Origin of the sequence: Nonomuraea sp. NPDC050786 (genome assembly GCF_040654115.1) — a bacterium.
Classification (GTDB): domain Bacteria; phylum Actinomycetota; class Actinomycetes; order Streptosporangiales; family Streptosporangiaceae; genus Nonomuraea.
Map to the genome: position 1 here is coordinate 172002 of NZ_JBFAHJ010000015.1, position 56292 is coordinate 228293.

Sequence of the window (56292 nt, forward strand, 5' to 3'; positions counted from 1 at the left end):
GCGGCAGCCGTACGGCGCCGGTCAGCCCGCCGAGCGCCGACCGGCTGGTGATCACGGTGGGGCATGAGGTGAGCAGCGGCCGTACCTGGGACTCGTCGGCGGCGTCGTCCAGCACGACGAGCATGCGGCGGTTGGCGGTGTACGTGCGTAGCAGCCGCTGCCGCTGGCCCTCCGATGCCGGCACCGCCTGGGCCGGGCAGCCGAGCCAGCGCAGGAAGTCCTCCAGGATCGCGCCGGGCCGGGTGGACTCGCGCAGGTCCGCGTACAGGATCCCGTCGGGGAAGCGCTCCCTGTGCCGCCAGGCGGCGCGTATGGCGAGCGCCGACTTGCCCACCCCGGCCGGGCCGTGCACGACGACCAGGCCGGATAACACCTGGTCGAGCAGGTCGGCGCGGCCGGTGAAGTGGGTGACGTCCCGCGGCAACAGCACCGGCGGGCCCGCGGAGACGTGGAGCATGACGTCGTCGTGCAGCATGCGGTGATAGAGCAGCTGCAGCTCGGGGTCGGGCTCGATGGCGTGCCCGCCGTCGAGCTCGTCGCGCAGCGCCGTGTACGCGGCCAGCGCCTCCACGCGCCGCCCGCTGCGATAGAGCGCCAGCATGAACTGGCCGCGGAAACGCTGCCAGAGCGGGTGCTGCGCGACCAGCCCCCGCAGCTCGGACAGCAGCTCGCGGTGCCGGCCCGCGTCCAGGTCGAGCTCGATCCGGCGCTCCAGGGCGAGCAGGCGAAGCTCTTCGAGCTCCTCGCGCAGCCGCCCGGTCTCGGCCCAGCGCCTCGCGTCAGGATCCACGTCCGCCAGTACCGGCCCGCGCCACAGGCCCAGCGCCTCCCGCAGCTTCCCGCTGTCATGCCCGGACAGCCCCTCCTGTATGAGCCGGCGGAAGCGACCGACGTCGAGCTGATCGTCGTGGACGGCCAGCGTGTACGTGCCGGATACGGTGGTGATGACGTCCTTGCCGATCAGCTGCCGGAGCCGGCCGATGTAGCCGCGGATCAGCGAGTCTGACCGGTCGCCCTCCTCCAGTGGCCACAGCAGCTGTCGCAGCCGCTCGACGGTGAGCGGGCGGCGGGCGTTGAGCACGAACATCGCCAGCAGGTCACGGTGCTTCGGAGCGATGGGGGTGCGATCCTCGGCGCCGTCACGTACCGACAATGCCCCCATAATCCGAAATTCCATGACAAATCCCTGGGTACGGCTTGGCAGTGCCTCATATGCGCAACGATGCAGACTCCGCTACCTGTCCTGGTCCGCCGAACGCGGACCGAGGTACGCGTTCATCCAGCGGTCCAGCTCGGCGAAGACCTGCTTGCGCACCGGCTCCGCCGACAGCACGAGATCGTGTACGCCGTCCGGGATGCGCACGCAGGTGACGTGCGGGCCCACCGAGGTGGCCCAGCGGGCGATCTGCCGCGGATCGAGCACGATGTCGGCCGAGCGGGCCTCCGGTACGAAGTCGCGTACGCGCAGCCCGTTGGTGGAGGCGAGCACGAGCACGGGCACGTCCACCGCGAGCCCCGCGTGCAGCCGCCGCTGCGCCCTGCGGATGGCGGCCAGCCACATGGCGTGCACCGAGAAGCCCTCCAGGGGCTTGAGCGTCAGGTCGTAGTCCCACTCGCCGCCCTCGCTGCGGTGCAGCGTCTGCCCGTAAGCCGTGCTGATGCCCAGCGGGAGCGCCCGCTTCGTGTACGACAGCGGCGTCTTGAGCAGGTCGGCGGCCAGGCGGAGCGGGGCGGGCACGTTCAGGTCGAAGAACGGGCTGTTGAGCACCAGCCCGTCCACCAGGCCCCGGCCGCGGACCCGGTCCGCCCACAGGGAGGCGACGAGACCGCCGGTGGAGTGGGCGTTGATCGTCAGCTCGTCGTGCTCCTGCCGGATGAGGCGGACGGCCTCGTCGATCTCGGGGAAGTAGTCGGTGACGCTCCTGATCAGGCCCCTGGTCTGGTGCGGCAGTAACGAGCGGCCGTACTTGCGCAGGTCGAGCGCGTAGAAGTCGATGCCGCGCTGGACGTAGTGGTCGGCCAGGTGGTCCTGGAAGAAGTAGTCGGTGAACCCGTGCAGGTAGAGCACCGCCCTGCGGGATCCGGCCGTCCTGGCGACCAGCGTCGCGACGACCTCGCCCTCGAAGTCGTCCGGCATGTTCAGCACGGTGATCTCGTACATGTTAGACACCCTAGAGATTGTCCGGCCATGACGGGACATCGGGCGGCACACCATTGCTCACTTTCGGCCGTTGATCGCCCGCGCATCGTAAAGGTGAGGGCGTCGAGCCGCTCGTGGCGATTGAATGTGACGATGGCGATCCCGTCGGCGACCTCGCACGACCTCAATGCTGTCTGTTTGGCTACTGATGTTCATGCTCCGATAAAGACATATTTCGTATTCGGTGCGTAGGCTGCCGCCTCAATTGAGGCCTACGGTAGGCACCTCCATGGGGTTCGGGATTTTGCGTGGGGTTCGGGGAAACGGGGAAGGCGTGCGGCAGGCAAAGGAACCGGCGAGTGCCGGAGCGGTCCTCGGCTGGCTGGTGCTGGCGGCACTGGCGCCCGGGGCCGCCCATCTGCGTGCCGGTTGGCGCAAGACCGGGCTGGTGCTGCTCTCCTGCCACATCGTCGGACTGCTGGCACTGCTCGCGCTCGGCCTGACGACCGACAACCTGATCGGCTCGCTGACCGAGAACTCCTGGCTGACGGCGATCATGGTGGGTGCCGCCGTGCTGGGGATGGCGTGGTTCGCCCTGATCGTGCACTCGTTCGTCGTTCTGCGCCCCGGGCGGCTGCCGCAGTCCGGGCAGATCCTCAGCGGCACGCTGGCGGGGCTGCTCGCCGTCGTGATGGTGCTCCCGTTCGGCTGGACCGCGCAGGCCGTGTGGACCTCGCGGCAGACGCTCAACGACATCTTCCAGGAGACGCCGTCCGACGCGCCGTCCTCCGCCGCGGCCGCCGGGGAGAAGCCGGAGGACCCGTGGGCGGGGCGGGAGCGGGTCAACATCCTGCTGCTCGGCGGCGACGCCGACGACAACCGGATCGGCGTGCGTACCGACAGCATGAACCTGGCCAGCGTCGACGTGCGGACCGGCAACACCGTGCTGTTCAGCCTGCCGCGCAACCTGGAGAACGTGCGCTTCCGCCCCGGCACCCCGATGGCGCAGCAGTTCCCCGGCGGCTTCCGGCTCCCGGCCGACCCGGGGGGCGGGCGCAGCGACCTGCTCAACAGCGTCTGGGAGTACGCCGACGCGCACCCGGAGCTCTTCGGCGGCAGGCAGCACCAGGGCCCCAAGGTGCTGATGGACACCATCGGCTACACCCTCGGGGTCAAGGTCGACTGGTACGCCCTGGTCAACATGTGGGGGTTCGCCCGGCTCATCGACGCCATCGGCGGCATCCGGATCACGGTCGAGCAGGACGTGGTGTTCGGCAAGTACAACGAGGGCCTGGTCAAGGCCGGCACGCGCAAGCTCAAGGGCGCCGACGCCATGTGGTACGCCCGCTCGCGCACGTACAGCGACGACTACACCCGGATGCGCCGCCAGCGCTGCGTGCTCGGCGCGCTGCTCGACCAGGCGGATCCGGCGACGGTGCTGTCCAGGTTCAACCGGATCGCGCTGGCCACCAAGGAGCTGATCAGGACCGACATCCCGCGGTCGATGCTCAAGAACCTGGTGCCGCTGGCGCTGAAGGTCAAGAACGCGAAGGTGACGAGCGTGCAGTTCGTGCCGCCGCTGATCAGCACCGGCTATCCCGACTGGGAGAAGATCCGCGACATCGCGGGCAAGGCGCTCCGTGACTCGGCCCACGCCGGCTCCGCGGTCGCCGCCTCCGCCGCCCCCTCGCCGTCGGCTTCGGCCTCGCCATCGCCGTCGCTGTCGCCGTCGCCGAAGAAGTCGGCGACCGCCAAGAAGACCAGCCAGAGCCCGGCCAAGGGCCTCACCGAAGGCTGCGGCGGGCCGCTGTGACGAGCGGCCTTACGGGAGGCTGCGGCGGGCCGCTCTGACGGGCGACCCGGCCCGCTCTGACGGGCGCGGCCCGGCCTCACTCCGTCTTCGCGACGATCCGGCCCACCGGGACGCCGCCGCCCAGCACGTCCACCCGCTCGAAGGCGGCGGCCGAGGTGACGTCGCAGCCCATGCGCCGCAGCACCGCCAGGGCGATGGCCGTGGTGGCGCGGGGGCTGCCGTCGATGATCTTCACCGCCACCGAGTGGCCCGAGTCCAGGGCCACCGCCAGCACCCCCTCGGCGCCGCCCTTGGCCAGGGCGCCCGGGAGGGCCCGCATCAGCTCGGTGTTCTGGTGGCCGCTCCCGCCCACGTACTCGGGGTGCGCGCGCATCGCGTCGGCCACCTGGCGTGGCGCGGTGCCCGGCGCGGCCAGGACCAGGGACTGCACGGCCCGTGCCAGGCCGGTCAGTGACAGGCCGAACAGGGGCGCGCCGCAGCCGTCCACCGCCACGTGCGCGGCCTTCTCCCCCGCCAGCTCCTCGGTGACCGAACGCACCCGGAGCTGCAGGGGATGATCCGCCGACAGGTACGCGGCCACGTCCCAGTCGTTGGCCACGGCGGCGGCGAGCATGGCGGCGTGCTTGCCGGAGCAGTTCATGCGCTCGCGGGAGGGCTCCGCACCCTGCCTGACGAGCCCGTACATGGTGGAGGTGTCCTCCGGCCACGACGGCGGGCAGGCCAGCGCGCCGAAGTCCAGGCCGTAGTCCTCGAGGATCTCGCGTACCAGCCGCACGTGGAAGTCCTCGCCCGTGTGGCTGCCCGCGGCGATGGCCAGCCGCGGCCCGGCCAGTGCCGCGCCCGCGGTGAGGCAGGCCAGGGCCTGGAACGGCTTGGCGGACGAGCGCGGCAGCACCGGCGCCTCCACCTTCCCCAGTGCCACCTCGGCGCGCCCGGACGGGTCCAGGCCGACGGCGCTGCCGTAGTGGACGCTCTCGACGAAGCCGGAGCGGACGACCTCGGCTAGCACGGCGTAGTCAGGCACGTGCGGCTCTCCTTCTCAGTGAGACTGACTGGCGGGACTCCAGCGTGCGGGCCAGCTTGGACAGCGACGCGTTGACCACCAGGTAGACCAGCGCGACGACGAGGTACGTCTGGATGAGCAGTCCGTTGTAGGCGGCCAGGACCTTGCCGCTGTAGAGCAGCTCGCCGTAGCTGACGACGAAGCCCAGCGAGGTGTCCTTGAGCAGGCCGACGGACTGGCTGACGATCGACGGCAGCACGCGGCGGGCCGCCTGCGGCAGCACGATGAGGCGCATCGTCTGGAGCCGGGTGAGCCCGATGGCCAGGCCCGCCTCGGTCTGGCCGCGTTCGACGGAGTTGATGCCGGCGCGGAAGATCTCGGCGAACGCGGCGGCGTTCGACGCCGTCAGGGGCACGCACAGCTTCCAGAACAGCGGCAGGTCCAGGCCGTAGCGCGGCAGTGCGAACAGCACCACGTACACCAGCAGCAGCGCCGGAATGACTCTGACGACCTCCACGTACACGGCCGACGGGAGGCGCAGCCAGCGCCGGTCGGAGAGCCGTCCGAGGGCCAGGAGCAGGCCGAACGCCATGGACAGCGCCGCCGAGACGACCGCCGCCAGGAACGTGGACCACAGACCTGTCAGGAGATATCGCCACATGGGCCAGGTCGCGTACGGCTGCCAGCGGGCGGCGTCGAGCTGCCCGTTCGCCGCGAACTGCCGCACCGCCAGCACGGCGAGCGCGACGGCGGCCAGCGTGCCCAGCACGGTCGCGACACGGATGCGCCGGCGCGCCTTGGGGCCGGGCTCGTCGAAGAGGACGCTCATCGGAGGACCACCAGCCTGCGTTCGAGCCTGCCGGTGACGAACCCCGCCGCCGCGGCGATCAGCGCGTACGCCACACCTGCCCCCACGAAGATCGGGATGGGCTGCGCCTCGACGAGGTTCACCCGGTTGGCGGCGGCCGTCAGGTCGACGACGCCCACGGCGGCGGCGAGCGCGGTGTTCATGGCGGTCGCGATGAAGATGTTGCCGAGCGGCTGGACGACCGTGCGCAGCGCCTGCGGCAGGATGACGTGCCGCAGCGACTGGCTGAACGTCAGCCCGATGGCCCGCGCCGCCTCGCCCTGGCCCTTGCCCACCGAGTTCACGCCGGAGCGCAGGGCCTCACCAACGTACGCGGCCTCGTACACGGCGATGACCACGATGGCCGTGACCAGCGGCTCGGCCTTGATGCCGATCTCCGGCAGGCCGAAGAAGGACAGGACGAGCAGCACCAGGAGCGGCAGGTTCTGGAACGCCTCCACGTACGCCGTGCCGATGGCGCGCAGCACCCGTACCGGGCTGACGCGCAGGGCGCACACGACCACTCCCAGCACCGCCGCGCCGGCGAACGACGCGGCGGTGAGCTGGAACGTCACGATCAGCCCCTGCCACAGCTCGGGCAGGTGATCGAGGAGCACGGACATCAGGACCCCGGCACGGAGCCGATCTGCGGCGGCTGGGGAGGCTCGCCGGTCACGACGGTGCCGATGGACTTCTTCCAGATCTCCTGCCAGACCCCGGCATCCTGGGTCTTCTTCAGCCAGTCGTTGACGAACTTCTTGAACTGGTCGTCACCGTGCTTGAGCCCGATGCCGTACGGGTCCACGGTGAACGGCTTGGTGACGATCTGGATCGACGGGTCCTTCTGGGCGTCCGCGATCAGCAGCGTCTCGTCCTGCACGTAGGCCACGCCCCGATCCTGCTTGAGCGCCTGGATGCACTCGGGGTCGCTGCCGAACGTGATGATCTCCGCCTGCGGCGCCATCTTCTTGATCGCCGGGATGGCCGGGGTGTTCGCGCCCGCCAGGACCTTCTTGCCGTTCAGGTCCTCCGGCTTGGTGATGCCCGAGGTGCCCTTCTTCACGGCGATGGTGAGCCCCGAGGTGTAGTACGGGCCGGCGAACGCGACCTGCTTGGCCCGTTCCTCCGTGATCGTGTACGTCTGGAACACCACGTCCACGGTGCCGTTGGCCAGCAGCGCCTCGCGGGTCTCCGACGCCGAGTTGACGATCTTCACCTTGGGCTCGCCCAGGATGTACTTGGCCAGCGCCTTGCCCATGTCCGCGTCGAACCCCTCGACCTGGCCGGTGACGGGGTTCTGCTGGGAGAGCAGGGGCGCGTCCAGCGAGCCGCCCACGAGGAGCTCGCCGCGCTGCTTGATCTTCTCCATGGTGGAGCCGGGCAGGATGTCGGCCGCCGCCGCGACGGGCGCCTTGGCCAGCACGTCGCCGCCCTTCTGGGACGACTCCCCCGGCACGGCGGGGCTACTCGACTCACCACAGGCCGCCAGCCCTAAGAGCGAGATGGCGGCGACGGCGACAAGCCTCTTCATGAACGGTCACTTCCTTCGATTTCGAAGATAAGCCGGACCGTAGTGGGAGATTTCGTAGCAAGTCAATACGTTGTCGTCGTAAGTCTGGACATGGTAGGTATCTCACATGAATCAGCGGCTGCCCGTGCAGGGGGCACAGGGCGACCTGCTGCGACTCGTCGCCACCGGCAAGGCCGAGTCACGCGCCGAACTCGCCCGCTTATCCGGCCTGGCCGCGTCCAGCGTGTCGCTGCGCGTGGAGGAGCTCATCGACGCGGGCCTGCTCGCCGAGGAGGGTTCGGGCACCTCGCGGGGCGGCCGCCGCCCCCGCCGCCTGCGCCTCTCCCCCGGCGCCGGCGTCCTGGCCGTCGCCGATCTGGGCGCCCACCACGTACGGCTCGGCCTCCTGGACCTCAGTGGCGCGCCGCTCGTGATCGAGGAGCGCGGCTGCGAGATAGCCGACGGCCCGCAGGCCACCCTGGACCGCATCGCGGACGCGTTCGACGAGCTGCTGGCCGCCCACGTACCCCCTTCCGTCCCGCTCAGGGGGGTGGGCACCGGCATCCCGGGCCCGGTGGACCCGGCCGGCCAGCGCGTGGTGACCCCGTCCCGCATGCCGGGCTGGAACGGCTTCCCGGTGGCCGACCACCTGGCCGCCCGCTACGACCTGCCGGTCCTCGTGGAGAACGACGCCAACCTGATGGCGGCGGGCGAGGCGAGATGGTGGCCCGGCAGCGAGAACCTCATGGTCGTCAAGGCCGGCACGGGCATCGGCTGCGGCGTCATCGTCAACGGCCGGCTGCACCGGGGCCGGGGGGCGGCCGGCGACATCAGCCACGTGCGGGTCCGCTCGGACTCCTCGATCGTGTGCGCCTGCGGCCATCCGGACTGCCTGGAGGCGTACGCGAGCGGCGCCGCGCTGATGGCGGCCCTGCAGGAGTCCGGCATCGAGGTGACCCGCACGGCGGACATCGTCACCCTGGTCGACGACGCCGTCCCGGAGGCCACCAGCCTGGTCCGCACCGCCGGCCGCCGCATCGGCGAGGTCCTCACCGTCCTGGTGAACTTCTTCAACCCGGACGTGGTGGCGGTGGGCGGGAGCCTGTCGGCGGCGGAACCGCTGATCACGTCGATCCGGGCGGCGGTCTGGGAACGCTGCCTGCCGCTGGCGACGAGGGACCTGGAGATCGCCCCGGCGCGGGCGGGGCGGGACGCGGCGCTACTGGGCGCGGGCACCCTCCTGCTGGAGGCCGCCCTGAAGGTCACATCTTGAAGATCGAGGTGTCCAGCTCGAAGTCGACGGGGGCAGGCAGTCTGATCGGTGATCCGATGGTCACGGTGGTCATCAGCTGATAGGCGCCATCTTTGATCTCGCTGAACACGGTCACGCTCGGCTCGTCGGCGATCGGATCGATCAGCAGGTAGACGGGCACCCTGCCCAAAGCGTAGGTTCGTCGCTTCTCCACGCGGTCTGCGTAGACGCTGCCGGAAGAGACGACCTCGGCAGCCATTACCACCCCGGACGATAGCAACTCTCCCACGCCCCACCGAGGGCAATCAGGCGGCACGAGGACGAAGTCGGGCGCGCAAGAATCTCGGGGACCTTCGATGCAGATGTTCAGGCCGCCGGGGGCTCCCCGCCATCCTCGCTCTCGATAGAAGGGCCATAGGACGTGATCCAGCTCTACGGCCATCCAGGCGTGCTCTGGACTGCCCATAGGACTCACAAGCATCTTCCCTTCGATGACCTCAACCCGGAGATCCGGGATGGGGGGTAGGGCATCGAACAGCTCACGAGCGGTCATCCCTGTACGCGTGAGCTTCGCGTAGGTCGATTCCGTCTGGTGCTTCTCTTCCATCATGGCGACCATGGAATCTTTCCCTTCGTGTTCGAACGGACACTCTAAGTATTCCATCTTCGAGGCGCGCCCGCCACCCAAAACCCATTGCCGTAACGGTCGCGGCCGGTCAAGGATGGGCGGCGATGAGCAGGACGAAGATGCACGCCGACGAGATCCATACCGACCCCGAGCTCGTTCGCCGGCTGCTCGCGGGACAGTTCCCGCAGTGGGCCGGCCTGCGGATCGAACCCGTCGACTCCTACGGCACAGACCACGACATCTACCGACTCGGCGACCACCTGTCCGTGCGCATGCCGCGCATCGGCTGGGCAACCGGGCAGGCGGCCATGGAGGCGCGGTGGCTGCCGAAGCTGGCGCCGCACCTGCCGCTCGCCGTCCCGGTGCAGCTGGCGATGGGAGATCCGGCCGAGGGCTATCCCTTCACCTGGTCGGTGTACGAGTGGCTGCCCGGCGCGAACGCCAACGGCACCATCCACGACCTGGAGCAAGCGGCCGTCGATCTGGCAGCGTTCATCAAGGCGCTGCGCAAGGTCGACCAGGCCGGCGCGCATCCGCGTCCCCGCGGCGCTCGCGGCTGTCCGCTCGCTGAAGGGGACGAGTTCTTCCGCCGGTCGATCGCTCAGCTCGGCGACCGCATCGACGGCCCCACGGCCCTCCGCTCATGGGAGGAGTCGCTCAGCGCCCCCGTCTGGGACGGCGCGGAGGTCTGGGTGCACGGGGATCTCCTGCCGGGCAACCTGCTCGTGGTCGACGGCCGCCTGTCCGCGGTCATCGACTTCGGCGGGCTCAACGTGGGCGACCCCGCCTGCGACCTCCAGCCGGCGTGGAACGTGTTCGCGGGCGAGAGCCGCCGGCGGTTCCGCGACGAGCTCGGCGTCGACGACGCGTCGTGGCTGCGCGGCCGTGGCTGGGCGCTCTCCCAGGCCGTGAACGCGCTGGCGTACTACTGGGACACCAACCCGGGGATGGTCCGCCAGACCTCCCACGCGCTGGCGCAGGTCCTCGCCGACAGCCGGAGGCCCTGAGCACGGGAGCGGCCCGCGCGGCTCGAACGGGCGGCCCCCACTAGGTGTAACTTCTCCCACGTCTTGTTGCCGCTCTCGATGGTGCGCAGCCGCTCATATGGGTCGTAGGTGTACGTCGACGTGTCTGCCCGTCGGTGACGGACGTCATCAGGCGGCTGCAGTCATAGGTGAAGGTGGTCTTCTTGCGTGCCGAGAACTTCCTCTTCCCAGACGCTTGCTGTTGGGGTCAACGCGAGCCGGACGGGTCTGGCGCCTAGTGAGGGCTCCGCAACTCCCGATACGCCTCACGGAGCTCTCTTGCTTCGGGGATGTGCCGTGCTTCGATGGCGTTGATCACTTCGCGTGCCCTCCAGTGGTGGGACGGGACAAGCGACTCACTCGTCAGAGCGGTGAGTGCAACCTGTCCTGCCTCGTCCGGCTGATCGACGGCCAGCAGGGACAGAGCGAGATCAAGGCGCGCTGTGACCGCCCTTCGCGGCCGGGCCAGCCCATCCGCGACGGACTCCAGGCGGGCCAGCACCTGCCGGGCGTACCGCTCTGCGGCCGGATCTCCGAGCCAGGAAAGCGTCGTGGCGACGTAGGCGTCCCTCTTGGAGGGGTCGTACCGGTAGTGGTGTTCTGGATGGGCGGGCATCTGCAAGGGGTCCACCAGGCGGTCAACCCGGTGCAGCGCGTCACGGGTTTCCGGCCCGGCACCGAACCGTGCCCATATCCGACCTTCCTGCGCGGTCGCCTGGATGTAGACAGAACTATCGCGCGGTGCGACCCTCTGAGCCCCCTGCGCCAGGGTCAGCGCATGGCGGTAGTCGCCGGTGGTGACCGCCTGCCATGCCTCGGTCTCCAGGCACCATGCCGCGATCTCGGGATGCTCAGCATGGTCGGCCAGTTGGGAGGCCGTCTGCAGCCACGTTGTGGCGGCCGGGAACTGGCGCAGATCGATATGGCAGGTGGAGGCAAGAAGCGAAAGCCAGCCACCCACCGTGAGAAGGCGCCGATGCTCGTGGAGCGTCGTCTTCGCGTCGAAAAGCCGGGAGACATACGACAGGTGTCGGCGTATGCGTCCAAGCAGTTCCGCTGGCGAAGTCACCGGATAGGCCATCGCGAGGTCGTCGACGGCCGTCTCCAGCCGCTCAAGCGTCTCGGCTCCCACGTCGCTGGCAGCCACTCGGCGGGCCAATTCCAACGCCCCGAGCTCGTCATCGCCAGATGAGGCGTCACGGATGACACGAGCAGGGTTCGTACCGAACAGCTCGTTTTCTTCCATCCCGAAAACCCGGCAGTAGAGCACCCGGTACGGATCCTTGGGCTGATGCCTGCCCGCCTCCCAATCCTTGATCATCCGGGTCAGCGATTCCCGTTCGGGGAGCCGGTCGCGGGTGTGGTCATCTGCGGCCTCGGCAAGTTGCCTGGCCATCTCCCGCTGCGTCCACAACTTGTCGCGCCTCGCAGCACGTAGCCGTGCGGCCCAGGCCGGAACGCCGTCCATCGCATCCACCTCAGGGGCTCGGGGACCCACGCGTCTCCCCCAGTTTCCCCTACTCGGACTGCCGGTGGGAGGCGACTCGGCGATGTCATGAGGGGGCTGGACAAGGCGGGACCCGCAGGCGCGCACACGCTGTACGGGTCCCTTGATCGCACACGGGAGGTGCGACCCATGGAGCACTCTAGAGGCGTTCCGATGCCCAAGCACGAGAGCGGAGCGAGCACGCGCAAGGCGCCGGCCATCTGCTCGATAGCCCCAGTCGCTGCCGCCGAAGAACTTCGCATGGAACTCATCGGCGTAGGAATCCCGGCCGACGTTCACGACGGCTACGGCCTGGCGCTGGTGTCGGTGTGGGTGGGCCTGGTGGTGTGGTGTGACGGCGAACGCTACTGGTTCAGCGCCTGGCTGGTGGGACAGCGCGGAACCATAGTGGACGTGCTGCGCGGCGGCGCGCTTGCCCTGCTCGAACTCGACAACGACGCCTCCATCATCCCGAATGGAGTCCGCCGCTGGTCCGTTCACTGGGACGACCTACTCCTCTGCGCCTTGCCCTCGGAGCCGGGCGAGCCCGAGCACCTTTTCGTTCTCGGCTTGTCGGGTACGGGTCATGAAACGGTCTTCCACGCCGTAGGGCCCGGCACGGTATTCGGCGTCTGCGGCGTCCCAGCTCGTCCCCTGCCAACCTGCGGATGGTCCCTGCCGTTCGCGACGAGGACGCGCAGAGCCTGCCCCCGGTGCGTCCAGATAGTAGAGACTTCCCCATAGACCTCGACTTTTGCTCTTCTGAATGAGAGTCATGCGGCGTCCGCCCAGGCCAGCAGATCGTCCAAGATTTCTTCGGGTTTTGCCTGGTCGGGGCGACCTGCTCGATATTTGGCCGATGAGGGCGGCGTGGGCATCGGGGGGCGGAGATGGCGGTCTTGGTGGCGTACCAGGGGCGGGCCTCCCCATGGACGGCCAGGCCGCGCTCGTGCCGGCCGTGCAGGGCATACCAGCAGACTGTGAGGGTCTGCGCGGCCAGGCCGAAAGGGACGGTGCGCTGCACGACGCGGGCAACGCGGTTGCGGGCCTGGCCGACGCCGAAAGCTGCTTGGCGTCCAAGATCGCGGATTCGGTGGATGAAACGGCGGTCGCTGGCGATTGGCTACACCTCGCCCCACTCCGGCCGCTCCTTGCCGGTGACGGTCAGCACACCGATCTGCAAGGTCAGTAGCGGTAGACGCTGGGGTAGGTCGGCGTTGAGGCCTCTCCAACCTGATCGCGTAGGTCGTCACGGGCTCGTACAGGAGCAGGTTGGCAAGAGAAGAGGCTCCCGGTAAGGCAGCAATCAACCAAGATCCGATGCCCCAACCGGGAGTTTCGCTGCTACTTACCGTGCCTCGATTCCACTGTCCAACCACACCCTGAGCCGCCTGGCTGAACTCATCCGCAGGCAGCGTGCCGAACGCGGCTCCCGGTGGCGGTGGTTCGCCCCGACTCAGCAAGCGCTGCTACCTCCGACCGGCTCACAGGTAGGCGAGCAGCATGTCCAGCGGGCGCGGCACGCGATCGAGATCGAGTGCCGCGACGAGCAGGCCGGAGTAGCGGATTTTGCGGCCACTGCCCGCTCCCAGGAACCGGCGCAACTGGTCGTGAGTGCTGCCCCCGCGCCATGCGGGCTGTTTCTGGAGCGTACGAAAGGAGCTGAGCTCGCCCTCGGCGTCGACAACGTCCTCAACCGCGGCGGTGCCGAGGGCGCGGATCAATTCGTCTTCCAGGTCGGCGACGCACACGAAGAATCCGAGCGCCTCCAGATCACTTCTACTGAGATCAGCTCCGAGGCCGGCGCGCTCCAGGGCCTTGCGATAGTCGCCTTCCTCGCCGACGTCACACAGACCGGCCAGCCGGAAATTGCCACCGGAAGGGCCGAACTTGCGGATGTACGCCGCGATGTTCGTGGCACCGCCCATCGCCACAAGGGAGATGCCTTCGGCCGCCAGGTCCCGGCCATGGCGCTCGGCCAGCGCTTCGACGGCCGACTTGTCACTGGTGCCCTCGACCAGGACCACGGTTTGCGTGTCGCTCACGAGCCCAGCCTGGCACTGAGCCCGGAAAGCTTCATCCCCTTTTGTGGCGTTACCGGGGACCTCGGAAACACGGACTCTAGCCCGCGATGAGGGCGTTGGCCTCCGTGATGAGCTTCTTCGCGGCGTCGTCGGGAGTCATCCGGCCGAAAAGGACCTCGTTCGTATACCGCTTGAGGATGTCCTCGATGGCGCTGGCGTGCTTCGGCGGGGCGGCGGGCGAGTCCATGAGCTCGTCCTTGACCCTGTCGAGGAAGGCCAGCGTCTTCTTGTCGGTCTCCGGAAGCTTGTCCCGGACCGCCGCCAGCACCTTGGAGCTGGCCGGCAGGCCGCGGTCGCTGAGGATGATCTGACCCGCCTCCGGGTCGTTGATCATGAAGTCGATGAACTTGGCGGCCTCGGCCGCGTGCTCGGACTTCGACGAGGCGGTGTAGAACATCGCGGGCTGCAGGAACATGCCGCCGGTGGTGGCGCCCTGTGGCTTCGGCATCCGCAGCAGGTCCACCTCCTTGCCCGACGCCTTGTTGATCGAGCCGAGCTGGTTGCTCCACCACATCCCCATCGCGCCGTTGCCGGTGGCGAAGAGCGACCGGTCCTCGCCCAGGGCACCGAGCTCAGCGCTCTTGGCGGCGTCAGGAGAGCCCTTGGTGTTGATCAGTTTCCGGTGGACGGCCCACCACGCCTTGAGCGTGTTGGGCGAGACGCCGATCTTGTCGCCCTGGTAGAAGGACTCGCCCCGCTGGGCGGCGAAGATCTGCAGGAAGGCCGGGTTGAAGCTCTGCTGCGTGCCGTAGACCTTGCCATGGGTCGCCGCGGTGATCCTCGCCGCCAGGTCGACGTACTCTTCCCAGGTCCACCTGGTGTCGTCGGGTAACTGCTGCCCCGCGTCCTTGATCGCCTTCGGGTCCACGACCAGGGACCAGGCGTTGACACCGGTGGGGATGGCGAACTGCTTCCCGTCGACGGCACCGGTGCCGAGCACCTTGCTGTCGATGTCGGCGGTGTTGACGGTGCTGGACAGGTTGGCGAGCGTGCCGCGGTCGGCGTACTCCCGCAGGCCGCGGATCTCGAGGGTGATGACGTCAGGCGTTTCGTCGCCGGCCACCTTCGTGGCCAGCTTCTCGTAGTAGCTGCCGAAGTCGGAGAACTCCTCCTCGATGTCGATGTTCGGGTTCTTCGCCTCGAACTTCTTGATCGCCTCTTGCGTCATCTTCTGCCGTGCGGCGCTGCCCCAGTAGGAGAAACGCAGCTTGATCTCGCCGCCGGCGCCTTCGCCGCCGCAGGCCGCAGTGATCGACAGCACAGCAGTGGCCAGCAACGCTGCCGTCCACCTCTTCTTGCCGGAGCCCAAGGCTCCACCTCCTGGGGATTTGGGGGGTGCAGGACCAAAGAGATCCGCAAGATTACCGGGGCGATGATGTTGCCGGAAGGGCTGACCATACGGCCGCCGGGGTCAGGGGCATGTCGACGTGGTCGATGTCCAAGGCGTCGCAGACGGCGTTCACGATGGCGGGTGGGATGCCGATGCAGCCCGCCTCGCCCGCGCCCTTGGCGCCCAGGGGCGTGTTGGGGTTGGGGGTGGTGGTCTCCAGGAGGGTGACCGGGGGCATGTCGGCGGCTGTCGGGAGGAGGTAGTCCAGGAGCGTCGTGGCGTACGGGAGGCCGTTCTCGCCTATGACCGCCTGCTCGTACAGGGCCTGGCCGAGGCCCTGGGCGATCGAGCCGTGGGTCTGGCCGCTGACGATCATGGGGTTGACGACCACGCCGTAGTCGTCCACCGCCACCACCTGGCGCACGTGGACGGTGCCGAGGTCCGGGTCCACCTCCACGACGGCGACGTGCGCGCCGTACGGGAACGCCTGCGGCGGGGCGACGATCTCGTCGGCGCGCAGGGGGCCGGTGCGGGCGACCAGTTCGCCGATGGGGAGGCCGGGGAGCGGGCCCGCGGCGACACCGGCCGTGAAGCCGTCCGCCGGGAAGCCCTGATGACCGGGCTCCGAGAGCTGGGCGCACGAGTCGCCTCCGACCACCAGGCGGCCCGCCGCGTACGAGACCTCTTCCTCCCCCACCCTGAAGAGCTCGGCGCAGCGGCGGCGGGCGGTGGCGACGAGGGACTCGGCGGCGCGCCACAGCGCCGCACCGCCCACCTGCATGGAGCGGCTGCCGAACGTGGCGAAGCCGTAGGGCACCTCGCCGGTGTCGCCCTCGACGACGCGGACCCGGTCGATGTCGACGTCCAGCACCGAGGCCACCACCTGCGCGAACGCGGTGAAGTGGCCCTGCCCGGTGGAGGTCGAGCCGACGCGGGCGACGAACGTGCCGTCAGGGCAGGCCTCCACGCTGCCGAACTCGTCGCTGTCCGGCGGCCCGCCCGAGCGTTCGACGTATGTGGCGATGCCCACGCCGATCGGCGGCTCGCCCTCCTCGCGCCGGCGGGCCTGCTCGGCGCGGACCTCGTCGTAGCCGACGGCGGCGAGGGCCTGGTCGAGCGCGGCGGCGTAGTCGCCCGAGTCGTAGGTGCGGCCGGTCGGCGTCAGGTACGGGAACTGGTCGGGGCGGATGAAGTTGCGGCGGCGCAGCTCGGCCGGGTCCATGCCGAGCCGGCGGGCCAGCCGGTCCACGGTCCGTTCGAGGGCGTAGGCGGCCTCCGGGCGTCCCGCGCCGCGGTAGGAGGTGGTCGGGGCGGTGTTGGTGAGCACGCAACGGACCCGGGTGTGCACCCTCGGGGTGCGGTACGCGCCGGTGCTCATGGCTCCGGTCATCGCGGGGACGAATGCCCCTGTGTGCGGGTACGCGCCGATGCCGGCGTCTATCAGGAGCTCGTACGCGAGGAAGACGCCATCCTCGTCGGCCGCCAGCCGTACGCGCTGGGTCTGGCCGCGACCGCGGGGGCCGGCCAGCATGGCCTCGGCGCGGTCCTCGCACCAGCGGACCGGCCGGCGCAGGTGCACGGCGAGCAGGGCGGCGACCACGTACTCCGGGTAGGTCTGGCTCTTGGCGCCGAACGCGCCGCCGGTGGCCGGGACGATCACCCGGATCCGGTCCCTGCCGAGCCCGAGCGCCGCGGCGAGCGAGTCCCGCAGCCGGTGCTGGGCCTGGTGTGAGGCGTACACGGTGAGACGGCCGTCGCGCCCCGGATCGACCAGCACGGCCCTCGGCTCCAGCGACGTGGGGAGCAGGAGCTGCTCTCGGTAGGCGGCCTCGACCACCACCGGGGCGGTCGCGAACACGTCCTCGGCCGGCTCGCCGAAGGTGCGCTCGACCACCACGTCGTCGCCGTCGGTGCCGGGGGTGAGGGTGAAGGGCAGTGGCTCGAGGACCAGGCGGACGGATTCGGCGCCGTCCTCGGCCTGGGCGCGCGTACCGGCGGCGACCACGGCGAGCGCCTCGCCCGGGTAGCGGACGCGGCCGGCGGCGAGCAGCGGCCACGGTGTCCGGCCGTCCTCGCCGGGCAGGTCGCGGGCGGCGAGGTACGGCAGGTCGGCGGCGGACCATGCGCCGGCCACGCCCTCCTCCTTGAGCGCGGCGGCGACGTCCACCCCGCGGATCAGCGCGTGCGGCACCGGGCTGCGGGTGAAGGCGAGCTCGAGCGTGCCGGGGAGGTCCAGATCGGCGACCCTGCGCGCCTGGCCGGTGACCAGGTCGCGGTCCTCACGCCGCGCGAGCGGCATCCCGATGTACCGCAATGTTTGGACACCCCCGCTTTCGGTACCAACGTCGATATCGGATTCCCGGGATGGGTGACATGAAACCGGCACAATTCGCCTACGTCGCGCCTGCCTCCGTGCCGGAGGCGGTGGCCGTGCTGGGCGAGCGCGGGCGGGAGAGCCGGGTGCTGGCGGGCGGCCAGAGCCTGCTCATCGAGCTGCGTTACCGGACCGCGCGCCCGGCCCTGCTGGTGGACGTCAACCGCATCCCCGGGCTGTCGGAGATCGCGGTCGAGGACGGCTCGGTTCACGTCGGCGCGCTGGTCCGGCACGCCCAGCTGGAGCGCGCCCGGTTCGACGACCCGCTGGCCGAGCTGTTCCGCCAGGTCGCGCCGTACGTCGCCCACCCGCCCATCCGCGCGCGCGGCACCTTCGCCGGGAGCCTGGCGTGGGCGCATCCGGCGTCGGAGTGGTGCGCGCTGGCCATGGCCATGGGCGCGGGCATCGAGGTGGCGGGCCCGGCGGGAGGGCGTACGGTGCCCGCGGACTCGTGGTTCCGCGGGGCCTTCGCCACGGCCTGCCTGCCGGAGGAGCTGGTCACCGGCGTCCGGCTGCCGCGTCCGCCCGCCGGGGCCGTCGCGGCGTTCGCCGAGCACCGCCGCACGCACGGCAGCTTCGCCCTGGCCGCCGCCCTGGTCATGCTGCGGCTCTCCGGCGGCCGCGTCGACTGGGTGCGGATCGGCCTGGCGAACGCGGCGGACGTGCCGCTCCGCGCCGTCGGGGCCGAGCGGCTCATGACCGGCGAGCTCCCGGAGCCCGAGCTGCTGGCGGAGACCGCCTTGCGGGCCGCCGCCGAGACCGACCCGCCCGACGAGCCGCACGCGCCGGCCGCCTACCGCAGGCACGCGCTCGCCACTCTGGTACGGCGCTGCCTCGCCCGCGCCATCCGGAGAGCGACAGGCAGTGCGGACCCGGAGAGCCCATGAACGTCGAACTCATGGTCAACGGCCGGACCCACCGGCTCGATGTCGAGCCCCGGACCAACCTGGCCGACGCGCTGCGCGACCGGCTCGGGCTCACCGGGACCACGCTGGGGTGCGAGCACGGGGTGTGCGGCTCGTGCACCGTGCTGGTCGACGGCACCGCCGTCCGCTCCTGCCTCGCCCTGGCCGTTCAGGTGGAAGGCGCCGACATCCGCACCGTCGAGGGGCTGGCCGACGGCGACCGGCTGCACCCGCTGCAGGAGGCGTTCGCCGCCGAGCACGCGCTGCAGTGCGGCTTCTGCACCCCCGGCTTCCTCATGCTGCTCGCCGGCGCGCTGGCCGAGGAGCCGGAGCTGGACCAAGACGAGCGGCGGCTCGACGAGCTCCTCGCCTCGAACCTGTGCCGCTGCACCGGGTACGCGGGCATCCGCCGCGCCGCGGTGCGCGCGGCGTCCCTCCTGCGCGGGGGCGACAGCCGCTGAGAAGCGGCTTCAGCCGCGAACGGGCGCGGCGAGGCTGCCCAGCAGTCTCAGGGCCTCCTCGGAAGGGCTGCCCGGCTGGGCCAGCAGGGTGATGAGCTGCAGGCCGTCGGAGCCGTTCACCGAGAAGACCTCGCAGGTCAGCTCCAGCTCCCCGACCTCCCGGTGGCGCATGTGCTTGATCTCCGCCACCTTGGGGAAGACGTCGTGGCGGGCCCACAGCCTCCGGAAGTCGGGGCTCTTGACCGAGAGCTCCCCCACGAGCTCGGCCAGGCGGGGGTCGTCGAGCTGCGACCCGGCGACCAGGCGCAGGTGGGCGACCTTGGAACGGGCCGACTTCTCCCACTCGGGATAGAACGCGCGGGCGGCGGGATCCAGGAAGATCATGCGGAGCAGGTTGTCGCGCTCCTCGAACCCGCCGTACAGGGCGTCGGCGAGAGAGTTCGCGGCCAGGACGTTCATGAGGCCGTCGCAGATCAGCGCGGGCGTGCCGGACCAGCCGCCGATCAGCGTACGCAGGTCGGCGCTGACCCGCCGGGCAGGCGGCCGCCGGGTCCGGAGCATGGGATGGGCCAGTGCGTGCATGTGGGCCGTGGCCTCGGGCGTCAGCCCGAACACGCGGGCCAGGGCCGAGAGCACGCGCTCGGACGGGTTGCGCTCCCTGCCCTGTTCGAGGCGGATGTAGTAATCCGTGCTGACGTGGGCCATCATCGCCACCTCCTCGCGCCGCAGGCCCGGCGTCCGGCGCGGGCCGACATCGAGGAGCCCCGCCTGCGCGGGCGTGGTGATCTCCCTGCGTGCGCGGAGGAACTCGCCCAACAACGTACGGCTGTCCATTTCATTACGATATGTCGGGATTTGGGAGTCGGGGTGGGTGTGTCACTACCAGGCTGCCGCCACATCGCCGCGCCCGTCGGCACTCATCCAGGTGTACGGGATTCCTGGGGGTCACACGCCCACCCTCCCCGGCATCGTCCCCCCTTACCGTCGACATGACGGAAAAGGAGACGACGACCGTGATTTCTCACCCCCGGTCCATCCGGATGCGCTCCACCGTGGTCACGTCGCTGCTCGCCCTGATCGCGCTGGCCGTGCTGGGTGTCACCTCGTCGCTGGCGGTCCGCTACCGCGTCCAGGACGACGCCTTCAACCGGGTCGAACAGGTCGCCAGCCAGTGGAGCGCGGCGGCCCGCGCCGGCACGATCCCCGAGGAGATACCCACCTCGGGCGACATCGCTCTCGTCCAGCTGGTCGACCCGCGCGGCCGGGTCCTCGCCGCCAGCCGCTCCGCGCGCGGACGCCCGGCGCTGAGCACGCTGCGACCGCCCGTCGACGACCGCGTCCAGCGGCGGACCGACGGGCGCCGCCTCCTGGTGGCCATCCGCATCACCACGGCGGCCGACGCCCCGGTCGTCGTGGCGGAGCGCCGTGAGCCGGCCCTGCTGCGCGGCCACAACCTGGAGTACGCGCTCACGGCGGCGGCACTCGCCCTCCTGGCCGTCGTCTCCTGGAGCTCGTGGAGAACGGTGGGCCGCACGCTGCGTCCGCTCGAGGCGATCCGCGCGCGCCTGGCCGAGATCACCGTCAGCGATCTCAGCCTGAGGATGCCCGTGCCGCCGGCCGACGACGAGGTCGCCATGCTGGTCCGTACCGCCAACCAGACCCTGGACCGGCTCGACGATGCGGTGGCGCAGCAGCGCAGGTTCGCCTCCACCACCTCGCACGAGCTCAGGAACCCGATCGCCGGCCTGCGGCTGCAGCTGGAGGAGGCGCTGCTCCACCCCGGCGAGGTGGATCCGCACGAGACCATCCGCTCGGCCCTGTCGGTCACCGACCGGCTCGACGCCATCGTCGGCGACCTGCTGATGCTCGCGCGGCTGGGCGCCGGGGACCCGGCGCCGCCGGAGCTGATCGACCTCGGGCGGCTGGTGAGCCAGGAGGCTCCGCGTGCGGGCCGCGTACCCGTGCGCGTCCACGCGGCCCCGCAGGTCTGGGTGCGCGGGTCCCGCATCCAGCTCGTACGGGTGCTCGCCAACCTGGTGGGCAACGCGGTCCGGCACGCCGGCAGCGCCGTGGACGTCTTCGTGGCCGCCTCGGGCGGCGAGGCCGTGCTGACGGTGGCGGACGACGGCGCGGGCATCGCTCCCGCCGACCGCGAGCGGATCTTCGAGCGCTTCACCCGCCTCGAGGACGGGCGCCGCCGCGACGCCGGCGGCAGCGGGCTGGGCCTGGCCATCTCACGCGACATCGCCCTGAGCCACGGCGGGACGCTCAAGGCCGAGGACGCGCCGCGCGGCGCCAGGTTCGTCCTGCGGCTGCCGCGTCTCGACGGCCCACCGGCTTCGGCGCCGAACGCTTCGACGCTCGCGACGTCGTCGAACGGGCGATCAACCGGCTGAAGAGGTTCCGCGCTGCGGCCACAACGATCAACGCCCGTTGGGCACGGACGCCACGTCGCTGCGCCGGGTCCGCTCCTCCGCGTCGGCCAGCCAGAAGAAGACCGGCGGCAGGCCGAGCTCGATCACCGCCAGCGCGATCTGGAACCACTGCGGCCAGCCGTGCATGGCGAGCGAGAGCAGCCGGCCAACGCCGCCCAGCAGGAAAACGCCGGCCAGCCATCGCACCGCCCGAGCCGGGATGGGACGCTGCCGCGCGGCCCAGAGCCAGGCCAGCCCGTAGCCGGCAAAGCTGGCCCCCATGAACCGGCCCCAACTGTCGACCGTCGTGCCCGCGGAACCGGCGCCGGGGATCGCCGCGTTGCCGAGTGCCACGTGGAACAGGCCGATCGCGATGCAGGCCCAGCCCATCAGTTGGGTGAGTATGCGCAGAACCCTGGCCACAATCCCTCCGAGTCGCCTTGGGGAGCTTAGTTGACATGCGTCTACTAGAGTGGGCACGCTAGTAGACGCATGTCAACTAAACTTCGTGCGTGACTCGCCGCCAGCGGCTGACCCCTGCCGACCGCCGCGCCCAACTCCTCGCCGTCGGCGCACGGCTCTTCGCCGCGCACCCGTACGCCGACGTGTTGATGGAGGAGGTCGCCGAAGCGGCCGGCGTCTCCCGGGCCCTGCTCTACCGCCACTTCCCGAGCAAGCATGCCCTCTTCGCAGCCGTCTACCAGCAGGCGGCGGAGCAACTGCTCGCCGAGACGCGGCTCGACCCCGCCGACTCCCTGGTGGAGCAGCTCATCCAGGGGATGGACGTCCATCTCGACTACTTCGTGGCGAACCGCAACGCCGTCCTCGCCGCGAACCGGGATCTCGCGGGTGACCCGGTGATCCAGACGATCATGACGAACGAGCTGGACGCGGTCCGTGCGCGGCTGCTGACCGTACTCCCGCTCGCGGACGAGAGCGCCCGCGACGCCGTGTCCGGCGTCCTGAAGAGCTGGCTGGTTTTCGTCCGGGTCCTCTGCGTCGACTGGCTCACCCATGCGACCTGCACCCGCACCCAGCTGCGCGATGTCTGCATCGGCGCGGTGCTCGGCGCTCTCCGGCCACTGCTCGCCGAGGACCCCGCCCCCGGCTGGCCGCCACCAGGGCCCGGCGCGGGCGCCTAGGTCAGAGCACCTGAAGCCGTGCCCGCGTCCCGCCCCGCCGGCGACCCGGGGATGTCAGGGTCCGATCTCGAGAAAGCGGTCGCGGGCGGCGGCGAGGTGGGCGCGCATCGCCTCCGAGGCCGCCTCCGCATCGCCCGCGGCGACCGCCTCGACGACGCGGGCGTGCTCGGCCAGCGTGGGATCCCCGGTGCGCCTGCCCGCGTAGCCGATGCGGAACAGGTGCAGGTGGCAGTGGGTACGCCGGAGCGACTCCCTGAGCGCCTCGCTGCCCGAGAGCTCGGCGATCAGGTCGTGGAAGCGCTCGTCGTGCTCGGCCAGGCCGTGGTACTCCTCGTACCTCGTGCCCTGGGGCGCCTGCGGGACGCTGGCCAGCTCGGCGCGCACGCGCTCGCACGCCTCGGCCGTCACCCGCTCGGCCGCGCGCGCCGCGGCCCACGGCTCCAGGAGCAGCCTGAGCTGGTAGAGGTCGGCGATCTGGTCGGGCCGCAGCTGGGGCGCCACCGAGTAGCCGCGCAGCGGCTCCTTGGTCAGCAGTCCCTCGGACTCGAGCGCGGACAGCACCTCGCGCACCGGCGTCTGCGAGACGTCGAGGATCCTCGCGACCGCGTAGATGTTGACCCGGGCGCCGGGCTCCAGGTCGCCGTTCATGATCAGGCTCTTGACGCGCTCGTAGACGTCCTCGGTGAGAACGCTGCGCCGGGCTGCCGGAACGCGCCCCTTTAAGCGGTTTTCGAGGTCATTAGCCACAGTTGACGCTCCGAGGGCGGGTTTGAGGGGGTCTTGACGGGCATCGTGCGTTGTATGCAACATAGCGGCAATATCCAATAGGAAATATTACTAAGGATCGCGATGGCCACAACCCTCCGAACCACTGTCCGCGGCCGGTTGCGCTGGTACATGATCAGCTACGTCTTCGCCGGGCTCGTCATCAACTACCTCGACCGCGCCAGCCTGGGGGTGGCCCTGCCGTTCATGGGAGAGACCTTCAAGCTCTCCAAGACCGAAGAGGGCATGATCCTGGCCGCCTTCTTCTGGTCCTACGACTTCTTCCAGCTCGCCGCCGGCTGGTTCGTGGACCGGTTCGGGCCGCGTAAGACGTTCACGTTCGCCTCCATCTGGTGGTCGCTGTTCACCTCGCTCACGGCGCTGGCCAGCAGCTTCGCGACACTCTTCGGCGTACGGCTGCTGCTCGGCATCGGCGAGAGCCCGGCCGCCACGACCAGCGCCAAGGTCACGGGCCGGTGGTTCCCCCGGCACGAGCGCGCACTGGCCACCGGGATCTGGGACTCCGGCTCGCGGGTGGGTGCCGTCATCGCGCTGCCCGTGGTCACCGCGCTGATCGGCTTGCTCGGCTGGCGGTGGACGTTCGCGATCATCGGTGTGATCGGGCTGTTCTGGGCGTTCGGGTGGTGGCGCACGTACCGGGACCCGCAGGACCATCCGAAGATCACGGAGGAGGAGCTCGCCTACCTGCGTGAGGGCGGCGCCCGTTTCGAGGGCGACGACGAGGGCGCGACCAAGCTCCGCTGGCGGGACCTGTTCCGCTATCGCACGATCTGGGCGATGATGCTGGGCTTCTTCTGCCTCAACATGGTCGTCTACTTCTTCCTCACGTTCTTCCCGACCTACCTGGTGGAGGAGCGCGGCTTCAGCCTGCTGAAGCTGGGCCTGTTCGGTGCGCTGCCGGGTCTGGTGGCCATCGGCGGCGAGTGGCTGGGCGGCTGGCTGTCCGACCGCCGCATCACCCGGGGCGACTCGCTCACCCGCGTCAGGAAGCTCTTCATCTCCGGGGGGTTCCTGGTCTCGACGGTGATCGGCGTCGCGGTCTGGGTGCCGGAGGCGTGGATGGCGCTGGCGCTGCTGTCGATCGCGTACGCGGGCTCGACCTTCGCCGCCTCCAACATCTGGGCGCTCCCCGCCGACGTCGCCCCGGCCGACCGGCACGTGGCCTCGATCGGCGGCATCCAGAACTTCGCCTCGAACTTCGCCGGCATCATCAGCCCCATCATGGTCGGCTTCCTGGTGGACAAGACGTCGTCGTTCACCGTCCCGCTGATGGTGATCTCGTGCGTGGCGCTGCTGGGCGCGTTCACGTACGCGGTGATCCTGAAGCGGGTGGAGCCTCTCGCGTAGGGGTCAGGCGGGCCGGTGGAAGGTGGCGCGCCAGCGGCGGCGCTCGCCGTCGCGCAGGTCCTCGACCTGCCCCGTCTCCAGCCCGCCCGCCGCGAAGGCCGCGATCTCGGACGGGGTCAGCGGCCACGGCGGCGCGAACACCGGCCCGCCCTCCTCCCGGCCCGACGCGATCACCAGCAGCGTGCCGCCGGGCCGGACGAACTCCGCGACCGCGGCGATGGCGCGGACGTGCAGCGGCTCCGGCAGCGCCTGCACGGTCATGATCTCGACCACCAGGTCGAACGCCTGCCGCCACTCGCCGGGCGGATCCAGCAGGTCGGCGGCCTGATAGCGGACCCGGCTCCCGGGGAAGCGCTCCTCGGCGAGCCGGACCGCCGACTCGCTCACGTCGAACGCCACCGTCTCGTAGCCGAGCCCCGCCACGTGCTCGGCATCGTCACCCAGCCCCGCACCCACGACCAGCGCCCGCCCCCGGCCGGCGCGCGCCCACTCCACCAGCAGGGGATGCGGGGAACGCGAGTCCCACGGCACGATCGCGTCGCCGGCCGCCGACTCGACGTAGAGCCGCTCGAACCAGCCGGTGGGATCACCCTGTGCCAGCGACTCACCGGCGAGCCTGATCGCATCGGCATCGGGGTCCCGGCCGGTCATGAGTCCTCCCAACAGGATCCCGTACGGCTCGCCACGCTCGGCCTTGGCGGCCAATTCGACCAGATTGATCCGATCCCCGAGGGGGCCGACCAGCTCGCGCTGGGTGAAGGTGTGCTCGTGCACGTACCCCTTGCGCCGCAGCGCCACGTCGAACAGCGGGAGCAGTGCGCAGACGCCGGGCGTGGGGTGGGGGCACGGCTGCTCATTGTGCCACCACTCGAGCTCGCCCGCTCGCCCGGCGACCGCCAGCTCGACGACGTCCAGGTCGGTGGCCTGGCGGTCGAGCAGCTTGCCCGCGGCCTCGAGCACCTGCTCGCGCTGGTACTCACCGACTTGGGCCCACTCCTCCACCGGGATGTCCGCCATCCGGTACGGCCGCGCACCCAGCGCGAAGCCGCCACGGCCGAGCAGCTTGTGAGTGATGACCTTCCCGAGCCGTTTCGCGAGCTCGCCGGGCACCCGCGACATCACCCCTGCGGGCACGCCATCGGCGACCGGCTGGGCGGCGTCCCCGTCGATCAGCTCGACCGCGTCGGGAAAAGGGGGCTCCGGCCGGGCGCGGGTCAGCAGCCCGTCCCGCTGGATCTTCCACAGGAAGCTCTCATAGGCATCCAATGCGCCGCCCTTACGCGAGAACGGCCCGACATAGCGGGACACGTGCCAGCCGAAGGCGCCCGCCAGGAGCAGCTCGGCCCGCACGGAGGCGGCGAAGCGCTCGCTGCCGACGATGGAACGGGTCTCGTCCCAGAGCTCCTTGCGCAGCGACGCGGTCGCCTCGCCCAACCAGGACCAGTCTGGATGGTGCGCCATGAACAGATGCACCGCCCAGCGCTCGTGCCAGCGCCACCGCTTCGCGCCGAGCAGTTCCCTGACCAGGAGCGCGTGCAGCTCCGCCTCATCTGCTGCGAGCAACAGCGGCAGCCCCACCAGAAGCGTCGGCTTGCCCCGATGGGCTCGGCCGCCCCGCACCTCGGCCCAGGCGGACACGTGCACCTTGGGCAAGGTGTCGAATCCCGCGAGCCGCGCTGCGTCCGCCACCAGCTCCCGTAGCCGCGGCTGATCGTCCAGCGGCAGCACGGGGCAGCGCCACGGGAACCGCCGCGGCCACCGGTCCGCCACGAAGGCGAACGCGCAGGCTCCGAACGCGGCGGCCACGATCAGCACCGCTTCAGAACTCCGGTAGGCCCCACTCGCGACCAGCAGACCGGCGCCAAAGCCCAGGATCGCCGCCACGCCGATGACGATCTTTCCCCACTCCGGAAGAAAGCACGACAGGAAGTTCCTCGTCAGCAGGATCCATAACACCCGCCACCGCGTCATCCGCACGCCCACCCACCCCACCCGCCATGACCGGGTAGGAACCTTACGCGTGGAATGACTCCTTCGCCAATCTCCGCAGCCGCGTCTCGTCGATGTCGTGGCCCAGCCCCGACTGGGTGAGCGGCACGGCGATGACCCCGGCGTTCGCGCCCACGATCGGCTCGACGAGCTGGTTCTGGCGCGGCGGCTGCGTCACGTCGCACGGCAGCGTGCAGCCCGGCAGGCTGGCGACCGCCACCGTCGCCGCCCTGGCCAGTCCCGCGCCCTGGCCACCCGCGCACTGGATGTCCCAGCCCGCCGCCGCGGCCCGGTCGTGCGCGCGGCGGGACTCCGACAGGGAGGGGAACAGGGCGGGCCGCAGCAGCAGCACCTTCGCGGCTCGCAGCGTCAGGTAGTCGTCCAGTTCGGCGGTGGAGGCGAGCTCGACCGCGACCGAGGCGGACACCTGGTCCTGCAGCGAGGCGTGCGTGAAGACGTCGCCGGCGGCGAAGGGCCGCTCGATGACCTCCAGGCCGTAGGAGTCGAGGGCGACGAGCTGGCCGAGGTCGGTGTAGGCGTTGCCGCAGTCGACGGCCAGCGTCAGCGCCGGGTACGCCTGCCGCACCGCGCGTACGGGCTCGACGTCCCAGCCGGGCCGGATGTCCAGCGTGACGTGCCCGTACCCGGCGCAGACCTGCTGGTTGACCCGGGACACCAGGCTCTCCACGGACGCGTCGGGGGTCAGCCGCACGGTGGCCATGAGGGAGGTGCGGGTGCCGCCGATCGCCTCGGCGAGCGGCACCCCGCGCATCCTGGTCCACAGGTCCCAGCAGGCCATGTCGACCGCCGGATCACCGCTCGTCACCGTGTCGGGGTGCTCCCAGTCGACGCCGATCAGCAGCGACGCCAGCGACTCCTCAAGCCTTGACCACGTCTTCGGCTGAGGGGAGACGGCCTCGCCCCAGCCGGTCATGCCGCCATGATCGGTGAGCTTCACGAGCAGGGTCTCCGACCTCCTGCCGTACGGCAGAACCAGTCGGAAGACCTCAAGCTCCCGCACTCGCGGCATGTACCCCCCTTTATGACGCGGCTCCCTCCATAGTGCCTGCTGCGCGCCGGTGGACAAAACGCGGGGCGATCAGAAAGGCCAGGACCGCGAGCGCCGCGGTGAACGACAGGCCGATCGCGTAGCTCTCGCCGGTGGCGGTGAACAGGGCTCCGCTGAGCGCGACGGCCACCACGGTGAACACCGACTCCCCCACGCCGACGGCCGCGCTGTTCTGGCCCTCCTCGCCCGCCTTGGACATCTCCAGCACCAGCACGGACACCGTCGGGTGCAGCGCGCCGATGCCGAGGCCCGCGACGGCCATGGCCGGGTACGCGACCGCGACCGGCAGGGAGTCGACGAGCACGAGCATCGTCAGCGCGATCCCGATGGCGACCATGGCGGCGCCGCCCCGGATGGCGGTCATGTGGCTGATCGTGCCGCGGCCCTTGATCCAGGAGCCGGTGGACCAGCCGAGCGCGCCGATGGTGAGGACGATGCCCGCGCCGGTGGCGGTCAGGCCGCGCTCGTTGATCAGCATGAGCGGGATGAGCACCTGGGACGCCGTCAGCGAGCCGAAGGCCAGGCCGCGCAGCACGGGCGCGGTCGGCAGGCCGGGGGCGGCCCTGAGCGAGCCGGGCAGCAGCAGCCTGGGCAGCGCCACGGCCACCAGGACGACGCCGCCGAGGAGCAGCGGCAGGCCGGCGAGCTTGAGCGCGCTGCCGTACTGGATCAAGGCGGCGGCGACGGCGGTCAGCGTGGCCCACACGAGCTTGCGGCCCAGGCCCGGGGCGGGCCCGGCGACGCCGCTCGCCACCTCGCGGCCCGCGGTGCCGCGCCAGAGCAGCAGCGCCGACGGGATGACGATCAAGGCCACGCCGATGAAGACCCACCGCCAGTCGGCGTTCTCCACCACGAAACCGGCGATGGCCGGGCCGACCATGGACGGCACCACCCAGGCGGCCGAGAACAGGGCGAACACCTTGGGATGCATGGCCGGCGGATAGACCCGGGCGACGACCACGTACAGGGAGACCTGGATCAGCCCGGCCCCGAGCCCCTGCACGAACCGGCCCGCGACGAACAGCTCCATGTCCGCCGCGAACCCGGCCAGCAGCAGCCCGGACACGAAGCCCGCCACACCGACCGCGATCGGCTGCATCGGCCCCCGCACGTCACTCCACCGGCCGCCCAGCACCGTCCCGATCACGCTGGCCGCCAGGGTGGCGCTGAAGGCCAGGTTGTACAGATGCATGCCGTCGAGCTCGCGGGCCACCACCGGCATCGCCGTGGCCACCGCCATCGCCTCGAAAGCCACCAGCATGACCAGCGCGACCAGCCCGATGCTGAGCGCGCGGTACTGCGCGGACACCACGCCCGCCGTAGATCTCTCAACCGTTGTCGTCGTCATATGCGGCAAACTATGGCGAAAGCGCAGGCCGGCACATCGGGCATGGGGCCTAGGCATTTGGGCCTAGGGCATGCGGGCCTCGATGCCGGCGAGGAGCAACTCGAGGCCGTAGCGGAAGCGCTCCTCGCCGTCGTCGGCGATCAGGTCGTCCACGAACTTCTGGATGTGCGGGAAGCGCTCCGTCGGCAGCGCCCGGTAGTAGTCGGCGAGTTGCCCGGCGAAGCGCTCGAAGTACTCCCGCGGGTCGTCCAGCCCGGCCGCGCGCATGCGCGCGTAGTGCAGGGAGCCCTCGTACGCGTCGCCGGTGACGTACAGATGGATCCGGTCCATGGACAGGGACGCCTCTCGCGGGGACATGCCGGCCTCGATCAGCAGCCCGAAGACGAACTCGCCCGCGAGGATCGAGTTCTCCCCCGACGGGACGCTGGCCAGCGCCACCCGCGCCACGTCGGCGTGGGCGGTCAGCACCCGGTGCACCTCCATGGCGTACGCCCTGAGCTGATCCTTCCAGCGGCTCGGATCGCGCTCGGGCAGCTCGATCTCGCCGAGGACCCGCTCGTAGATGAGCTCGAGCAGCTCCTCCTTGTTGGCCACGTGCGCGTAGAGCGAGGCGGGGCCGGTGTCGAACTCCTGGGCGACGCGTCTCATGCTCAGCGCGTCGAGCCCCTCCGTGTCGACGATCCGCAGGCCGGCGTCGACGATCAGGTCCTGATTGAGCTGCCGCTTGAGCGGCGTCGGCTTGCGTGACTTGCGCCATGGGGGCGTGGGGACGTCCTCGGATCCTGCCATGCGACCAGTATACGAACGCTGTACTTGACACGAACAGCGTTCGGCCATAAAACAGTGTTCGTAACGAACAGCGTTCGTTGGAAGAACACCGTTTTAAGGAGTCCCCCATGACAGTCACCGCCTCAGAGGCGACGACCGAGGTCCAGCCCTACCGCTGGCGCTGGGCCGCCCTCTTCGTGATCCTGGCCGCCGAGGTCATGGACCTGCTCGACGCGCTCGTGACCACGATCGCCGCCCCCAGCATCCAGAAGGACGTGGGCGGCGGCGACAGCATCGTGCAGTGGCTCGGCGCCGGATACACCCTGGCCATGGCCGTCGGACTGATCACCGGCGGCCGGCTCGGCGACCTGTTCGGCAGGAAGCGCATGTTCGTGATCGGCGCGCTCGGCTTCACCACCGCCTCCCTGCTCTGCGGCGTCTCGGCCGGGCCCGAGATGCTGATCGCCAGCCGGGTGTTGCAGGGCCTGTTCGGCGCCGTGATGCTCCCGCAGGGCCTCGGGCTGATCAGGGAGATGTTCCCGCCGCAGGACATGGGCAAGGCGTTCGGCATGTTCGGGCCGGTCATGACCATCTCGTCGGTGGGCGGTCCCGTGCTGGCCGGATGGCTGGTCGACGCGGACTTCTTCGGTACGGGCTGGCGCATGATCTTCCTGATCAACCTGCCGATCGGCCTGGCCGCCGCGCTGGCCGGGATGCGCTTCCTGCCCGAATACCGCCTCTCGAACGCCACCAAGCTGGACCTCGTCGGTGTCGCGCTCGTCTCGACGGCCTCGTTCCTGCTGATCTACCCCCTCATCCAGGGCCGCGAGCTGGGCTGGCCCGTGTGGACGTACGTCTCGATGGCGGCCTCGATCGTGCTCTTCGCCGTCTTCGCCCGCTACGAGTCCCGCCGGGCCGCCTCCGGCAAGGACCCGCTGGTCACGCCCGGGCTGTTCCGCAAGCGCGCCTTCACCGGCGGTCTGGTGGCCGGGCTGGCGTTCTTCTCCGGCATGATGGGTCTCGGCCTGGTCTTCAACCTCTACACCCAGCTCGGCCTCGGCTTCAGCCCGCTCCAGGCCGGCCTCACCGGTCTGCCGCAGGCGATCGGCGGCGTGATCGGCTTCGGGCTGGCGATGTCCGGGCTGCAGGAGAAGCTGGGCCGCGGCCTGCTGCAGATCGGCACCGTCGTCATGGCGGCCGGCGCGGCCGTGCTCGCCCTGACCATCCACCTGGCCGGGCTCGACGTCGGCAGCTGGCAGCTGGCTCCCGGGCTCGCTCTCGTCGGCATCGGCATGGGGCTGACCATGGCGCCGTTCTTCGACATCGTGCTCGCGGGGGTCGAGCCGCACGAGTCGGGCTCCGCATCCGGCACGCTGACCGCGATCCAGCAGCTCGGCGGCGCGCTCGGCACCGCCGTGCTGGGCACGCTCTTCTTCAACCTGCTCCAGAACCGGTGGAGCTTCGGCTCGTCGATGCAGGTCACCGTCTGGGTCGAGGTGGGGCTGCTGGCCCTGACCTTCGCCCTGTCGTACCTGCTGCCGCGCAAGGCCAGGACGGACGGTCAGGGCCATTGAGAGCGGGGCCGGGCACGTCACACCGCGATGTGACGTTCGGCCCACCGCGCGATGTCGCGCCGCTCGATCGCGGCCGCCATCAGGTCGGGGAAGGCGTCGGGCGTGCACGCGAACGCGGGCACGCCCATGGCGGCCAGCGCGGCGGCGTTCTCGTGGTCGTAGAACGGCGCGCCCTCGTCCGAGAGCGCGAGCAGCACGATCACCTGGACGCCCGCCTGCGTCATCGCGGCGACCCGGCGCAGCATCTCCTCCCTGACCCCGCCCTCGTACAGGTCGCTGATCAGGACGAAGATGGAGTCGGCCGGCCGCGTGATGAGGCCCTGGGAGTACGCGATGGCCCGGTTGATGTCGGTGCCCCCGCCCAGCTGCGTGCCGAACAGCAGCTCCACCGGGTCGTGCAGCTGCTCGGTGAGATCCACCACCGCCGTGTCGAACACCACGAGGGACGTCTTGAGCGAGCGCATCGACGCCAGCACCGCCCCGAACACGCTCGAATACACCACCGACGCCGCCATCGACCCGCTCTGGTCGATGCAGAGCACGACCTCGCGCTGCACCGACCGCTGCCTGCGGGCGTAGCCGACGAGGCGCGAGGGGACGACCGTGTTCCGCTCCGGCAGGTAGTTCTTGAGGTTGGCCCTGATCGTGCGGTCCCAGTCGATGTCGGCCACCCTCTTGGGGCGGTGGGTCCTGGCCGAACGGTCGAGCGCGCCCGTCACGGCCGCCCTGGTCTTCTGGGCCAGCCTCCGTTCGAGCTCGTCCACCACCCTGCGCACCACGGCCCTGGCGGACTCGCGGGCCTGGTCGGGCATGACCCGGTTGAGCGCGAGCAGGGTGCCGACGAGGTGCACGTCCGGCTCGACGGCCTCGAGCATCTCCGGCTCGAGGAGGAGCCGGGTGAGGTTGAGCTTCTCGATGGCGTCCTTCTGCATGACCTGGACGACCGTGGAGGGGAAGTACGTGCGGATGTCGCCCAGCCAGCGCGCCACCCGGGGCGCTGACGCGCCGAGCCCGCCCTCCCTGCCGCCGTCCTGGTCGTAGACGGCGGACAGCGCGGAGTCCATCCGCGCGTCGGCGCCCTGCAACCCGCATCCGGTGCCGTCGGCGTCGCCGCCGCCCAGCACCAGCCGCCACCTGCGCAGGCGCTCGTCGGTCCCCTCGCTGGGCCCCTCGCCGGTGGCGCTCATCCGCCCGCCTCTCCCTCTGCCCTGCCAAGAATCGCGAGCACGGTCGCGACGGCCGCCGCCGCGCGCCGCTCGTCCACATCCTGCTCCGCTTCCCGCCGGCCGCCCCCGGCCGAGCGGACGCGCTCCCCGATCGCCCTGCGCTCCGGCGCGGCGAACCCGCCGAACGTACGGCGCAGCAGCGGCAGCACGTCGGTGAACTGGTCGCCGGACAGCCCGGTGAGCCACCCGTCCACCAGGCTCAGCAGCCGGGGGTCGTGCACCAGCAGCAGCCCGCCGCCCGCCAGGAACCCCTCCACCCACGCCGCCGCCCTGGCCGGGGTCTGACCCCTGGACATGGCCCTGGCCATGCGGTCGGCCGCGTCGTCGAGCTCACCGGAGTCCAGCAGGATCCTGGTGAGCCGCCCTTCGATGAGCCCGTGCAGGTCCTGCCGGTCACTGATGCCGCGCAGGGTGACCAGCCACCGGCTGCGCGGCGAGGCGTTGTCGTGGCTGTCGCCGCCCCCGTCGTCGCTGCTGACGCGGTTGGCGCCGTCGTCGCCGTCGTCGCTGCCGCCGTCGTCGCTGCCGCCGCCGCTGCTGCCGCCGCCGCTGTCATCGGTCAGGAGGGCGACGGCCGCGTGCACCGCGTCGACGTGTTTGAGCAGGTCGGCGGCGGCCTCATCATCCAACCCCGTGACCGCGACCGGCAGGCCGACGCGGATCCGGTCCAGCATCGAGCGGACGATCACCGCCAGCCCCTCGGCCGAGGTGCCCCGGACGTCGCCGTACCGGTGGGCGCGGACCATCGCCGGCAGCGCCGCCATCAGGTGCGTCACGTCCGTGTCGAGCGCCGCCTTGGCCGACAGGGCGGCCAGCACCTCGGGCAGCGCCTCCGGCAGGTCGGCCAGCAGGCACTGCTCGACCAGCGCCGTCAGATCCGCCAGCGCGGCCTTGTCGGTCGCGGCCAGGTCCCTGGCCCGCTGCGCCGCCGCCCCGGCCACCGTGGTGCCCAGGGCGGCCTGCTCGATGAGCGCCAGGTCGTGCTCGGGCCGCCACTGCAGCGTCCAGGTCTCCCTGAACGTGCCCTTCCCCCGCGACTCGCCCGGCGTGCCCCAGCCGACGCCGAGCAGCCTGAGCCGGTGCAGCAGGTGGCTGCGGTCGAGGTCGAGCGGTTTGCGCAGATCGAGATCGATCTCGCGGTCGAGCGCCTCGGGCTTGAGCCTGAGCCGTCGCTGCTGCTCGCGCAGGTCCCGCTGGAGCGGCACCATCGGCGTGCCGTCGGTGACGTGGCCGAGCCGGTCGCCGACGACCATGCGCCGCTGGATCAGCTCGACGGCCAGGTCGTCACCCTCGCACAGCACGGCCCTGGCCGCCTCGGTGACCTCGCCGAGCCCGGCCAGGGGCCTGCCGCGCAGGGCCGCCAGGCTGTGCGCGAGGCGTACGGACTCGATGACGTGCGCGGACGACACGGCCAGCCCCTCGTCGCGCAGCACCGCGGCGGCCTCGGCCAGCCACCGCTCCACGGGCCGGTCCGGCGCGCCGAACAGGTGGTGGTACCAGCCGGGCGAGGTGATCCCCGCGCCGTAACCGCTCCAGGAGGCCAGCCGCCCGTACGTCCACGGCACCCACGTCAGCTCGGCCTTGACCTTGGGGAGCCCGCGCAGGGTCGCGCTGTCCTGCGCGACAGTCGGCAGCTTGCCCGTGAGGGCCGGGACGTGCCAGGCGCCGCAGATCACCGCGATCCGGCCGTAGCCCTGCTTGACGGCCGCACGGAGGGTCTTGCGCATGTACGCCTCGCGCCTGGCCTCCCGCCCGTCCGGCTCGTAACCGTCGCGTACGGCGGCCATGGCCTCGGCGATCACCTCGAAGGGGGTGTCGCCCCGGTGCTCTACGACGTCCTCCCACCAGCGTTCGGGGTCGTCGTATCCGGCCGCCGCGGCGAGACTCCCGATGGGGTCGGCCCGCATGCCGTCTTCGTGCTCCTCATCCGCCTCCGTGGCCAGCGAATGCGCCGCGGGGAGGTCGCAGAAGCTCACCGGGATGCCGGTGGAGGTGCCGTACAGGATGGCCTGCCACTCCGGCGAGAAGGCGGCGAACGGCCAGAACGCGGCCCGCGCCGGGGCTCCGGGCACGTGGGCCAGGAGCGCGACGGGCGGCTCCAGCTCGGGCGCGAGCGCAACGAGGGCGTCGGCCTCGGGCGGTCCCTCGATGAGGATGGCGTCGGGGCGCAGGCGTTCGAGCTCCCGCCGCACGGCCCGCGCCGAGCCCGGCCCATGATGCCGCACTCCCAGCACGAAGACGTCCGCCCCGCCGACCGAAGTCCCGCCGGCCGGAGTCCCGGTGACCGAAGTCCCAGCGGCCGGAGTCCCGGTGGCCGGAATCCCGGTGGCGCGCGTCGCCGTGGTCGCGGGGTCAGGGGTCGGGATGGTGCTCATATGACCTCGCGGCAGGCGCGGTAGAAGTCGCGCCAGTCGGGGCGCTCGCGGACCACCGTCTCCAGGTATTCGCGCCACACCACCCGGTCCGACACCGGCTCCTGCACCACCGCCCCCACGATCCCGGCGGCCACGTCGGAGGGGCGCAGCACCCCGTCACCGAAGTGGGCCGCGAGGGCGATGCCGTTGGTGAGCACCGAGATGGCCTCGGCCGTGGACAGGGTGCCGCTGGGCGACTTGACCTTGGTGCGCCCGTCCTCGGTGACGCCCATGCGCAGCTCGCGGAAGACCGTCACCACCCGCCGGATCTCCGCCAGCCCGGTCGTCGTCTCGGGCAGCTCCAGCGCGCGCCCGAGCTGGGTGACGCGGCGCGAGACGATGTCCACCTCCTCCTCGGCCGTGGCCGGGACCGGCAGCACGACCGTGTTGAAGCGGCGGCGCAGCGCGCTGGACAGCTCGTTGACGCCCCGGTCGCGGTCGTTGGCCGTGGCGATGACGTTGAAGCCGCGTTCGGCCTGGACCTCGCGGTTGAGCTCGGGGATCGGCAGCGTCTTCTCGGACAGGACGGTGATCAGGGCGTCCTGTACGTCGGACGGCATGCGGGTGAGCTCTTCCACCCGCGCGACCCGGCCCTCGGCCATGGCGCGCATCACGGGCGACGGGGTCAGCGCCTCGAACGAGGGGCCCTCGGCCAGCAGCCTCGCGTAGTTCCAGCCGTACCGGATGGCCTCCTCGGCGGTGCCCGCGGTGCCCTGCACGAGCAGCGTGGAGTCGCCGCTGATGGCGGCGGCCAGGTGCTCGGACAGCCAGGTCTTGGCCGTTCCGGGCACGCCGAGCAGCAGCAGCGCGCGGTCGGTGGCCAGCGTGGCGACGGCGACCTCGACGATGCGGCGCGCGCCCACGTACTTGGGGGTGATGCGGTCGCCGTCGCCCAGGATGTACGTGGTCACGGCCCACGGCGACAGCTTCCAGCCGGGCGGCCTGGGCCGGTCGTCGTCCTTAGCCAGGACGGCCAGCTCCTCGGCGTACTGGTCTTCCGCGTGCGGACGCAGAACGGTCATGGGCGAAGCTCCTTGTACATTTCGGCACGGAAACGCAGCAGGGCGGCCACCTGCTGGATGGACTCCATCGGCGAGTAGCTCAGGACCAGGGGGAACAGGGCCGGGTCGATGCGTTCACCCGCCATCTTGACCAACTCCCCGAGGTTCCAGGGCTGCGTGGTGGCCACCTTCACGATCTTGCGGAGGACGGCCGTGGCCAGGCCCTCGCGCCAGTGGGACGACACTCCGCCCAACACCATGATCAACTGGCTGTCCAGGTCATGCTTTTTCACGAAATCGGCGGCTAGTTCCTGCTGCTCGTCGGGCGGCAGCGAATCCAGCAGGTCCGCGATCGGGTCCCACCCGAACATCGCCCGCGCCCACTCGGGATCCTTCTGCAGGATCGCGGCACGTACCCAGGCCGCCTTCACCTCGGCGTCCCAGTCGGGGATCCGCATCCCGAGCAGCCGCGCGGGCGGGTGACCCCAGACCCCCAGCGGGGCACGGGCGAGGACCTGCTGCAGCCACCAGGCCCGCTCGCCGATACCTCTCGGCGGTTTGGCACGCACGCCGTCGCGTTCCATCGCCTTGTCGCAGGACTCGGGGGCTTCGACGGCGATGACGTTCCCCTCGATGGCCACGCAGGCGCGCGCCCGTTCGGCCATGCGCTGGGACAGGCGCGACCCGGGGAGACGGGTGAGGAGGTTGGCGGCGGCCTGGCGCACCTCGCGGCGGCGATCGTCGAGCGCGCTCTCCAGGAACGGCTCGTCGTCCATGCTCAGCCCGTCGCCCAGCACCTCCACGAACTCGGCCCGGTCGTCGGGCGTCTCCCGCTCCCACGTGCTCTCCAGCAGCCGCCTGGCCCGGCCGGGATCGGCCTTCCTGAGGGCACGGAGGTGCGCACGCCGATCCGCGGCGCCGCCCAGCTCCCACGTCTCCCCGGTCGGCTCCTCGAGCAGGTACTCCCAGGCGGGATTGAGCCCGGCCAGCCACCGCCCCCGCTGCCCGGCCAGGACCCCGAGATGGACCCGGATCGAGCGGTCCCGCCGCCCTCGCTCCAGGAGCTCGGGCAGCACGTAAGGCGGCACCCTCCTGCCGGTGCCGGCGGCCGCGGCCAGCCATTCGGGGAGCAGCCTCTCGTGCTCGCCACCCATGATCCGCGCCAGCCGCTCGGCCGCCGGCCGTCCCACGGCCGCCCGCTCCTCATCGGGCGCGGGGTCCTGGCGCTCGGCCTCCCCGACCCTGCGCCCCGCCCTGCGCCGCGCCACTTCGACGGCCGCGGCTTCGAGCAGATCTCCCTGGTACGGCCTGCGATCGGTGCCCACGAGCGCCGTCGATGCCAGCTCCTCCCAGCCGGTCACAGGATCACCGCCGTTCCTTCGTCGTCCCAGGTGGTCAGGGGCCGCAATCCCCGCGGGGTCCACTCCACCGCCACGGTGAGCGGGCGCCCCCCGGAGACGGCGATCAGCCGCCACGGATCGCGCGCCACGGGGTGCAGCGGGAGAGCGCCGAGCGAGGCCCGCCCGGGCACCACCCCGGCCAGCACGAGCGGCCACGACTCGGTCCACGGATCCTCGGCCAGCACCCGGGCCACCTCGTCGAGCGCCTCATCCGGTGCCACCCCGGGCGGCCCTCCCCTGGCGCCACCGTCATCGGACGGCGGCCCTCCCCTGGAGCCACCGTCATCGGGCGGCGGCGCCCCCGGTGGCGCTCCGCTGGAGGCGTCGTCCTCGCCGGAGTCGTAGCGGGCGGCGACGAGCGCTCTCAACGGGGCGGCGCCCGGGTAGAAGGCGAGGTCGGCGTCGATGGTCGTCCCGGTGACCAGGGAGGCGTCGAGCGGCTGCCCCTGCGGCGCGAACGAGAGCACCAGCGCCGCCCGTCCGGTGTGGCGCCCTCGCAGCCACACCCGGCGGGCGGTCAGCCGGTCCTGCACTTCGTCGCGCCTGCCCAGCACGTCCCACCGATCGCGCACCCCCGACCCGGCCAGCACCTCGTCCCGGCTGACGGGGAACCCCACCCGGCTCAGCACGGTCTCGGCCAGCGGCGCGGGCAGCTCCGCCCGCCGCCGGTAGGCGATGGCGAGCAGCCGGATCAGCGCGTACTCCTCGAGCAGCCGCCCCGGCCAGTCGTCGTCCGCCCGGACCCGGCCCAGCCTGGACACGACCCCGGCCACGCCGGGCGCCTGAGCGTCGATGAGCCGCTTGGCCAGCCCTTCCCACTCGTGCTCGGCGGCCCCCGCCAGCCCTTGCCGCACCTGGTCGTCGAGCCACCGCTCCACCTCGGTCAGCCCGGCGGCGACGCGACCATGCCGTACGGACTCGGGGCGCCCCTCGGACGCCGCCGCAGCCTCCCCATCGGCCCGCGACCGCCCGACTCCCGACGCCCCGCCCCCAGAAGCCCCGCCCCCAGAAGCCCCGCCCTCGGAAGCCCCGCCCTCGGAAGCCCCGTCACTTCCGCCGACACCCGAGGCGCCCCCCGCTACGGCGCCCTCCGCCGCGGTACCCCCCGCTGCGGTGCCCTCCGCCGCGATGGCGCTCTCCGCCGCCTTCCTGGCGCGGGCAGCCTCGATCTTGGCCGCCGCCTTGGCGGCCCGCTCGGCCCGGCCCTCGACCCACTCGGTCACCCACTGCGGGGCGCCCTCCGCGGCGGGCAGCCCGTCGGCGGACCACATGAGCAGCAGTCCGAGCGCGTGCTTGCACGGGAACTTCCGGCTCGGGCAGCTGCAACGGTACGCGGGCTCGGTCAGGTCGACGCAGGCAAGGTAAGGCCTGGCCCCGCTCCCCTTGCACTCGCCGTACAAGATCGTGCCTGTCGTGCCGCGCAACGACCATTTCCCGGGCGTCGCCACCCCTTGAGCCGCCTTCTGGGACGACGCGTCGGGGGCAAGGGCGAGGACCTGATCACGGCTCCACCGTTCGATCACTTGCCGCAGACTAGCCACCTCGACCGACATTTCGCGTTAAGTTCGCGAGCTGCCCAGAGACCCGGCCCGCGTCACCCGCCTTGTCCTGATTTATTGGCATAAACTCTCCAAAGTGGAGCTGCGCACGTACCCCGACGGCCCGTCCATAGAGGTGCCCGACGAGGCGGCGGCCCTCGCCGCCCCGCTCGACGGGCAGCTCGTCCTGAACGGCAACCGCTTCCTGCGCAGGGACGTCACGGGCGCCCCAGCGGCTTTCGTCGAGCGCCCGCCCATCGCCGAGGCCCTCGACCTGCTCCCCCACCCCGAAGGCGGCTGGTTCAGGGAGACGTGGCGGACGGCCGTGACCTTCCAGCCCGACGGGTATCCGGGACCGCGGGCCGGCGCCACCGGCATCTACTTCCTGCTGAACCCGGGCGAGGAGTCGGTGCCGCACATGGTCAGGTCGGACGAGGTCTGGCTGTGGCACCGGGGCGGCCCGCTGAGCCTGACGATCGGCGACACCACGATCACCCTGGGAGCGCGCGTGGAGGACGGCGAGGTCCCCCAGGCGGTCGTGCCCGGCGGCGTGTGGCAGTCGGCCCGCCCGGCCTCCGAGGAGCCGGTGCTGGTGAGCTGCATCGTGTCACCGGGCTTCGATTTCGCCGACTTCACCGCTTGAGCGAGGGGTCCGACGCTTTGGGGGCTCTCGTCTGACAACGCGTCGGGCGCGGGTCGTGTCGCGCGACCCGCGCCCTCCCCCTTACCGATCAGCGCACGCCGAGCCGATCACTGAGAATCGGCGTCAGGCGTCCCGGTCGTTCGGCGTGGACCAGTGGCTGTCGCCGGGCGTGTCGCCGGTCACGCGGGTGCCGTTCGGGCCGATCACCCAGTGGCTGTCGCCGGGCGTGTCGCCGGTCACGCGGGTGCCGTTCGAGCCGATCACCCAGGAGCTGTCGTCCGGCGTGGCCGCCGAAGCGGCGACAGGGACGGCGATGGCGAGACCGGCGGAAAGCGCGGTGCCGGCGAGGATCGCGGCGGTGAGTCGCCGGAGCCGAGTGGACATGGAGAACTCCTCTCATCTGGAACAACGGCACCGACGTTACGGGCGGGTGCTGACGCATCCCTGTCGCGTCACTGTCGCCTCCGGGCCCGCTTCGACACCGGCTCAGCCGAGCGCACGGACCCCGGCCTGCCGCGCCCGGCCTACCGGACCATCCTGGAGGAGACGTCCCAAAACGGCTGAGGTAACGTCGGCCTCGCTCCCCGTACGATCAAGCCGCTCGATCAAGGAGAGACGCATGGTCCACAAAGCCGTCATCCCCGTCGCAGGACTCGGCACCCGGCTGCTCCCGCTGACCAGGGCGCTGCCCAAGGAGATGCTGCCGATCGGCGACAAGCCCGTCATCGAGCACACCATCCGCGAGCTCGTGGACTCCGGCATCGACGAGATCACCATCGTCACCTCGCCCCGCAAGGACCTCATCCAGCGGCACTTCGCCCCCGACGCCGACCTCGAGCTGCAGCTCCGCGCCGCGGGCAAGGACGACCTGGCCGACGCGGTCGCGGAGCTGTCGTCGCTGGCCCACATCACGTACCTGTACCAGAACGGCCCGTACGGCAACGGCACCCCCGTGCTCAACGCCGCCCGCGTCATCGGCGACGAGCCGTTCATGGTGCTGTGGGCGGACGACGTGTTCGTGGCGGAGGTGCCCAGGGCCAAGCAGCTCAAGGCCGCGTACGAGGCCACCGGGGCGCCCGTGCTGGCCCTGATGCCGATGGCGGTCGAGGACGCCTCGCGGTACGGCGTGCCGATCGTCAAGGAGGACGCCGGCGACGGCCGCCTGCTGATCTCCGGGCTGGTGGAGAAGCCGTCCCCCGAGGAGGCGCCCTCGCGCTACGCCGCCATCGGCGGATACGTCGTCACCCCCGGCGTCGTCGAAGAGCTCCAGGAGCAGACGCGCAGGTGGCACCGGAACCCGCAGGGCGAGATCTACCTCACCGACGCCCTGCACCGCTACGCCGCCGACCACCCGGTGTACGGGCAGGTCATCGACGGCACCTGGTGGGACACGGGCTCGCCGCTCAACTACCTCAAGGCGCAGTTCGCCGCCGCGCTCGCGCACCCCGAGTACGGTCCCGAGCTGCGCAGGCTCGCGCAGGAGAGCGACGGCGCGGCGGCACCCTGAGCGCGCCTTGGGTTTTTTCCGGCGAGATGATTGTCTGTCCGGAGAAACTACGAGGAGGGCACCGGTGAGCCGTCAGATCGTTTCCATAGTGGGTGGCAAGGAGGCGGGCACCACCGCCACGTACGAGTCCACCAACCCCTCGCGCACCAGCGAGGTCGTGGCCCACGTCGGCCTGGCGGACGCCGGCACGTTCGCCGCCGCCTGCCGTGCCGCCAAGGAGGCCCAGCGCGAGTGGGCCAAGGTGCCCGCCCCGGTGCGCGGGCGGGTGATCGCCTCCATCGGGCGGCTGGTCGAGGCCAACTCCGAGCGGCTGGCCCGCCTGGTGACCGAGGAGATCGGCAAGCCGTACGCCGAGGCCCTGGGCGAGGTGCGGGAGATCGTGGACACGTGCGACTTCTTCCTCGGCGAGGGCCGCCGGCTGTACGGGCAGACGGTCCCGTCGGAGATGCCGGACAAGAACCTGTTCACGTTCCGGAACCCCGTCGGCGTCGCGGCGGTCGTCACCGCGGGCAACTTCCCGGTCGCCGTCCCCTCGTGGTATCTGGTCCCGGCGCTGCTCTGCGGCAACGCCGTCGTCTGGAAGCCCGCCGAGTACGCCGCCGCCTCCGCGCACGCCATGTTCCAGCTCTTCGTGGCCGCCGGGCTGCCCGACGGCGTGCTGAACATCGTCTTCGCCGACGGCGCCGAGACGTTCGAGGGCCTGGAGCAGGCCCTCGGCGAGGGGAGCGTGCAGAAGGTCGGGTTCACCGGCTCCAGCGAGGTGGGCAGGAAGATCGGCGAGCTGACCGGGCGGCACCTGCAGTCGGCCTGCCTGGAGCTGGGCGGCAAGAACCCGATGGTGATCATGCCGGACGCCGACCTCGACCTGGCCGTCGAGGGCGCGCTGTTCTCGGGCTTCGGCACGGCCGGCCAGCGCTGCACGAGCCTGGGCACGGTGATCGTGCATGAGAGCGTGCACGACGAGTTCGTGGAGCGGTTCGCGCGGGCCGTACGCGAGGCGAAGGTCGGCCGCCCGGACGAGGACGTGCTGGCGGGTCCGCTGCTCGACCAGAAGTTCGCCGACCGGTACGAGGAGTTCCTGACCTGGATTCAGCCCCACCACAAGGTCGTGTCCGGAAATGTCGGGCGGATTACGGAGGAGAACCCGCACCGCGACTTCGACGGCGACCAGGGCCTCTACTACCACCCGGTCGTCGTGGACGGCGTCCAGCCCACCGACCGCCTCTTCCTGGAGGAGACGTTCGGCCCGATCGTCGGCGTGACCACCTTCCGGACCCTCGACGAGGCCATCGAGCTGGCCAACCTGCCCGACTACGGCCTGTCGAGCTCCATCTACACCACCGACCCGCAGCACGCCTTCCGCTTCCGCGAGGGCATCTCGGCGGGCATGGTCAGCGTCAACAACTCCACCTCGGGCGCCGAGGCCCACCTCCCGTTCGGCGGCAACGGCAAGTCGGGCAACGGCAGCCGCCAGTCGGGCATGTGGGTGCTCGACCAGTTCACCCGCTGGCAGGCGATGAACTGGGACCATTCGGGCCGCCTGCAGAAGGCCCAGATGGATGTCGCCGAAATCGAGCCCGATCTGAACTTCCGCCTGCCATAATCGGTCTCGTCTCGATGCAAGAACGGGCCCCTCGGCGACGAGGGGCCCGTTCTTCTCTGCGAGCGAGGAGTTTCCGCCGGCGAGGGTCAGACCTGGCCGGCCTTCTCCAGGGCCGAGCAGCAGGTGTTCACCAGCAGGCGGGTGACCACGTACGGGTCGATGTTGGCGTTCGGGCGACGGTCCTCGATGTAGCCCTTCTTCTCCACCTCGACCTGCCACGGGATACGCACGGACGCGCCGCGGTTGGACACGCCGTAGGTGTACTTGTTCCACGGGGCGGTCTCGTGGTGGCCGGTGAGGCGGGACTCGATGTCGGCGCCGTACTGGGAGACGTGCTCCATCGGCTTGTCGCCCTCACCGAGCGCCTCGCAGGCGGTGATGATGGCGTCGTAGTTCTCGCGCATGGCCTTGGTCGAGAAGTTGGTGTGCGCGCCGGCGCCGTTCCAGTCACCGCGGGCGGGCTTGGGGTCGAGGGTGGCCTCGACGCCGAACTCCTCGGCGGTGCGGTAGAGCAGGTAGCGGGCGATCCACAGGTGGTCGGAGACCTCGACGGGGCCGGCCGGGCCGACCTGGAACTCCCACTGGCCGGGCATGACCTCGGCGTTGATGCCGGAGATCTTCAGGCCGGCGGCGAGGCAGCGGTCGAGGTGGAGCTCGACGATCTCGCGGCCGAACACGGCCTCGGCGCCCACGCCGCAGTAGTAGTGGCCCTGCGGGGCGGGGAAGCCGCCCTCGGGGAAGCCGAGCGGGCGGCTGCCCTTGAAGAAGGTGTACTCCTGCTCGATGCCGAACCAGGAGTCCTGCTCGGCGTACTTCTCGGCGATCGGGCGGAGCAGGGCGCGGGTGTTGCTGGCGTGCGCCTCGCCGTTGATCTCCTCGACCTCGGACAGGACGAGGACGTTGTCACCGCCGCGGATCGGGTCGGGGCAGACGAACACGGGGCGGAGCACGCGGTCCGACGAGTGGCCCTCGGCCTGGTTGGTGCTGGACCCGTCGAAGCCCCAGACCGGCGGCTCGGCCCCGTCGGCGAGGATCTTCGTCTTCGAGCGCAGCAGAGCGGTCGGCTCGGTGCCGTCGATCCAGATGTACTCAGCCTTGTAGCTCACGGCGGTCCTTTTCTCGGGGTGTTTCACAGCCACGCCGAGTCTTACGGACGGCCGTTTCCCGATTTTTGCCCATATGTGAACGCCGTGTTAATCAGGTCCCACCTGTGTTAACGCTGGTGTACCGCTCACCATGGCGGATGGATGCGGGCGGGCGGGCGCGGACGCGCTGGTCGCGCCGGCTCGCCCGCCGCCGCCGGCGATGACGTGGTGCCGTGACACCCCGCCATCGTGTCAGGTACGTCCCCCCTTACGGCTGCGCGGGTCCGTTGCCGTCGTAGCCGAGCAGTCGCATGGCCGTGTCCGGGTCCATCGCCGCGGCCAGGAGCTGGGCACGGGCGTGGGCCTGGTCGCGCTCGCGTTCGGCCTTGGCCTGCGCGGCGCGTACCCCCTTGATGGCCACGAGCGCGAGCCCGGCGCCCACGATCACCGCGACGACCACGACGAAGAGCAGGAGCAGCAGTCCGGGCGAGGCCACGGTCGAGGCCGTCGCGTTCGGGCCGCCGCCCGCCACCGTGCCCGTGATCGCGAGCGCCGCGATGATGGAGAGCGCCACCAGCCCCAGCAGGCTCGCGACGACCAGCCAGACCCGGCCCACACCCCGGCGCCGCGCCGGCGGCGGGGCGGGAGCGTCCGTGGGCGTGCCGACCACGACAGGCGCGGGCGCGGGCGGAGCCGCCCACGGCACGAACTCGGGCCGGTCGGCCGGCTCGACGGCCCCGTCCTGGCCGGAGCCGTTCAGGACGGCAGGGGCGGGAAGGACAGGCGGCGCCTGGATCACCGGGGCCGGCGTCTCCGTCAGCGGGGCCGCCAGCTGGACGGCGTGGACGCCGGCACCGCCGTAGGCGACCGGCAGCGGCTCCACCGGCTCCTCCGCCGGCCTGGGCAGCTCCCGCTCGATGCGGCTGTGCTCCTTGTGCGCCCTGGCCGCGTCGCGGTGGTAGTCCTCCAGCTCATGGTAGAGCTCGTCGGAGCCGTAGATCGTGCCGTCGATGAGCGGACCGGGCTCCCTGCGGATGATGGCCACCACGTCGTCGCCGTTGAGCGTCTTGTGCGTCTCCAGCGCGTGCGCCACGCAGAGCACCTCCCTGCGGTGCTCCTGCAGCAGCTCCTGGGTCTTCTCCAGCAGCCGCACCAGGTTGAACTCGATCCGCTCCCCCAGCACGTCGGGGGTCAGGTCCTGATCGCGCCTGGCCGGCTCCCTGTCGGTGATGCCGATGGAGCCGCCGGGGCGGGACTTGCGCATCGCCTTGCCGCCCATGATCTCCAGCTCCTGGAGCGCGGGCAGCGAGGTGACGCCGGAGCCCATCCCCCAGTACGACTCCATCATGGCGGTCAGGTACGTGGCCGAGTAGAGGTCACCGGAGACCCCCGAGGAGTTGTCCTCGCCGAAGAACATCCGCTCGCCGGCCAGCGACGCCAGGGAGACCATGATGTCCGCCTCGTGCTCGGACTTCCACCTGGTGAACTGGTCCTCCGGCTTGATCGAGGCGACCATGCCCAGGTAGTCGGCGCCCTTCTCGATGGTGGCGATGTCGATCTCGAGGTGGAAGCGGGTCACGTACGCCACGACGGCGTGGCACGCCTCGTGCACCGCCACGGCGTGCCGCTCCCGCTCGATGTACTCGACGTCCTCGGGCGGCCCGAGCTGCTTGAGCCGCTTGGCCCGCAGCACGTCCGACCAGGTGATGATCTCCCGGCCGTCCCTGATGGCGGTGATGAGGGATTCGTTGACCAGGTCCTTGATCGTGGCGCCGGTGGCGTACGGGGTGATCGTGGCCAGCTTGTCGATCTGCTCGGGGGTCAGCTCATGCCACACCTTGTCGAAATAGCCCTGATACGTACGTACCCGGCCCGCCTTGGACGGGTAGCCGACCTTGTAGATGCGGTCGATGCGGCCCGGCCGCAGCAGCGCCTCGTCGAGGGCGTCGGGCCGGTTGGTGGCCATCATGACGAGGATGCGGTACTTGGGCGGCGGCTTGGGCCGCATGCCGAGCACCCGGCGCACGAGCCGGTTGAAGAACCCGCGCGGCTTCTTGAGCCCGGACAGCTCGGTGAGCAGGGCCTGCAGCGTGCCGGGGTCGCCGCTGTTCATCATGCCGCCGCCCATGACGAAGCGGTTGCGCCGGCCCGGCTCCTCACCGGCGTCGCGGGCGCCGCGGAAGGCCAGCAGCTGACGGGTCTCCTCGGACAGGTAGTTGAGCCCATGGCAACCGTGGGAGCCCGACAGCCCGGAGAACCCGCCCTGTCCGGGCGGCCCCTGCTGCGCGAGCCGGCCGCGCTTGCCGAGGGAGTCGGCCTCGTCGAAGAAGACGATCACGCCGCCGTACCTCAGCGCGAGCTTGCGCAGTTTCCTGAACAGCGACTTGACCTTCAGGATGCCGATGCCCATGAACATGTTCGTGAACGCGCCCGGATCCACGAACACGTACGGTTTGCCCGTCTCGCCGGCCACGGCCTCGGCCATGAGGGTCTTGCCGGTGCCGGGCGGCCCCCACAGCAGCAGGCCGCTGGGGACGTACCCGCCGCGCCGCTCGATCTCGTCGGGGCGCTCCAGGAAGACGATGTTCTCCCGGACGCGCTCGACCACGTGGTCCTGCCCCCACACGTCCTGGAAGCGGGTCTTGATGTCGTCGGGGAAGTACGTCTCCACCCCACCCCTGGACAGGAACCAGAACAGGCCCACGAACTGGATGATGACCACGAAGAACAGGAAGACGATCTGGATCAGGAACGGCATCGCGTTCCAGAGCAGCGTCGGCGCCTGCATCACCGCCACGAACGGGCTGACGTCCAGCACCGCGCCCAGCACCAGCGCGGTCAGCACGACGAAGAAGGCGACCTTGAGCGCGCGCGAGAGGCGGTACCTGGTCCAGTCGTCGAAGCGGCGGTGCGTCCAGCGCTCGAACCCGCCGAAGACCCGGTGACTCCAGAAGCGGTGGTAGGCCGACCAGTGCTCGCTGACGAAGAAGTGCAGCTGCCGCACGACCTCCACGCCGAGCAGCCAGAAGATCCACTGGTACGCGTACGCGATCGCCCGCGCGGCCTCGGGGAACGTGGCGACGCCCGCGAAGTCGGCCATCACCTTCCAGGTGAGGATGAGGTACGCGGCCACCAGGGCGATGAGGAACTTGCTCCGATCCCAGAACTGCATCTTCTTCCTGGTCACGGATTCGGGATCGGAGGGCCCGCTGCCGGGGGCACGCAGCCCTTCATGGTGAATGGTCGTGGTCAATGGTGCTCCCTCATCCAGGCAGCCGGAGCAGCTTGAACGTGCTCTCGATCTGGTCGAACTCGGCGGCGCGCTTCCTGAAGCAGACGGACTGGCAGCCGATGAGCATGACGGAGACCGTGGCGCCCTTCTCGTCGAGGATGGCGGTGTGGTCGAACGTCTGGACGTCGTTGCCGATCTGGTAGTTGAAGCGGACCCGGACCCCCCTGGCGCCGTCGTCCAGGGTCAGGACCTCGTCGTTGAGGAGCTCGAAGTTCCGGAACATCGCCGGCTGACCCGTCGCCGCGACCTGCTGCGCGTAGAGCTGGCGCATCTGCTCCGTCACCGGCAGCACGAAGTCGCGCAGCCTGTTCAGGGAGATCGCGTCCCGCTGCTCCTCCGTGAGCTCGTGAACGGTGGCGTAGACGAACGGGTCCGTCGAGCCGAGCAGATGGTCGACCGACGGTTCGGCGGACTGGTCGAAGGCCGTCGACCAGACGCGCCGGGCCCGGAGCAGCGCCGCCGCCGAGTTCGGGTGGTCGCCGGACAGATACAGCTCGATGGGATCGGCGTTGAGCTGCGTGAACGAGGAGGGCACCTTGAAGTAGGTGGTGCCGGCCCTGTCACGTACGTAGTGGAAATCGGGCTGTCCGGCGCACGCGGACAGCATCAGGATCGCGACCGTGACCGCGATCAAACCCCGTGCCTTTTTCACCAGGGCTTACCTCCGCTTTACGGACCAACGGAGTTGTTGTGCCCGCTTTCAGGCAGAATGAGCCCGGCGCACGGTTAAAAATCTTGACCAAATCTTGGCCGTCCATTGGCTTTACTTGTTACAGATCAATTTCGGTCCGTGTGGCCGGGGCGTCGCGGTCCGTGACGGGGGATGACTACAACGTTCATGCAACCCCCATTGGTTCAACTCAGGAAGTAGCGAAAGATATGAGGATCCCTTCCGACCGCCCCGGGAGCGCGCGATGAAAGAACCGGCAATGGAGACCGTCGATTCCTTCGGGCTGTCCGCGGAACGGCAGTTCGCCGATCTCTGGTCGAGGGAGGTCCTCTCGGTGAAGGAACGTCGCCTGCTCCTTCTCGGCCTGCTCGTCGGCCAGGGGCTCCACGACCAGGCGGACGTCCACCTCGACGCCGCGCTGCGGGCCGGCGAGCTCACCGAGACGGAGCTGCGCGAGGTGGTCGTCTTCCTGACGCACTACGCCGGCTGGGCGCGCGGCAGCAAGCTGAACGACCAGGTCGAAGGGCTGATCGAGCGGGTCAGGCGGTCTCGATCCGACAGCGAGGGCCCCGCCGGCTGAGCGCGTACGGCTCGCCGCCGCGGCCCTCGCGGGGTCGCACGCCGCCCGTCCTCGCACGGGGTTAGGGTGCTGGCATGCCTACCGCATTGATCACCGGCCCGGCCTCCGGCATCGGCGCCGCCTTCGCCCGGCGCCTGGCCGCCGACGGCTTCTCGCTCGTCCTGGTCTCCCGCGACGAGCACCGGCTCGCCGAGAGCGCCGACCAGCTCAAGCTCAGGTACGGGGTCGCCGCCGAGGTGCTGCCCGCCGACCTCGGCACCGAGGAGGGGCTGGCCAGGGTCGAGGCCAGGGTCGCCGAGGGCGTCGACCTGCTGGTGAACAACGCCGGTTTCGGACACGCCGGCCGGTTCCCCGAGGTGCCCGTCGAGGACGAGACACGCATGCTCAAGGTGCACTGCGAGGCCGTGCTCAGGCTGACGCTGGCCGCGCTGCCCGGCATGCTCGAGCGCGACCGGGGCGCGATCGTCAACGTGGCGTCCGTGGCGGCGTTCTTCACGCACGGCACGTACAGCGCGTCCAAGGCGTGGGTGGTGAACTTCAGCGAGTCCGCCGCGAACGAGGTGGGCAACCCGCGCATCAAGATCATGGCGCTCTGCCCCGGCTTCGTGCGGACCGAGTTCCACCAGCGGGCCTCGATGGACACCACGGGGATCCCTGATTGGCTCTGGCTGAAGGCCGACGACGTGGTGCGGGAGGCGATGCGCGATCTGGCGCTGGGCAAGCGGGTGTCGGTGCCCGACCTGCGCTACAAGGCCATCGTGGCGCTCGGCAAGTTCGTGCCGCGCGGCGTGCAGTCCCGCGTGTCGGGGAGCCTCGGCCGCTGAGTCCGTACGGGGTCCCTCCATGGCGGCGGCGAAAGAACGGGCCCCCGCCGCGGGAGGGGGTCGCGGTGGGGGCCCGAGCGGCCGTGAGCTGGGCTCACGGCCGGGAACGAGGAGACGGTGGCGTCTAGCGGTTGGCCTCGTGGCCGATCGCGAGGCCGCTGGCCGGGTCGAAGAAGTGCATGTTGTGCGTGTCGACGACCAGGTCGATGTTCTGGCCGGGACGGACGTGGCTGCGGGCGTTGACGCGGGCGGTCCACAGGGACTTGTCGCCCACCAGCGGCAGCGCCGCCTCGTCGTCGTCGTTGTCCTGCGCGGCCGTGGTGTCGGCGTGCTCGACCGGCGGGGCGTCGATCAGGAACAGCACGTTGATCTCGGAGCCCAGCTCCTCGGTGACCTCCGCCTTGACCGGCAGCGTGGCCCAGCCGTTGGCGTGGTTGCCGGCGGAGGTGGCGTCCTCGAAGTCCGACGGGCGGATGCCGAGAATGATCTTCTTGCCGATGTACTGGTCGAGGCCCGGCTTGTCGGTGAAGGTCGAGTCGGGGATCGGCAGCTTGATGTCGGCGAAGGTGACCGCGGCGCCGCCGTCGCGGACGAGCTCGGCGGTGACGAAGTTCATCGAGGGCGAGCCCATGAAGCCGGCCACGAACAGGTTGACCGGCTTGTCGAACAGGTTCTGCGGGGTGTCGACCTGCTGGAGCAGACCGTCGCGGAGCACGCAGACGCGGTCGCCGAGGGTCATGGCCTCGACCTGGTCGTGCGTGACGTACACGGTGGTGACGCCGAGGCGCTCGTGCAGCGTGTTGAGCGAGGCGCGCATGGAGACGCGGAGCTTGGCGTCGAGGTTGGACAGCGGCTCGTCCATGAGGAACGCCTGCGGCTCACGCACGATGGCGCGACCCATGGCGACACGCTGGCGCTGACCACCGGAGAGGGCGGCCGGCTTGCGCTTGAGGTAGGTCTCGAGACCGAGCATCTTGGCGGCCTCGTTGACGCGCTTCTGGATCTCCGGCTTGGGCATCTTGCGGAGCTTGAGGCCGAAGGCGAGGTTCTCCTCGACCGTCATGTGGGGGTAGAGCGCGTAGTTCTGGAAGACCATCGCGATGTCGCGGTCCTTGGGCGGCAGGTGGTTGACCACCTTGTCGCCGATGGCGATCTCGCCGCCACTGATGTCCTCGAGGCCCGCGATCATCCGGAGAGCGGTCGACTTACCGCAACCGGAAGGGCCGACCAGCACCATGAACTCGCCATCCCTGATCTCCAGGTTGAGCCCGTTCACGGCCTTTACGCCACCGGCGTAGATCTTGTCGACGTTCGTCAGAACGATGGATGCCATGACATTCCTTCGCGCTCCAGGGCGGGGGTGCCCGGATGTTAGTACCGTGACCCACTCACGTGGATACGTTTTCAAGCATCTCACCCGAAACGGACATGGGTGTCAAGGGTTACCGCGTGACCAGCCCTTGTGGATTCCGTGCCTTCCGGTTTCCCGGAAACCATGATGGAATCGTTTCCATGGAGAGACGGGCGACGATCAAGGACGTGGCCGAGGCGGCGGGGGTCGGCGTCGCGACCGTGTCCCGGGTGCTGTCGGGCGGCTCGGCCAGCCCGGCGACCAGGGAGCGCGTCCTGGCCGTCGCCGCCCAGCTCGACTACCGCCCCAGCGCCCTGGGCCGCAACCTGCGCCAACGCCGCACGGGCGGCATGGGCCTGCTCGTCCCCGACCTGACGGACACCTTCTACGGCCAGCTGGCGGAGGGCGTGCTCGCCTGCGCCCGATCGGCCGGCGAGCCCGTCGTGCTCGGCTCCACGGGCGGCGACCCGGAGCAGGAGGCCGACCTGATCGGCATGCTCCTGGAGCAGAGCGTGGACCGCCTGATCGCCGTGCCGTCGGGCGACGCGGAGACCTGGGCCCCCGCGATCCGCGCGGGCATGACAGTGATCTTCGCCGACCGCCTCCCGGTCCAGTCGTCCCACGAGGACGTCGGGGCGGCGGCCATCGCCGACCTCATGGCCCTCGACGGCCTCTCCCCCGCCCCGCAGACCCGCCCGCTGGACGTGCCCGCCGTGCTGGCGGACGACCGGGCCGGCATCCGCACGGCCGTGCGCTACCTGCGCGGCCTGGGCCACCGGCGCATCGCGTTCCTCGGCGGGCCTGGACACGACCGCCGGGTGGCCGCGTTCAGGGAGGCGGTGGGGTCGCCGGTGGACGAGGAGCTGGTCGTGTTCGGCACCGGCAGCCGCGACTCCGCCTACGCCGCCGCCTCGGGCCTCTTCCAGACCCGCCCCGACCTGTCGGCCGTGGTCGCCGGCGGCAACGTGCTGGGGGAGGCGGCGGTGCTGGCGGCCAGGGAGCTGGACCTGCGGGTGCCGAGAGACGTGTCCCTGGTGATGTACGACGACGTGCCGTGGGCCGAGCTGTGCGCCCCTCCCCTGACGGTGATCGCCCAGCCGGGCAGGGACATGGGCTACCGGGCGGCGGAACTCGTGCTCCGGGCGGGAGCCCGGAGGCCGCGCAGCGTGATCCTGCCGACGGAGCTCGTCATCAGGGGCAGCTGCGGCCCTCGCCGGTGACCGGGGCTCGCCATCAGGGGCGGCTGCGGCCGTCGCCGGTGACCGGGGCTCCTCATCAGAGGCTGCGGCCGTCGCCGGTGACCGGGGCTCCTCATCAGAGGCTGCGGCCGTAGCCGGTGACCGGGGCTCAGCGGTCGAACCACCGTCCCGCCGGGGGCGTGAGCAGCGGGATCACTACCGCCAGCGGGAAGAGCACGCGGGGCAGCACGCTAGCCCAGCCGAGGTCCCCGTCGATGGCGACGATCGCGAGGCGAGCAGCCGCCGAGACCACCTCGACGGCGACGGCGCCCCAGCGCACCCGCTTCCTCCGCGACGGCCAGCGGGAGACCAGCCAGCCCTGGAGCGCCGTGACGGCGGCCTGGAAGAGCACCAGCAGCAGGACGGGCGCGGCACCCGCGGAGGCGATGACCGTGGCGCCGGCGAAGGCGACGCCCACCATGCCGAAGGCCACCTCGAGGGTCAGGACGAACCTGGCGGCCCGCACGGTGGCCGGCATGGGCTCGGCCCGGATGACATCCGCCACACGATCATTCTGCGTGATCACGGGACCCAGCGGCGGAACCCGCCCTCGGAGTTGATCACCTGCCCGGTGATCCAGGCCGCGTCGTCCGAGGCGAGCCAGCGGACCAGCCGGGCCACCTCCTCCGGCCGCCCCCAGCGCCCCGCCGGCAGGGCCCGGCCGACGTGGCGGGTCAGCTCGGGGTCGGCCCAGCCGGTGTCGACCGGTCCCGGGTTGACGGTGTTGACGGTGATGCCCCGGTCCGCGAGCGCGTCGGCCAGGCTGAGCGTCATCTGCTGGATCGCGCCCTTGCTGATCGCGTACGGCAGCTCGCCCGGCATAGGGCCCAGATGCTGGCCTGAGGTGAACAGGATGACCCTCCCGCCTGGACGCCGGTCGTCGTGCTGAGCCGCGAACGCCTGCGTCAGCAGCGCGCTGGCCCGGGCGTTCACCGCCCACGACAGGTCCAGTTCGGCGGCCGTCAGCTCCTCCAGCGACTGCCTGCAGCTGCGCGCGTGGTTGGCGACCAGCACGTCCACGTGCCCGAACCTGGCGACCGCCCGCTCCATCACCCGCGCGGGCGCCTCCGGCTCGGCGAAGTCCGCCTCGACATGGTCCAGCCGGTCGCCGACGCCGCCCAGCGACTCCAGCACGCCGTCCATGCCCGCGGGATCGCTGCCCCACGGCTGGGCGGCGTCGTGCGGAGTCCACGACTGCACCAGCACTCTGGCACCGGTCGCGAGCAGCTCTCGCGCGATGGCATACCCGATGCCGATCCGCCTGCTCACGCCGGTCACGATGGCAACTCTCGAGTCCATCCGAGCATCCTCTCCGATGCCCGGTTCCGGCGTCGAAGGGTTTTCCTGAGCTGGCAATACAGTGTTCTGTTGTGCTTTACGGCAGAACGGCTGTGCTTTACGGCAGAACGGCGGAGATCGCCGCACTCGACGACGTGATCGTCCGGGCGCTCGGCGGCAGTGGGAGCGCTCTGGTGCTGCGCGGCGAGGCGGGCGTGGGCAAGACGGCCCTGCTGGACCTGGCGGCCTCCCGGGGCGGCGCCATGCGGGTGCTGCGGACCACCGGCGTGGAGCCGGAGTCGGACCTGGCGTTCGCGGCGCTGCACCAGCTGCTGCGACCGGTCATGGGCCTGCTGGACACGCTGCCGGAGCCGCAGCGCGACGCAGTGCGGGGCGCGCTCGGGCTGGCCGCGTCCGGCGACCGGTTCCTGCTGGCGGCCGGGGTGCTGTCGCTGCTGGCCGAGGCGGCGGTGCCGGACGGGCTGATCTGCGTGGTCGACGACTTCCAGTGGGTGGACCGGGCGTCGGCCGACGCGCTGCTGTTCGCGGCCAGGCGGCTGGGCACCGAGCGCGTCGCGATGCTGCTCGCCGTACGCGGGGACGCGCCGGTGAAGGGCCTGCCGTCGCTGAACGTCGGCGGCCTGGACGACGCCGCCGCCGCCGAGCTCCTCTCGGCGCGCACCACGACGGACGGCGGCGCCGGGCGGGAGAAGGGCGGTGGCGCCGGGCGCGAGGAGGGCGGCGACGCCGGGCGCGAGCAGGCCGGCGACGCCGCGCGGGAGAAGGCCGGCGACGCCGGGCGCAAGGAGGCCGGCGACGCCGCGCGGGAGAAGGCCGGCGACGCCGGGCGCAAGGAGGCCGGCGACGCCGCGCGGGAGAAGGCCGGTGGCGCCGGGCGCAAGGAGGCCGGTGGCGCCGGGCGTGAGGAGGGCGGTGGCGCGGTTTCGGAGCGGGTGGGGCGCGACCTCGTCGTGCTAACCGGGGGCAACCCCCTGGCCCTGCGCGAGACGGTCAGGCGGCTGACCCCCGGACAGCTCGCCGGGCGGGAGCCGCTCCCCGACCCGCTGCCCGGCGGGACACGGCTCTTCGGCGAACAGGTGGCCGCGCTGTCCGGGCCGGCGCGGCTGCTGGCCCTCGTGGCCGCCATCGAAGGCGACCTCGAGCTCGTGCTCCGCGCCGCCGACCGGCTGGGCGCGAGCCGGGCGGCGCAGGACGCGAGCCGAGCGGCGCAGGACGCGAGCCGGGCGGCGCAGGACGCGAGCCGGGCCGCGCAGGACGCGAGCCGGGCCGCGCTGGGCGAGCTGGAGGCCGCCGGACTGGCGACGGCCTCGGGCGCGCGCGTACGTTTCCGCCACCCCCTCATCCGGTCGGCGGTGTACGAGAGCGCGGCCCCCGCCACCCGCAGGGAGGCGCACGCGGCCCTGGCGGAGCTGACGGACGGCGACCGCAGGGCCAGGCACCTGGCCGAGGCCGCCCTCGGCCCTGACGAGGCCGTCGCCGCCGCGCTGGCCGAGAGCGCGGCGCGGGCCCGCGACCGCGGGGGGTACGGCGACGCCGCCACCGCCCTCGCCAGGGCCGCCGAGCTCACCCCCTCGCCGCTCGCCCGGGCCGGACGCCTGAAGGACGCCGCGGTGAACGCCTGGCTCGGAGGCCGGCCAGGCCAGGCGGAGTCCCTGCTGGCCGAGGCGCGCGAGCACGCGGGCGCGGACACCGCGCTGGCGATGGAGCTCGCCCAGCTGCGGGGACGGTTCGAGCTCAACTCCGGCGACGCCGCCGAGGCCGTGCGGATCCTGCGGGCGGGCGAGAGCCTGAGCATGCTGGCCGACGCGGCGGAGGCGGCCTCGTACGTGGGCGACACGGCGGCCATCGTGGAGATCGGGCGGCGGGCGGCGGCGTTCCCGGAGGGGTTCCTGCGCGACGTGATCGTGGGCATCGGCGCGATGCTCGACGGCGCCGGCGGGCACGAGCTGCTCAGGCGGGCGCTCGGGCAGGTGGCGGAGCTGGGCGAGCCGGCGGAGCTCATGTGGGCGTCGGCGGCGGCCAGTTATCTGGGCGAGGCAGACCTGTCGGCCGAGCTGGTCGTGCGGGCGGGGCGGCTGGCCAGGGTGTCGGGGATGGTGGGGCAGCTTCCCGTGGTGCTGGAGTTCGTGGCCACGGCGGAGCGGCTGGCCGGGCGGCTCGCCGAGAGCCAGGCGATCTCGGAGGAGGGGCTCGAGCTGGCCCGCGAGGCCGGATACACCAACACGGCGGCGGCGCACCTGGCCAACCTCGCGGTGGTGGCGGCGCTGCGCGGCGAGGAGGAGTCCTGCCGCCGGTACGCCCGGGACGCGCTGGCCATCGCGATCCCGCACCGGGTGGGCCTGCGTGCCGGGGTGGCCTCGTACGCGCTGGCCATGCTCGATCTGGGCCTGGGCCGGTACGCCGCGGCGCACGAGCGCTTCACCGCGATCGTGGCCGCCGGTCCGGGGGCCGGGAATCCGACCGTGGTGTGGCGTTCGACGCCCGACCGCATCGAGGCCGCCGTGGGGGCGGGCGACCGGGAGGCGGCGCTGGCGGCGCTGGCGGCGTACGAGCGCTGGTCGGCGCACGCGGGCACGCCCGAGTCACGCGCGCTCCTCGCCCGCTGCCGCGCGCTGGTGGCGCCGGACGGCGACGGGCCGCCGGCCGCCCTGGAGGAGGCGCTGCGGCTGCACGTCAATCCGTTCGAGTCGGCCAGGACAGGGCTGCTGCTGGGCGAGCGGCTGCGCCGGGCGCAGCGGCCCGGGGAGGCGCGCAGGCACCTGCGTGCGGCGTACGAGACGTTCCTGGGGGCGGGCGCGGAGCCGTGGGCGCGGCGGGCCCAGGGCGAGCTGCGGGCTGCGGGCGAGAGCGCGCAGGCCCCGCGCAACGCCGCGCTCGACGCGCTGACGCCCCAGGAGCTGCGGATCGCGGGCCTGGTCGCGGACGGCCTGTCCAGCAAGGAGATCGCCGCCCAGCTCTTCCTCAGCCCCCGGACGGTCGAATACCACCTGTACAAGATCTATCCGAAGCTCGGCATCGGGACCCGTACTGAACTGGCGCGCCTAGTAGTTCTACGGAAGGCACCGGTAGCTCCCCAGGACATGCTTTGAGCATGCAACCGAACATCTGGAGTGAAGAGTTCGGCGCCGCTACCGACGCGCCGATCGTGCTGGTGATGGGGTCGATGTCGCAGGGCGTCCTGTGGCCGGACGAGTTCGTCGGCAGGCTGACCGCCGGCGGGCGGCGGGTGATCCGGTACGACCACCGCGACACCGGCCGGTCCGACCCCGTTGACTTCGAGAAGGAGCCGTACACATGGGACGACATCAAGAACGACGTGCTGCGGG

Annotated in this window: 49 protein-coding genes and 1 pseudogene (2 of these 50 running past the window's edge); 20 read left to right on the forward strand and 30 right to left on the reverse strand. The window is 71.2% G+C overall.

Annotation, left to right across the window (positions count from 1 at the left end; translation table 11 throughout):
• Both AB0H84_RS26555 and AB0H84_RS26560 read right to left on the reverse strand, forming a co-directional pair.
• On the reverse strand, positions 1 to 1177 hold the start of the coding sequence (locus AB0H84_RS26555) for a BTAD domain-containing putative transcriptional regulator (RefSeq protein WP_357609419.1). 1454 nt of this gene lie to the left of the window's left edge; only the first 1177 of its 2631 coding nucleotides appear in the window; its start codon is at positions 1175 to 1177; its stop codon lies off the left edge, out of view.
• A gap of 57 nt (positions 1178 to 1234) precedes the next feature.
• Positions 1235 to 2161, reverse strand: coding sequence for an alpha/beta hydrolase (locus tag AB0H84_RS26560; protein ID WP_357609422.1), 927 nt, complete (start codon positions 2159 to 2161; stop codon positions 1235 to 1237).
• 313 nt (positions 2162 to 2474) lie between these two features.
• Here AB0H84_RS26560 and AB0H84_RS26565 point away from each other — a divergent pair, with 313 nt between their 5' ends.
• Positions 2475 to 3953 (forward strand): LCP family protein, encoded by a 1479-nt coding sequence (locus AB0H84_RS26565; RefSeq protein ID WP_357609424.1) that lies wholly within the window; start codon positions 2475 to 2477, stop codon positions 3951 to 3953.
• A gap of 76 nt (positions 3954 to 4029) precedes the next feature.
• Here AB0H84_RS26565 and AB0H84_RS26570 read toward each other — a convergent pair whose 3' ends face one another.
• Genes AB0H84_RS26570 through AB0H84_RS26585 form a run of 4 tightly spaced genes read right to left on the reverse strand, consistent with a single transcriptional unit; the run spans position 4030 to position 7334 of the window.
• A complete protein-coding gene (locus AB0H84_RS26570; RefSeq protein ID WP_357609427.1) occupies positions 4030 to 4977 on the reverse strand; it encodes an asparaginase in 948 nt (315 codons plus the stop codon).
• Positions 4970 to 5785 (reverse strand): amino acid ABC transporter permease, encoded by an 816-nt coding sequence (locus AB0H84_RS26575; RefSeq protein WP_357609430.1) that lies wholly within the window; start codon positions 5783 to 5785, stop codon positions 4970 to 4972. The genes AB0H84_RS26570 and AB0H84_RS26575 overlap by 8 nt, the downstream gene beginning before the upstream one ends.
• Positions 5782 to 6426, reverse strand: a complete 645-nt coding sequence (locus tag AB0H84_RS26580) for an amino acid ABC transporter permease (RefSeq protein WP_357609432.1) — start codon at positions 6424 to 6426, stop codon at positions 5782 to 5784. The genes AB0H84_RS26575 and AB0H84_RS26580 overlap by 4 nt, the downstream gene beginning before the upstream one ends.
• The gene (locus AB0H84_RS26585) at positions 6426 to 7334 is read right to left on the reverse strand and encodes a glutamate ABC transporter substrate-binding protein (protein ID WP_357609435.1); all 909 of its coding nucleotides are present in this window, start codon (positions 7332 to 7334) and stop codon (positions 6426 to 6428) included. The genes AB0H84_RS26580 and AB0H84_RS26585 overlap by 1 nt, the downstream gene beginning before the upstream one ends.
• A 106-nt stretch (positions 7335 to 7440) precedes the next feature.
• Between AB0H84_RS26585 and AB0H84_RS26590 the strand changes: the two genes are divergently transcribed.
• Positions 7441 to 8586: an ROK family transcriptional regulator gene (locus tag AB0H84_RS26590; RefSeq protein ID WP_357609438.1), complete on the forward strand. Its 1146-nt coding sequence runs from the start codon at positions 7441 to 7443 to the stop codon at positions 8584 to 8586.
• Here AB0H84_RS26590 and AB0H84_RS26595 read toward each other — a convergent pair.
• The gene (locus tag AB0H84_RS26595; RefSeq protein ID WP_357609441.1) at positions 8576 to 9184 is read right to left on the reverse strand and encodes a Uma2 family endonuclease; all 609 of its coding nucleotides are present in this window, start codon (positions 9182 to 9184) and stop codon (positions 8576 to 8578) included. The two genes, AB0H84_RS26590 and AB0H84_RS26595, sit on opposite strands and share 11 nt — an antisense overlap.
• Positions 9185 to 9297: 113 nt before the next feature.
• Between AB0H84_RS26595 and AB0H84_RS26600 the strand changes: the two genes are divergently transcribed.
• Entirely contained in the window at positions 9298 to 10200 is a 903-nt protein-coding gene (locus tag AB0H84_RS26600) for an aminoglycoside phosphotransferase family protein (RefSeq protein WP_357609444.1), read from the forward strand.
• Between the two features lie 253 nt (positions 10201 to 10453).
• On the opposite strand, the gene AB0H84_RS26605 is transcribed toward AB0H84_RS26600, so the two are convergent.
• On the reverse strand, positions 10454 to 11686 hold the full coding sequence (locus AB0H84_RS26605; RefSeq protein ID WP_357609446.1) for a hypothetical protein: 1233 nt from the start codon (positions 11684 to 11686) through the stop codon (positions 10454 to 10456).
• A 279-nt stretch (positions 11687 to 11965) separates the two neighbouring features.
• Here AB0H84_RS26605 and AB0H84_RS26610 point away from each other — a divergent pair, with 279 nt between their 5' ends.
• The 3 genes and pseudogenes from AB0H84_RS26610 to AB0H84_RS26620 all read left to right on the forward strand — a co-directional run.
• Positions 11966 to 12448, forward strand: coding sequence for a hypothetical protein (locus AB0H84_RS26610; protein WP_357609449.1), 483 nt, complete (start codon positions 11966 to 11968; stop codon positions 12446 to 12448).
• A 184-nt stretch (positions 12449 to 12632) separates the two neighbouring features.
• Positions 12633 to 12896: a hypothetical protein gene (locus AB0H84_RS26615; RefSeq protein WP_357609452.1), complete on the forward strand. Its 264-nt coding sequence runs from the start codon at positions 12633 to 12635 to the stop codon at positions 12894 to 12896.
• A 169-nt stretch (positions 12897 to 13065) separates the two neighbouring features.
• Positions 13066 to 13176 (forward strand): annotated as a pseudogene (locus tag AB0H84_RS26620) (IS5/IS1182 family transposase); the annotation flags it as partial.
• Positions 13177 to 13188: 12 nt separating this feature from the next.
• On the opposite strand, the gene AB0H84_RS26625 reads toward AB0H84_RS26620, so the two are convergent.
• The 3 genes from AB0H84_RS26625 to AB0H84_RS26635 all read right to left on the reverse strand — a co-directional run bounded on the left by AB0H84_RS26625 (position 13189) and on the right by AB0H84_RS26635 (position 17432).
• Positions 13189 to 13749, reverse strand: a complete 561-nt coding sequence (locus AB0H84_RS26625; RefSeq protein ID WP_357609455.1) for a TOPRIM nucleotidyl transferase/hydrolase domain-containing protein — start codon at positions 13747 to 13749, stop codon at positions 13189 to 13191.
• A 76-nt stretch (positions 13750 to 13825) separates the two neighbouring features.
• Positions 13826 to 15064 carry a sugar ABC transporter substrate-binding protein gene (locus tag AB0H84_RS26630; protein ID WP_357609458.1) on the reverse strand — a complete coding sequence of 413 codons (1239 nt, stop codon included), beginning with the start codon at positions 15062 to 15064 and terminating at the stop codon, positions 13826 to 13828.
• Positions 15065 to 15149: 85 nt separating this feature from the next.
• Positions 15150 to 17432 carry a xanthine dehydrogenase family protein molybdopterin-binding subunit gene (locus AB0H84_RS26635; RefSeq protein ID WP_357609461.1) on the reverse strand — a complete coding sequence of 761 codons (2283 nt, stop codon included), beginning with the start codon at positions 17430 to 17432 and terminating at the stop codon, positions 15150 to 15152.
• A 59-nt stretch (positions 17433 to 17491) separates the two neighbouring features.
• Here AB0H84_RS26635 and AB0H84_RS26640 point away from each other — a divergent pair, with 59 nt between their 5' ends.
• Together AB0H84_RS26640 and AB0H84_RS26645 are read left to right on the forward strand one after the other, a co-directional pair.
• A complete protein-coding gene (locus tag AB0H84_RS26640; protein WP_357609464.1) occupies positions 17492 to 18379 on the forward strand; it encodes an FAD binding domain-containing protein in 888 nt (295 codons plus the stop codon).
• Complete coding sequence (locus AB0H84_RS26645; protein WP_357609467.1) at positions 18376 to 18858, forward strand: (2Fe-2S)-binding protein; 483 nt, start codon at positions 18376 to 18378, stop codon at positions 18856 to 18858. Before AB0H84_RS26640 ends, AB0H84_RS26645 begins: the two co-directional genes overlap by 4 nt.
• A gap of 9 nt (positions 18859 to 18867) precedes the next feature.
• Here AB0H84_RS26645 and AB0H84_RS26650 read toward each other — a convergent pair whose 3' ends face one another.
• The gene (locus tag AB0H84_RS26650) at positions 18868 to 19692 is read right to left on the reverse strand and encodes a helix-turn-helix transcriptional regulator (protein ID WP_357609469.1); all 825 of its coding nucleotides are present in this window, start codon (positions 19690 to 19692) and stop codon (positions 18868 to 18870) included.
• 179 nt (positions 19693 to 19871) lie between these two features.
• Here AB0H84_RS26650 and AB0H84_RS26655 point away from each other — a divergent pair, with 179 nt between their 5' ends.
• A complete protein-coding gene (locus AB0H84_RS26655) occupies positions 19872 to 21254 on the forward strand; it encodes a HAMP domain-containing sensor histidine kinase (protein WP_357609472.1) in 1383 nt (460 codons plus the stop codon).
• A 27-nt stretch (positions 21255 to 21281) separates the two neighbouring features.
• Here the strand turns inward: AB0H84_RS26655 and AB0H84_RS26660 are convergent, their stop codons facing one another.
• Entirely contained in the window at positions 21282 to 21695 is a 414-nt protein-coding gene (locus tag AB0H84_RS26660) for a DUF4345 domain-containing protein (protein WP_357609474.1), read from the reverse strand.
• An 89-nt stretch (positions 21696 to 21784) separates the two neighbouring features.
• Between AB0H84_RS26660 and AB0H84_RS26665 the strand changes: the two genes are divergently transcribed.
• Positions 21785 to 22414 (forward strand): helix-turn-helix domain-containing protein, encoded by a 630-nt coding sequence (locus AB0H84_RS26665; protein ID WP_357609477.1) that lies wholly within the window; start codon positions 21785 to 21787, stop codon positions 22412 to 22414.
• A gap of 54 nt (positions 22415 to 22468) precedes the next feature.
• Here AB0H84_RS26665 and AB0H84_RS26670 read toward each other — a convergent pair whose 3' ends face one another.
• Positions 22469 to 23161, reverse strand: a complete 693-nt coding sequence (locus AB0H84_RS26670) for a GntR family transcriptional regulator (protein ID WP_357609480.1) — start codon at positions 23159 to 23161, stop codon at positions 22469 to 22471.
• A gap of 102 nt (positions 23162 to 23263) precedes the next feature.
• Here AB0H84_RS26670 and AB0H84_RS26675 point away from each other — a divergent pair, with 102 nt between their 5' ends.
• Positions 23264 to 24547: an MFS transporter gene (locus AB0H84_RS26675; RefSeq protein WP_357609482.1), complete on the forward strand. Its 1284-nt coding sequence runs from the start codon at positions 23264 to 23266 to the stop codon at positions 24545 to 24547.
• Positions 24548 to 24550: 3 nt separating this feature from the next.
• Here AB0H84_RS26675 and AB0H84_RS26680 read toward each other — a convergent pair whose 3' ends face one another.
• From AB0H84_RS26680 to AB0H84_RS26695, 4 genes are all read right to left on the reverse strand, one after another.
• Positions 24551 to 26518, reverse strand: a complete 1968-nt coding sequence (locus AB0H84_RS26680; RefSeq protein ID WP_357609598.1) for a class I SAM-dependent methyltransferase — start codon at positions 26516 to 26518, stop codon at positions 24551 to 24553.
• 43 nt (positions 26519 to 26561) lie between these two features.
• Complete coding sequence (locus tag AB0H84_RS26685) at positions 26562 to 27566, reverse strand: enolase C-terminal domain-like protein (protein ID WP_357609485.1); 1005 nt, start codon at positions 27564 to 27566, stop codon at positions 26562 to 26564.
• A gap of 10 nt (positions 27567 to 27576) precedes the next feature.
• Complete coding sequence (locus AB0H84_RS26690) at positions 27577 to 28953, reverse strand: MFS transporter (protein ID WP_357609488.1); 1377 nt, start codon at positions 28951 to 28953, stop codon at positions 27577 to 27579.
• Positions 28954 to 29016: 63 nt separating this feature from the next.
• Complete coding sequence (locus tag AB0H84_RS26695) at positions 29017 to 29742, reverse strand: TetR/AcrR family transcriptional regulator C-terminal domain-containing protein (RefSeq protein WP_357609491.1); 726 nt, start codon at positions 29740 to 29742, stop codon at positions 29017 to 29019.
• 107 nt (positions 29743 to 29849) lie between these two features.
• Here AB0H84_RS26695 and AB0H84_RS26700 point away from each other — a divergent pair, with 107 nt between their 5' ends.
• The gene (locus AB0H84_RS26700) at positions 29850 to 31295 is read left to right on the forward strand and encodes an MFS transporter (protein WP_357609494.1); all 1446 of its coding nucleotides are present in this window, start codon (positions 29850 to 29852) and stop codon (positions 31293 to 31295) included.
• 17 nt (positions 31296 to 31312) lie between these two features.
• On the opposite strand, the gene AB0H84_RS26705 is transcribed toward AB0H84_RS26700, so the two are convergent.
• The 5 genes from AB0H84_RS26705 to AB0H84_RS26725 are packed head-to-tail and all read right to left on the reverse strand — an operon-like array spanning position 31313 to position 38859.
• Entirely contained in the window at positions 31313 to 32482 is a 1170-nt protein-coding gene (locus AB0H84_RS26705; protein WP_357609497.1) for a VWA domain-containing protein, read from the reverse strand.
• A complete protein-coding gene (locus AB0H84_RS26710) occupies positions 32479 to 34896 on the reverse strand; it encodes a DUF5682 family protein (RefSeq protein ID WP_357609500.1) in 2418 nt (805 codons plus the stop codon). The genes AB0H84_RS26705 and AB0H84_RS26710 overlap by 4 nt, the downstream gene beginning before the upstream one ends.
• Positions 34893 to 35957: an AAA family ATPase gene (locus AB0H84_RS26715; RefSeq protein ID WP_357609503.1), complete on the reverse strand. Its 1065-nt coding sequence runs from the start codon at positions 35955 to 35957 to the stop codon at positions 34893 to 34895. The genes AB0H84_RS26710 and AB0H84_RS26715 overlap by 4 nt, the downstream gene beginning before the upstream one ends.
• Positions 35954 to 37297 carry a DUF5691 domain-containing protein gene (locus AB0H84_RS26720; RefSeq protein ID WP_357609506.1) on the reverse strand — a complete coding sequence of 448 codons (1344 nt, stop codon included), beginning with the start codon at positions 37295 to 37297 and terminating at the stop codon, positions 35954 to 35956. The genes AB0H84_RS26715 and AB0H84_RS26720 overlap by 4 nt, the downstream gene beginning before the upstream one ends.
• On the reverse strand, positions 37294 to 38859 hold the full coding sequence (locus AB0H84_RS26725; protein ID WP_357609509.1) for an SWIM zinc finger family protein: 1566 nt from the start codon (positions 38857 to 38859) through the stop codon (positions 37294 to 37296). Before AB0H84_RS26725 ends, AB0H84_RS26720 begins: the two co-directional genes overlap by 4 nt.
• Positions 38860 to 38971: 112 nt before the next feature.
• On the opposite strand from AB0H84_RS26725, the gene AB0H84_RS26730 reads away from it, so the two are divergent.
• A complete protein-coding gene (locus AB0H84_RS26730; RefSeq protein WP_357609512.1) occupies positions 38972 to 39517 on the forward strand; it encodes a cupin domain-containing protein in 546 nt (181 codons plus the stop codon).
• A gap of 123 nt (positions 39518 to 39640) precedes the next feature.
• On the opposite strand, the gene AB0H84_RS26735 is transcribed toward AB0H84_RS26730, so the two are convergent.
• The gene (locus tag AB0H84_RS26735) at positions 39641 to 39901 is read right to left on the reverse strand and encodes a hypothetical protein (protein ID WP_357609514.1); all 261 of its coding nucleotides are present in this window, start codon (positions 39899 to 39901) and stop codon (positions 39641 to 39643) included.
• A 235-nt stretch (positions 39902 to 40136) separates the two neighbouring features.
• Between AB0H84_RS26735 and AB0H84_RS26740 the strand changes: the two genes are divergently transcribed.
• Complete coding sequence (locus AB0H84_RS26740) at positions 40137 to 41024, forward strand: UTP--glucose-1-phosphate uridylyltransferase (RefSeq protein ID WP_357609517.1); 888 nt, start codon at positions 40137 to 40139, stop codon at positions 41022 to 41024.
• A 64-nt stretch (positions 41025 to 41088) separates the two neighbouring features.
• On the forward strand, positions 41089 to 42627 hold the full coding sequence (locus AB0H84_RS26745; RefSeq protein WP_357609519.1) for an aldehyde dehydrogenase family protein: 1539 nt from the start codon (positions 41089 to 41091) through the stop codon (positions 42625 to 42627).
• Positions 42628 to 42713: 86 nt separating this feature from the next.
• Here AB0H84_RS26745 and glnII read toward each other — a convergent pair whose 3' ends face one another.
• The 3 genes from glnII to AB0H84_RS26760 all read right to left on the reverse strand — a co-directional run bounded on the left by glnII (position 42714) and on the right by AB0H84_RS26760 (position 47656).
• On the reverse strand, positions 42714 to 43733 hold the full coding sequence (gene glnII / locus AB0H84_RS26750) for a glutamine synthetase (RefSeq protein ID WP_357609522.1): 1020 nt from the start codon (positions 43731 to 43733) through the stop codon (positions 42714 to 42716).
• A gap of 247 nt (positions 43734 to 43980) precedes the next feature.
• Positions 43981 to 46965, reverse strand: coding sequence for an AAA family ATPase (locus AB0H84_RS26755; protein WP_357609525.1), 2985 nt, complete (start codon positions 46963 to 46965; stop codon positions 43981 to 43983).
• Positions 46966 to 46975: 10 nt separating this feature from the next.
• A complete protein-coding gene (locus AB0H84_RS26760; protein WP_357609528.1) occupies positions 46976 to 47656 on the reverse strand; it encodes a hypothetical protein in 681 nt (226 codons plus the stop codon).
• A gap of 262 nt (positions 47657 to 47918) precedes the next feature.
• Between AB0H84_RS26760 and AB0H84_RS26765 the strand changes: the two genes are divergently transcribed.
• Positions 47919 to 48254 carry a carboxymuconolactone decarboxylase family protein gene (locus AB0H84_RS26765; RefSeq protein ID WP_357609530.1) on the forward strand — a complete coding sequence of 112 codons (336 nt, stop codon included), beginning with the start codon at positions 47919 to 47921 and terminating at the stop codon, positions 48252 to 48254.
• A 74-nt stretch (positions 48255 to 48328) separates the two neighbouring features.
• Positions 48329 to 49078 carry an SDR family oxidoreductase gene (locus AB0H84_RS26770; protein WP_357609532.1) on the forward strand — a complete coding sequence of 250 codons (750 nt, stop codon included), beginning with the start codon at positions 48329 to 48331 and terminating at the stop codon, positions 49076 to 49078.
• Positions 49079 to 49202: 124 nt separating this feature from the next.
• Here AB0H84_RS26770 and ugpC read toward each other — a convergent pair whose 3' ends face one another.
• Positions 49203 to 50411, reverse strand: coding sequence for a sn-glycerol-3-phosphate ABC transporter ATP-binding protein UgpC (ugpC, locus tag AB0H84_RS26775; protein ID WP_357609535.1), 1209 nt, complete (start codon positions 50409 to 50411; stop codon positions 49203 to 49205).
• Between the two features lie 179 nt (positions 50412 to 50590).
• Here ugpC and AB0H84_RS26780 point away from each other — a divergent pair, with 179 nt between their 5' ends.
• Positions 50591 to 51649 carry a LacI family DNA-binding transcriptional regulator gene (locus AB0H84_RS26780; RefSeq protein ID WP_357609538.1) on the forward strand — a complete coding sequence of 353 codons (1059 nt, stop codon included), beginning with the start codon at positions 50591 to 50593 and terminating at the stop codon, positions 51647 to 51649.
• Between the two features lie 127 nt (positions 51650 to 51776).
• Here AB0H84_RS26780 and AB0H84_RS26785 read toward each other — a convergent pair whose 3' ends face one another.
• A complete protein-coding gene (locus tag AB0H84_RS26785; protein ID WP_357609541.1) occupies positions 51777 to 52172 on the reverse strand; it encodes a hypothetical protein in 396 nt (131 codons plus the stop codon).
• 17 nt (positions 52173 to 52189) lie between these two features.
• Complete coding sequence (locus AB0H84_RS26790; RefSeq protein WP_357609544.1) at positions 52190 to 52966, reverse strand: SDR family oxidoreductase; 777 nt, start codon at positions 52964 to 52966, stop codon at positions 52190 to 52192.
• A 92-nt stretch (positions 52967 to 53058) separates the two neighbouring features.
• Between AB0H84_RS26790 and AB0H84_RS26795 the strand changes: the two genes are divergently transcribed.
• Both AB0H84_RS26795 and AB0H84_RS26800 read left to right on the forward strand, forming a co-directional pair.
• Positions 53059 to 56055 (forward strand): AAA family ATPase, encoded by a 2997-nt coding sequence (locus tag AB0H84_RS26795; protein WP_357609547.1) that lies wholly within the window; start codon positions 53059 to 53061, stop codon positions 56053 to 56055.
• Between the two features lie 2 nt (positions 56056 to 56057).
• Positions 56058 to 56292 carry the start of an alpha/beta fold hydrolase gene (locus AB0H84_RS26800; RefSeq protein WP_357609549.1) on the forward strand. The gene runs 641 nt beyond the window's last position, so 235 of the gene's 876 nt are visible here — the first part of the coding sequence; it begins with the start codon at positions 56058 to 56060; its stop codon lies off the right edge, out of view.

Bases quoted from the DNA above. Each gene is read 5' to 3' on its own strand.
- AB0H84_RS26735 (WP_357609514.1), bottom strand. From the start codon at position 39,901: ATGTCCACTCGGCTCCGGCGACTCACCGCCGCGATCCTCGCCGGCACC.
- AB0H84_RS26580 (WP_357609432.1), bottom strand. From the start codon at position 6,426: ATGTCCGTGCTCCTCGATCACCTGCCCGAGCTGTGGCAGGGGCTGATC.
- AB0H84_RS26575 (WP_357609430.1), bottom strand. From the start codon at position 5,785: ATGAGCGTCCTCTTCGACGAGCCCGGCCCCAAGGCGCGCCGGCGCATC.
- AB0H84_RS26690 (WP_357609488.1), bottom strand. From the start codon at position 28,953: ATGACGACGACAACGGTTGAGAGATCTACGGCGGGCGTGGTGTCCGCG.
- AB0H84_RS26715 (WP_357609503.1), bottom strand. From the start codon at position 35,957: ATGACCGTTCTGCGTCCGCACGCGGAAGACCAGTACGCCGAGGAGCTG.
- AB0H84_RS26770 (WP_357609532.1), top strand. From the start codon at position 48,329: ATGCCTACCGCATTGATCACCGGCCCGGCCTCCGGCATCGGCGCCGCC.
- AB0H84_RS26700 (WP_357609494.1), top strand. From the start codon at position 29,850: ATGACAGTCACCGCCTCAGAGGCGACGACCGAGGTCCAGCCCTACCGC.
- AB0H84_RS26640 (WP_357609464.1), top strand. From the start codon at position 17,492: ATGAAACCGGCACAATTCGCCTACGTCGCGCCTGCCTCCGTGCCGGAG.
- AB0H84_RS26585 (WP_357609435.1), bottom strand. From the start codon at position 7,334: ATGAAGAGGCTTGTCGCCGTCGCCGCCATCTCGCTCTTAGGGCTGGCG.
- AB0H84_RS26705 (WP_357609497.1), bottom strand. From the start codon at position 32,482: ATGAGCGCCACCGGCGAGGGGCCCAGCGAGGGGACCGACGAGCGCCTG.
- AB0H84_RS26790 (WP_357609544.1), bottom strand. From the start codon at position 52,966: ATGGACTCGAGAGTTGCCATCGTGACCGGCGTGAGCAGGCGGATCGGC.
- ugpC (WP_357609535.1), bottom strand. From the start codon at position 50,411: ATGGCATCCATCGTTCTGACGAACGTCGACAAGATCTACGCCGGTGGC.
- AB0H84_RS26710 (WP_357609500.1), bottom strand. From the start codon at position 34,896: ATGAGCACCATCCCGACCCCTGACCCCGCGACCACGGCGACGCGCGCC.
- AB0H84_RS26595 (WP_357609441.1), bottom strand. From the start codon at position 9,184: ATGGTCGCCATGATGGAAGAGAAGCACCAGACGGAATCGACCTACGCG.
- AB0H84_RS26765 (WP_357609530.1), top strand. From the start codon at position 47,919: ATGAAAGAACCGGCAATGGAGACCGTCGATTCCTTCGGGCTGTCCGCG.
- AB0H84_RS26600 (WP_357609444.1), top strand. From the start codon at position 9,298: ATGAGCAGGACGAAGATGCACGCCGACGAGATCCATACCGACCCCGAG.
- AB0H84_RS26615 (WP_357609452.1), top strand. From the start codon at position 12,633: ATGGACGGCCAGGCCGCGCTCGTGCCGGCCGTGCAGGGCATACCAGCA.
- AB0H84_RS26675 (WP_357609482.1), top strand. From the start codon at position 23,264: ATGGCCACAACCCTCCGAACCACTGTCCGCGGCCGGTTGCGCTGGTAC.
- AB0H84_RS26645 (WP_357609467.1), top strand. From the start codon at position 18,376: ATGAACGTCGAACTCATGGTCAACGGCCGGACCCACCGGCTCGATGTC.
- AB0H84_RS26685 (WP_357609485.1), bottom strand. From the start codon at position 27,566: ATGCCGCGAGTGCGGGAGCTTGAGGTCTTCCGACTGGTTCTGCCGTAC.
- AB0H84_RS26780 (WP_357609538.1), top strand. From the start codon at position 50,591: ATGGAGAGACGGGCGACGATCAAGGACGTGGCCGAGGCGGCGGGGGTC.
- AB0H84_RS26680 (WP_357609598.1), bottom strand. From the start codon at position 26,518: ATGACGCGGTGGCGGGTGTTATGGATCCTGCTGACGAGGAACTTCCTG.
- AB0H84_RS26610 (WP_357609449.1), top strand. From the start codon at position 11,966: ATGGAACTCATCGGCGTAGGAATCCCGGCCGACGTTCACGACGGCTAC.
- AB0H84_RS26590 (WP_357609438.1), top strand. From the start codon at position 7,441: ATGAATCAGCGGCTGCCCGTGCAGGGGGCACAGGGCGACCTGCTGCGA.
- AB0H84_RS26695 (WP_357609491.1), bottom strand. From the start codon at position 29,742: ATGGCAGGATCCGAGGACGTCCCCACGCCCCCATGGCGCAAGTCACGC.
- AB0H84_RS26650 (WP_357609469.1), bottom strand. From the start codon at position 19,692: ATGGACAGCCGTACGTTGTTGGGCGAGTTCCTCCGCGCACGCAGGGAG.
- AB0H84_RS26560 (WP_357609422.1), bottom strand. From the start codon at position 2,161: ATGTACGAGATCACCGTGCTGAACATGCCGGACGACTTCGAGGGCGAG.
- AB0H84_RS26740 (WP_357609517.1), top strand. From the start codon at position 40,137: ATGGTCCACAAAGCCGTCATCCCCGTCGCAGGACTCGGCACCCGGCTG.
- AB0H84_RS26605 (WP_357609446.1), bottom strand. From the start codon at position 11,686: ATGGACGGCGTTCCGGCCTGGGCCGCACGGCTACGTGCTGCGAGGCGC.